Source organism: Streptomyces sp. NPDC002701 (genome assembly GCF_042889045.1).
GTDB lineage: Bacteria > Actinomycetota > Actinomycetes > Streptomycetales > Streptomycetaceae > Streptomyces.
Genome location: NZ_JBIAQL010000034.1, coordinates 1 through 46,759 on the forward strand (window position 1 = coordinate 1; position 46,759 = coordinate 46,759).

Below are 46,759 nucleotides of genomic sequence, written 5' to 3' on the forward strand. Positions count from 1 at the left end.
TCTACCAGAACTGCAACATCTTCAACGACGGCGCCTTCGAAGCCATCAAGGACCAGCAGCAGGCCCAGGAAGCCGTGATCCGCCTCGAACACGGGAAACAGATCCGCTTCGGCACCCCTCTGGAGGACGGGATGGGCTCCAAGGGTGTCGTACGGGACCCCGCCACCGGCGACCTGGGTGTGGTGCCGGTGACGGACGAGAACCAGGACCGGATCCTGGTCCACGACGCGCACTCCGCGTCGCCGACGACGGCTTTCGCGTTGTCCCGGCTGGCCGATCCGGACACGCTGCACCACACCCCGATCGGTGTTCTGCGGTCCGTCGACCGGCCGGTCTACGACACGCAGATGGCCGACCAGCTCGACGCGGCGATCGAGCAGAACGGGAAGGGCGACCTGACCGCGCTGCTGGCCGGGGGCGACACCTGGACCGTCGCCGGCTGACGTCGTACGCGCCCGTCCCCGTAGCCCCTCCGCCTCCTCGACCGGCACGACGAGAGCCCGTCCCAGCCATCGGGAGTGATGGCGGTGACGGGCTCTCGCGGGGCGGGGTACGGCGTCCTGGGACGGGCTGCGGGAGGCAGGCCGCGTATCCATCGCGGCTATTTGGGGTCGCGGTTGAACTGTGCCTGCGACCAGCGGTAGCCGAGGACGGTCAGCCCGACGCACCAGGCGAGGGCGATCCACCAGTTGTTGCCGATCTCGGTGCCGAGGAGGAGGCCGCGCAGGGTCTCGATGGCGGGGGTGAAGGGCTGGTACTCGGCGATCGGCTGGAACCAGCCGGGCATCGAGTGGAGCGGGACGAAGGCGCTGGAGATGAGCGGCAGCAGGATCAGCGGCATGGCGTTGTTGCTGGCCGCCTCGGCGTTGGGGCTGCCCAGGCCCATGCCCACCGCGATCCAGGTGAAGGTCAGGGCGACTAGGGCGAGCAGGCCGAACGCCGCGAGCCATTCCAGGATCGTGGCATCGGTGGAGCGGAACCCCATGGCGACGGCGATGGCGCCGACGAGGACGACGCTGATGATGGTCTGCAGGACGCTTCCGACGACATGGCCGAAGAGGATGGAGCTGCGGTGGATGGCCATGGTGCGGAAGCGGGCGATGATGCCCTCGTTCATGTCGGTGGAGACCGAGACGGCGGTACCGATCACGGTCGAGCCGACGGTCATCAGCAGGATGCCGGGCACGATGTAGGCGATGTAGGCGGAGCGGCCCGCGCCGCCGCTCATGGTGTCGCCGAAGATGTAGACGAAGAGCAGCAACAGCATGACCGGCGTGAGCAGCAGGTTCAGGGTGAGGGACGGGTAGCGCCGGGCGTGCAGGAGGTTGCGGCGCAGCATGGTGTTCGAGTCGCGCACGGCGAGGGAGAGGGAGCTCATCGGACAGCCTCCTTGAGCCGGCTGGACACGCCGGGCTGGGGGTCGGTGCTGGTCAGGGCGAAGAAGACGTCGTCGAGGTCGGGGGTGTGCACGGTCAGTTCGTCGGCCTCGATGCCGGCGGAGTCCAGCGAGTCGAGGACGGCGCGCAGTTCGCGCTGGCTGCCGCCGCTGGGGATCTGCAGGGCCAGTGCCTCGTCGTCCCGGTTCACCTCGTGCAGGGCGAGGGTGGCGGACCGGTAGGCGTCGGGGTCGGAGAAGCGGAGCCGTACGTGTCCGCCGGGGATGAGCCGTTTCAGTTCTTCGGCGGTGCCTTCGGCGGCGATCGTGCCGTTGTTGAGGACGGCGATGCGGTCGGCGAGCTGGTCGGCCTCCTCGAGGTACTGGGTGGTGAGGAAGACGGTGACGCCGCCGGTGACGAGTTCGCGGATGATCTGCCACATGGTGTGGCGGCTGCGGGGGTCGAGGCCGGTGGTGGGCTCGTCGAGGAAGATGATGCGCGGGTCGCCGACGAGGGTCATGGCGATGTCGAGGCGGCGCTTCATGCCGCCGGAGTAGCTCTGGGCGGGCTTCTTCGCGGCGTCGCTCAGGTCGAAGCGTTCCAGGAGTTCGGCGGTGACCCGCCGTCCCTCCGTTTTGGACAGGTGGTGCAGGTCGGCCATGAGGAGCATGTTCTCCTCGCCGGTGATCAGGCCGTCGACGGCGGAGAACTGTCCGGTGACACCGATCGCGGCGCGCACGGCCTGTGGGTCGGTGGCGAGGTCGTGGCCGCCGACCCGGACGGTGCCGGCGTCGGCGGTGACGAGGGTGGAGAGGATCTTGACGGCGGTGGTCTTGCCGGCGCCGTTCGGGCCGAGCAGGGAGAAGACGGTTCCCTCCGGGACGTTCAGGTCGATGCCGTCGAGGACGACCTTGTCACCGTAGGACTTGCGCAGCCCGTTCGCCGCGATGGCCGAGTTGGTCATGAGAGGGACTCCTTCATCGGTGCTGCGGGGTTCAGAGGCTGCGGGCGGTGATGTCGCCGTGGGAGGTGGTCGCGTGGATGTTCAGTGCGGCGGCGGCGCCGTCGGCGTTCTGGAGGCTGTTGTTGATCCGGCCGTAGGTGGTGCCGCCGTCCAGGGAGGCGGAGACGCCGCGGGCAGCGCCTACCGAGATCTCGCCGGACTCGGTGCGCAGCGTGACCGTGCCGCGCACGGCCTCGGTGACGTGGAGGTCGCCCTTCTGGGTGCTGATCTCCGCGGGGCCGCCCAGGCGGCCGACCGAGACGTCACCGGCGAGGAGCGTGAGGCGGGCACCTGCGGTCTCGTCGAGCTTGACCGAGCCCTGGGCGCCCTCGAAGGTGACGTCGCCGAGCCGGCCGACGCCCCGGAACTCCCCGCTGGCCAGCTTCGCTTCGACGCGGGAGCCGGCGGGCAGCTGCACGGTCACCTCGACGGAGCCGGAGGAGGCGCCGAGGATGCGGTTCTGTGCGGGTGCGGCCTCGATCCGCAGGACGCCGTCGCCGTACTCGACCGTGATCTGCTTGACCGCCTTGAGGTCGCGGCTCTTCGAGGCGTCCGCGGGCAGGATCTCGACCGCGGTGTCGGTCCGGTCGGCGGCGATGAGACGGACGCGTCCCGCGGGGACGTCGAGGACCGCGGAGACGGGGGCGGGGGTGGCGAAGGTCTGCATCGTTCTCTCCTTCTTGTCGGGCTTCTTCATGGCCTGCTCTGCAGTGGGCGTCCTGTCGGCCCGCTGTTTTCTGATGATGGAAACGCTACGTTGCATTTACGATCCTGACAACAGGTTCGTTGCGCAAGAGTGTTGTCGTTGCAGGTCAAGCCGCAAATATCGTTGCAATGGTTCAGATTCTAATGCAACAACACACCGCAAAGCCGTTGCAATGAATAGGGAGTGAACGCTATAGTCGGGGCACCGAGGACCCAAGAAGGAGGCCCCGATGTCGGGAGGCAGACTCACCCAGCAGGAACGCCAGCAGATCGCGCTGGGACTGGCCGACGGCCTCGCCTACGCCGAGATCGCCAGGAACCTCGACCGCCCGACCTCGACGATCACGCGCGAGGTGATGCGCAACGGCGGCCCCACCGCCTACCGCGCCGACCTCGCCCACCGCGCCACCGAACAGCGCGCCCACCGCCGCAGGCAGGCCGCGCCCCGCGACGCGAAGGCGCCGGCGCAGGCCGACGGACGCGACTCCGAGGCCGTGCGCGAGTACGAGGAGGCGTTCACCACCGTGCTCATGGGGGCGGGCACACCCAGGATGATGGCCCGCGTGCTGGCCTGCCTCTACATCACCGACTCGGGCAGCCTCACCGCGGCCGAACTCGTCCAGCACCTCCAGGTCAGCCCCGCGTCCATCTCCAAGGCGATCACGTTCCTGGAAGGGCAGGGCCTCGTGCGCCGGGAACGCGACGAACGCCGCCGCGAGCGCTACGTCGTCGACAACGACGTCTGGTACCAGGCGATGGTCGCCGGCGCCCGGTCCCTCGGCCAGGTCATCGAGACGGCGCGGCAGGGCGTGGGCATCCTCGGCTCCGGCACCCCGGCGGCCACCCGCCTCGAGAACATCGCCCGCTTCCTCGACTTCGTCAACGAGAGCACCACCCGCGCCGCGGAGCAGGCCCGCGACATCCTCTACGTGAAGCCCGAAACACCCTCGGACGCCACCGCCTGAGCCGGGTCCATCCCGCGGCCGACCGCATTGTCAGTGGCGGCTGCAAGGGTGGCTTGTATGAACGGTGATGAGGAGCGGCTGCTGCGCGGCCGTGTCTACGGCCACGACCACGACAGCCCCGACCCGGGACCGCGCCCGGGCCAGGACTACGTGGAACTCGTGGGCGGCCCCCTGGACGGGCTGCTGCTGAACGTCACGGGCTGGACGCCGGAACAGATCGCCGCCGGCGCCGCCCTGCCCACCGAGCTCGCACAGTTCCCCGGTGGCCGCGCGCTGTACGACCCGCGGCCGGGCGACAGGACCCGCTTCCACTGGACGGGCGACAGCCCCTGACCGACGTCGCGGCCGCGTGGCGTTCACGCCCATGCCATTGCAACGTACAGGGCGAGTCCTGTTGCGTTACCCGACCACCATCGCAACGATTTAGATGCTGCGACCTGCGTTAACGCCACATGCACGCAACAAATGCGTTGCCAACTCCATGAATGCAACGTAGCGTTTCCGCTGTAAGAAACGAGAGAGGGTGAAGCTGAGGCCACCGGGCCGAGGGCACGCATCTCGCGAGGCGAGAGAGACCGAGAGGCGAGGGGGGTCGGACCATGAAGACAGCGCAAAGCCGGCAACAGACGGCACCCGGCGCCTTCACCGCCTTCGCCCGCTTCGTGCTCTGCGGCGGGGGAGTGGGACTGGCCTCCAGCTTCGCCGTGGCGGCCCTCGCCTCCTGGCTCCCCTGGAGCCTGGCCAACGCCGTGATCACGGTCGCCTCCACGCTCCTGGCCACCGAACTGCACGCCCGCTTCACCTTCGGCGCGGGCGGACGGGCGACCCGCCTCCAGCACACCCAGTCGGCGGGCTCGGCGGCGGCCGCGTACGCGATGACCTGCGTGGCGATGCTGGCCCTGCAACAACTGGTGGCAACCCCGGGCGCGGTACTGGAACAGATCGTCTACCTGTCCGCGTCGGCGCTGGCCGGCGTCGCCCGCTTCGCGGTGCTGCGCCTCGTGGTCTTCACCCGCACCCGCGCACAGGCCACACCCCACACCGTGCACCCGACCGCACCCCGCACCACGGCACAGGCCACCCCGAAGACCCTGTGCCACGCGGCCTGACACTCCCCGACCCTGACGCCGTGCCAAGACGGCACGACGTCAGGAAACGCTCCACGCCCGCAACTGACGCCCGATCAGGCCCACTCCCGAGACACCCGAGGCGGCATCGCGCACCAGGGAGACAGCCTCCTTCGGCGGATACGCGAGCAGACACCCGTTCAGAGCCAGGTACGCCTCCGCCGAATGCCAGGCGAAAGCGTCGTTGGAGTGCTCCAGACAGGGCAGCCTGGCCAGCGTCTGGAGCAGCGCTGCCGCCTTCAGATGCAAGGAACCGTAGATGTCGCGCTCCAGCGCCCGGGCATTGACCCGCGCCACCGCCGCATAGAGCGGCCCGTAGTCGTCCACCTGGGGATCACCGGCCAGCAACTCGGCCGCGTGCAGAAGGAAGGTCACATCGAGCGGATGGAGCGGATCGTTCTGCGTCACGCGGCGTGACCCCGCTCCTGCTGCCCCTCAAGCTCCCGCCGCGCCTGCAGTTCCGCGGCGCGCTGCTCCACATCGGGCCGCACCCCGCCGGCCTCCGCGGCGAAAGCGTCGCCGCTGACGGCCATGGACGCCCTGAACGCATCGAGAAAGCGCTTCTCCACGGCAGTGGCACGGGCATAGGCGGCCGAGAGGATGTACTCCTGCAGACTGACCCCTTCCTGCCGCGCAGCCGCCTCGATGGCGGCACGCTGCCCAGGATCGGGAAAACGCAGATTCATGGCTTTGGGCTGAGACATGGTACCGATGGTACCGCCGGTATCAAGAAAAGGACCACACTTTCAGACCCGAGGCACGGCGCCCCCGTCACACCAACCCATAGACCCCGACGTGCCCGCAGCCGACGTCGCATGGGGCAGCCCGGACGGCACCGCGCTGGCCACCCAGCCAACCGACGCAACCGACGCCGCCGGCGCGAGGCCGTGCGGTGGCTCAGCTGCCGTTCGGGCAGGCTTCAGGTCAAGACAGCAGGCCGGCGAGGGCAGCGTGGTCGTGGTAGTCGCGCGACCACGCGACTCGTCCGTCCCGGATGCAGAACACGGCGATGTTGTGCGTGGTCACCGCCGTGCCGTCTGTCGTGCGGGTGACGTCGTTGTCCCACTCCCCGACGACGACGTGCGGATCGGTCGTCTGGTGCACCTCGATGTTCCGCGGCGACAGCGTGACCGGGGCCGCACCGAACGCGGAGAGGTGCTGCTCGATCTCGGCCCGACCGGTCAGCACCACCTCGACCGGCTTGGCGAACGGCTGCCGCACCACCGCGTCCTCGGCGTACAGGCCGACCACCGTTGGCAGGTCCCGGTCGGCGAGCGACTTCAGCAGAAGCTCGAACACCTCACGGGGAGCACGAACAGCGTTGTCAGGCATGATGACCTCCAGAAGCTAGAATCGGAGTGACCACTCCGGTAGAGAAAATACGGAGTGACTACTCCGCTTGTCAAGGAAGGTTCCCGTGTCCCCCCGAGCCGACGCTGCACGCAACCGGTCCGCCGTCCTCCAGGCCGCCGACGAGGTCTTCGTCGAACACGGCGTCACGGCGTCGACGGAAGAGATCGCCCGGCGGGCCGGAGTCGGGATCGGCACCGTCTTCCGGCACTTCCCGACCAAGGAAGCACTGCTCAAAGCGGTGTACGAGCAACGCCTGGAACACCTGGCCGCCCGCGCCCTGACCGTCGGGACGGGCGACGCCCCGCCGGCCTGGTTCCGGGAGTTCTTCACCGACGTCGCCACCACATCGGCCGAGAAGCTCATCCTCGCCGACGCCCTCAGCGACCTTCAGCTGGACGCCGACCCCGAGGTCACAGCCCGCCTGCGCTCGGCCGTCGGCGCCCTGCTCCAGCGCGCTCAGAGCGCCGGGGCCGTCCGCAAGGACGTGTCCTTCGACGACCTGATCGCCCTGCTGATCGCAGCCGGCCGGGCCGCCCAGGCCACCGCGGACGCGCAGACCCGCACCCGCCTGATCGACGTCATCCTGGACGGCCTCGAGCCCCGCGAACAGCTCAGACCGGGTGCGGCCGGATGACGAGGCACCTCACCCGCCGCAGGGCCGAGCCCGCCACACGGCGCGACATCACCCCGTACCACCTGGCAGGCAGCCTGACCGGCACAGTTCCGGAGGCCACGGCAGGTGTCATTGGGGCAGACGGGCGTCAGGTGCGGCGGAGCGCGTCCAGATGGTCATGGGCGGGCGAACGGCCGCGCTCTGTGTAGCGCCCGGCGAAATCGGCCAGGACATGCCGCAAGGCCGCCGGGGTGCCGGGAACGGCGAGGGCGCTGTCGGCCGCGGCAAAGCAGGCGCGGGCGGCCTTGGCGAGGTCCTGGTTGTCGAGGCCGGTGCGGGCCGCCCGCAGCCAGACGTCGTGGGAGGGGACGGGCCGCCGCGGGTCCGGGCAGAGTGGCTCGGTTGCCGCGTAGGCGGCATCGGCCGCCACCGTGTCGTTCAGGAGCGTCGCGGCCAGCACAGTCGGCACGACCCAGTCGTCGCCGTTCTGTGCGTCGGTCATGCGCAACTCCAGCCAGCCGCGCGGTCTGACCGGCGGGAACAGCGTGCTGAGGTGGTAGTCCAGATCGGCCGGGGTCGGCGGCCGCAGCTCGGGTACGCCCCGCAGCCAGGCACGGAAGGTCAAGCCGGAGGGAGCGGACCAGTCCCCGTCGAGGTCGCCCGGTATGCACATCACCTGCGCGTCGAGCGCATAGCGGGTCCAGGCCGCACGTGGGTCGGGGTGGTAGCGGGGCGGGCGGGTACGACCGGCATCCATCCGGGACCAGACGTGCTGCCGGCCGGACAGCCACCCGGTGGGCCATCCGTCCTGTACCGGGGAGTTGGCGAAGGCGGCGACGAGCACGGGACCGATACGGTGGGCGAGTTCCCAGCGGGAGCGGTAGCCGCCGAGGCCGCGGGATTCCTCGCCGGAGTCCAGGTTGATGTGTACGGATGCGGTGCGGCGCATCATGTCGCGGCCCCAGGGGCCCTCGCGGTCGAAGAAGCTCTCCATGGCCCGGTAGCGGGGGTGGTCGAGCACACGAGGCGGTTCGCGATAGGGATCGAGGCCCCGGCCGACGAGTGCCAGACCGGCCTGTTCGACTGCCGTGCGCAGTACGGCGAGATCCGCGGCCATCATCTCGACGCCCGCGCCGAGCGAGAGGGCCGGCGGGGAACTCAGCTCCAGCTGGCCGCCCGGCTCACGGGTGAGCCTGCTGCCCCCGGTCAGGACGCCCGCGACCTCGATCGGTGCGAGGGCGGCGTTCAGCCGGTCGGCGGGTATCCGCAGCAGAGGGTTGTGGCGGTCCTGGACCAGCCACTCCGTCTCCACACCGATCCGCTCAGGGGGGCCGGTCCTGAAACACACGCCGAACACATGGGCTTCCGCTTCCTCCAGGGTCAGTTCGGTCATTTCTGTCCTCCTCTCGCACAAGCCGGTGCGGGTCAGGTGGGTGTCGCGCTGGGCGCAGGGGGAGCGGCGTGTCGAGGAACCACACCGCGTCCGCGATCTCCGGTCAGCGTGGTTGAACGGCCGGACAGCTGGCCTCGGTCAGCATGGTTGAACGGCCTCGGTCGGCGTGACGGCAGAGGTCGTCCCGGTCGGTGGTCGGCGTCGTGACCCGGCCCGGTCTCCGGCCGCACCCGGACGGGCGGCCGGAGACCTTCCCCGTGGCGGTGCTCGCCGCGTCGTTCAGACGGCGAGGCGGCCACCGTCGGCCACGATCACCTGGCCGGTGACGAAGCTCGCGCGCTCGCTCGCCACGAACGCGATGACCTCGGCGAGTTCCTCGGGCGCGGCGTTGCGCTTGAGCGGATTGACCTCGGACCACGCCGTGAACTGGTCGGCGCCGATGAAGTTCACCACGTTGTCGCTGCTCACGTTCCCAGGAGCCACCGCGTTGACGCGTATGCCGTACCGGCCCCACTCCGCGGCCCAACTGCGGGTGAAGGACTCGACGGCCGCCTTCTGCGCTCCATACGTCGCCATGTGCGGCATGGCGATCGCGGCGGCGATACTGCTGATGTTGACGATGGTGCCGCCGCCCCGCTCGATCATCCCCTGGACGAGTCGGGTGCTGAGGACGAAGGTGGCGCGCACGTTGGTGTCCCACGACTCCGCGTTCGCTTCGCTGTCCTGGTCGAGGGTCGGCTTGATGCTGGCCCTGTAGCTTGCCGCGTTGTTGACCAGCACGTCGATGTCACCCGCCTCCTTGGCCAACCGCTCGACGTCGGCGAGATCACTGAGATCAGCGAGGACGAACCGGGCCTTTCCTCCGCCGGCGGTGATGTCGTCCACCACCTCGGCCCCTCGCTCGGCGTTGCGGCCGGTGACCACCACCGACGCTCCGTCGCGTGCGAACGCGTGCGCCGTCGCGGCGCCGATACCTCCACGCGACCCCGCACCCGTGATCAGAACGCTCTTGCCCTCGAAATCCATGGTGTGCTCCTCGAAAAGAAAAAAGATGCCTGACGGCGCGCGCCGAGATCGGGCGGCAGCTTTCCGGCCGGTGGTGGCTGCGCTGGGCGTGCACCACGGTAGGACCGGGCCAGACATAGAGGCAAATAGTGGCAACGTATACTCTGCATTGACATCTCCTATGTCATGTCGAAGGTCGGATCTCGAATGAACCTGCGCCAATACGAATACGCCCTGGCCGTCGCCGAGGAGGGCTCCATGACGGCGGCAGCAGACCGTCTGCGGGTCACTCAGCCCTCTCTGTCACAGCAGATCGGCACCTTGGAGAAGCACCTCGGGGTGCAGCTGTTCACCCGCACCCCGAACGGGGTGACGGTGACGGTGGCAGGGCGGGCCTTCCTCGCGGAGGCGGAGATCGCGACGACCGCATCCCGGCGTGCCGTCATGGCCGCTCGCGCCGCCGACGGGGAACTGGCCGGCGAACTCATCATGGCTGTCCACATGGGCCTGGGAGCACGCCAACTACCCCAGGTGCTGGGGCAGTTGCGCAAGCGCCACCCGAAGCTGCAGGTGACCCTCCACGAGGAGCCCGATCCCGCGGACATGGAACGACTGGTCCGCCAGGGAACCCTCGACATGATCCTCGCGCACCGCTTCCCCGCCGGGTGCACCTTCGACACGCACCACCTGGGCGAGGAAGCCCACGTCGCAGTCCTCTCGAAGGGGCACCCACTTCTCTCGGACGGCGCCGCCCTGTGCCTGAAAGACCTGGCGTCGGAGGGATGGATCCGGTTCCGGCGCGCCAGCCTGCTCGACGACTACCTCGCCCGCCTGCTCGCCGACGCGGGCCTCAGCCCCCACACGGTGGCCCGAGCGTCACAGATCTCCACTGCGGTGCGGCTCGTCGCGCAGGGCCTGGGCGTCACCGTGGTCCCGGCCTCGGCCATCCCCGAAGGCTTCGAAGAACTGGCCTGCCCGCTCCTGCCCGCCCTGACCGAGCCCGTCCTCGTCGGCGTGCGGCGCAATCCGGGTCCGGCAGAGACGGCCATGCTCGACCACCTCAACCAACAGAACTGGTGCGGCACAAGCCTCCTCTGCCAGCCCACAACTGATTGAGCACCCCCAAGGACCCAGCCGGCCGGATCACGTCCTACGACCACAACAACGACGCGCGCACGAAGACCACCCACCCGGGCGGCACCGTGCAGACGATGAACCCGGACGAGTCGGACCGGACCCAAGACGATCAAAGCCACCTCATCCAACGGCACCCTGGTCAGTCTCGCCCACAGCTACTCCGACGCCGGCTACGACAGTGCGGGCCACTTCTCCTACGCCAAGGAGGAAAAGGGCACCACGCTCAACGCGTCCTGGCAGTACTGCTACGACGCCGCCGGGAACCTCACCTCCCAGGGCGTCGAGCCCGGCTGCCCCCGCGGCACCACCCACACCTACAACAACGCCTCGCAGTTGACCAGCAAGAACGGCTCCACGGCGAACTGGTCCTACGACACGGCCGCCAACGAGACCGCCGACGCCTCCACCCCGGAGGAGACCCGCGCGGCCGAGGCGTGGTCGGACTTCTCCCAGCTCATCTCCCTCACCGTCAGCGGCAAGATCTACCCGAGCCAGTACGGCTCCACCGGCTCCAGCGAACGCCACCGCCTGGGCGACATCTACTTCCACCCCGGCCCCATCGGCCCGGCCGCCGAGACAACCGCCGGTATGGACAAGGGACTCGTCCGCGAAACCGAGGGCATGCTGAACCCCATGACCCGTGACGGCAAGGCGTACTACTACCTCACCGACGCCCTCGACTCCGTCGTCGGCCTCGCCGACGAGTCCGGTACGAAATAGATCCACCCAGCGCTCCTGAAAGGGAACGTCTAGGTGCGAGCCATCTCCGCCCGCAGCTCCGCCATGCGGTCCATCAGGACGCCGAGAACCTGGCGTCGCGCCTGTTCGGCCTGGTGGAACGTCTCATTGATTCTTCGCCACAGCTGTCTATCCGGAGGCTCGTGAGCTTGCGCGGCCTCGTCGACCAAATGACCTACTGACTGGGCGGACTGTATGCACGAGTGCAAGCCTCGGGCCTCTGGCGTGTCCCTGCCGAAGTCGCGCGAACTTGGAGAGTGGACGAAGTTCAGCCCGTAGACCTCGCACCGGTCCGCAGCCGTTCTTACTTGCTTGATCGCATTGGGCAGCTCGCTGAGGTCAACTGGGCGGTCGTTGCGTGCTGCTTTGCGCGCATCGTCGAGGAGGAGCAGGAGGTCGCGGGTGGCGACGCGCAGATCCATCATTCGATCGAACTCATCCACGGTGCGGGCGCGTTGCTCATGGTGCCGTGCGTGCCGGCCGGTGATGAGCGGCACCGCAACTGCTGCGGCAGCGGTGATGGCTGCTCCACCCAGGCCGCTGATGAGTACGACGGTCAGTTGATCCACGGGAATATCGTGGCGGAAACGGATCGGCAGTGTCCGGAGAACTCTGCGGTCGCATCCAGACAGCACAACTTTCATCGTGCAGTGAGGATGTCGGCATGGGGGGTCAAGCACGGCGTCGGTTTGGTCGGATCGATCCATCAGCGAGATAAAGACGCACTCCCAGGTGTCATCGGCAGCTCGCATCTGCAACATGCTGTGGGAGCCTCTCCAGTTGCCGTACCTCTCTGGTAGGCGAGCTCACTGCGCGTCAGTCATTCAAGAGGTTCCGACCCCGGCACGGTCCAGCGGCCGATTGTCACCGTGCCGCCGGTTGCTCGGTGGGCATCGTCGAGCGCTTCGAGGGAGTCGGCCACGTGGGTCAGCAGTGTGGCGAGATCCGGCCATGCGGCTTCGGGTGCGTGGCCGTGGTCCGTGTAGCGGACCAGGCAGCCGCGGTGCCGCCCTGCACGCAGGTCGGCAAACAGGCCGCCTCCCGCCGCGTCATGGGCGATGGGAATCCAGGCGGGCAGCCACAAGAGAAGAGCTTCGCTGGGATAGAGCGTGCCTGCCGGCTGGCAGCTGCAGCGTTCCTGGAACGCGTCGAACTGCGGCTGAAGTTGCGGAGGGCAGGTGCGGCGGGCCGTGTCCAGGAAGAGCGCCCGGTGCTGGAGGGCGTCCTCCAGGGGGAGAGGGTGGTACCGGTCCGGGAAGAGACTGCCCGACGAGGGCGGCCGACGTAGCCCGTGGCGCCTTTGCCACCAGGCGGCGAGGTCGCTGGGCAGCGCGGCGCCGGCAGCCTCTGCCACGAGCTCGAGGGTGTGCCCGCGCGCAGGCGGGCACAGGGCCGCATGGACCCCGGGTGCGTGGCGGGCGAGCCAGGTCTCGATCCGGGTCCACGCCGCATCGGCGTATCGCGCAGCGCTCGTCACCACGGCGTCTCCGGACTCTCGCAGCTCGGCCTTTCAAACAAGTTGACGTGAGCATGATCAATCGACAGTGTCGGTCGCGTGCCAACACTCCACCAAGGAATGGAGTTGAACGTACCCATGAAAAGAGCCAAAACCCGGATCAGACTCGCGGGTTCGACCCTGGCCGCAGTGCTCTTATCGGCTCTCCTGGCCGCACCCGACGCGGCCGGCGCCGAACGTCCGTCCTCGACATCGCGTTACGTTGTCGAACCCGTCGTCATGAGCGAGGCCCGGTACGACAGGCTCAAGGCGGCGGGAACGCTCGACCGGTCCGACTGGACGGTCGCCGCCGAAACGACCGCCAAGGGCAAGCCCTCCACCGAGGCGCAGGCGAACGCCAAACTGGCCGAAACCGCGTCCCGAGGGGCCAGCGCCCCCGAATACGGGGACACCTCCAAAGTCTCCCTCCAGGCCGACGGGGTGACCGCCACGGCCGCACCGCCGACCTCCTGGGGTGACACCCCACCGCAGGACGGCCAGACCTGCCTCGGCCGTGACGCGGTCAACCAGCGCGGCGGGCTCACGTTCAACCGGTGGGTGTGGTGCCACCGGATGCGGGTCGGGCTGCGCTACTGGGAGGTCGAGAGTAACGGCGAGAGGGAGTACGAGGGCACCAACTCCTTCATCGCCCAGGCCGTCGCTGTCGGCAGCGGTACCCAGCGCGGCATCCGAACCTATCTGCGCGTCGAGGAGGGCTCGGTCTCGTACGACGACTGGGACCCGTGGGACCGTTTGTTCACAGCGCCCGACCTGCACATGTACATCCTCTCCGACTGCGCGGACGGCTACGACTACTGCCAGGGGACCGGCAGCGGCGTCGAGCACACCTGGGATGAGTGGGACTACCACGACGAGTGGCTCCACTGGGACATCTACTCCCACGAGGAAGCCAGCACCGCCGTGGACAAGGTCCTCTTCCACGACTGGTTCTTCCGCTTCGGCGGCAGCGACGAGGACGAGTACCAGGGCCCCGAAGGACGCACCGACAGCTGGCAGATCCGCTGCGACTCGGCGAACTACTTCTCCAACTTCGGCGTCGACTACCCGAGGGCCTGCGTCAACTACAACGTCGTCCCGCACCTCATCTACAAGATCAGCGACACCCGTGTCGAAGCCGTCGCCCGGCACATCCGCTTCGCGCAGGACAATCCCACCCGCACCTACCCCGTGGAACTGGACGAGACCAAGGACATCCCGGGCAAGTACACCGGCACACGCGACGGGCGGGGTCTGACCCGCGTCCCCCACGAGGGCACCATCGACAAGCTCAACGAGAACATGAAGGACAACGCCTGCAACCGCCGGCCGCCCTACGAGGGCGATTGGGGGTTGCCGCCCTACGACACGAGCACACTCGACTGTGACGAGTACCCCTTCTCCGTCACCAACGAAGGAGCAGCCAGCGTCGACTGGGCCTTCTCGGTACGCGCCGTGGACCGCAGCCAAAACCGTTCCGCCGGTGGCCTGTTGACGTGGTACCTCTTCAGCGACCGCATCCTGTACGACCGCGACCCCTACTGGGTCGAGATCCAGGACTGAGCACCGGCACACCTCCCGGAGAGGCTGGGGGCGTCCGCCACGGCGGACGCCCCCAGCCGCCGGTCAGACCACTTCCACAGCGTCCGGTTCCGCGTGCGGTCTGCCCCAGCCCGGGCAGGCGGACCGGATCGGCAACGTCCGGCACGTCCTCGTCAACAACACCACACCGACGTGGACAGGCAGCGACTACGACCTCGCAGTCGCCACCATCCGAAGAAGTCTCCGACTGGGCCGGCGAGCACGCCCGCCGCAGCCAGACCGCCCGCGTGACTGCCGACTTCTGCTGGCCATGGGTTTTCCCGACTTCCCACCCCTACTGCTGGAAGTAGCAATCACCTGGTACAGGGTCGTGGGCGAGGAAATCCTGGGCCTTGACCCTTGATCTTGGACACACGAGACACTGGATCCTGAGGATCTGAGAACGGACATCTCGTGGTCATGAAGCACTATCCGCCGCAGTTCAAGGCGGACGCGGTCGCGCTGTACCAGTCGCGGCCCCAGGCGACGATCCGGCAGGTCGCCACCACCATCCCCGCACGCGCGGGGAGCAGCGAAGGGGGCAACTCGTCGGGCTGCGTTGGGAGGGCGTGGCAGCATGCGGCGATGGTCTTGCGACACCCCGACGGCGACTACACGATCACCGCGATGTACTCCGTGCCCGATGACGCCTGGTACCTGGAACTGGATCTCGTTCCCAAGCAACAGACTCTCGTGACCGCAATCGTTCCCGACGAGGACCGGCATGGGAACCCACAGTGTGCTTCAACCCGCACGCAGGGCACGCTGACGTCCCGTACGAGGTCATGCGCTGGTTCATGCACCAGGTCGATGAAGGGATCCGTACCGCCCGTGCCTGGATGCGGCTGAGACCGGAACTCGTCGAGATCATCTACCAATTCCGCCAGGAACACATGGGCGTAGGTGCTGGCCCGCACGGACCTCGCGTACTACGCGGGCTGCGACGAGCACGCGCTGGCCCTGTACGCGGTGGGCGGCGCCGGATACATCAGTACGGTGGCGAACGTCGTGCCCGCACAACTGCGTGCCGTGCTCGACGTGTTCGACGCGGGGGACACCGCCGGGGCGGCGCGGCGCCAGCAACGGGCGACCGCGCTCATCGAGTCGATGATGGCGTCGGGCCTGCCCGGCACGGTCACCGCGAAGGCCCTGCTCAACTCCCTGGGCCTGCCCGCCGGTCCGGTACGGGCACCGCTGCGGCCCGCCGGCCACGAAGTGACCGACAGGCTGCTGGCCGAGCACGAGCGCCTGGTGGCAGGCACCTGACCGATTACCGCTCCCGTGCTCAGCGCCGGGCGAAGACCGGCACCCAGCGTCCAGGCGCGCCGTCGTTCCCCTGCCGGAAACCGCTCAGCGGGACGGTCTTGTCGCTGCCGACCGTGACGAGCACGAGCCGGTTGTGGAACTCGTTCGTACCGGGCTCGATGTCCCAGCTGATCAGGCGCTTGTCGTCGGCCCAGACGAGCGGCGACTGTCCGGGCACCGTGTGGAGCCGTTCGCCCGTGGAGGGCTCGTTGATCTCGATGCCGCTGGGCTCGTCGCCGCCCGCCGGGAGACCGGTGGGGACCTTGCCGAGCGGCACCGCATCCTTCACGGTGCCCCGGTCCGGGGACCCGTCCTTCGACTTCTCCTCGAACGCGCCGCCCGCCGCGGAGTCGCCGACGACGAGCCTGCCGTTCGGGGACAGTCCCGCTCCGGAGGACCGCTTCAGATACTTCTCGTCCTCGGGAACGGCGGTCTTGTCGCCCTCCAGGTCGTAGTACTGCATACGGGAGTCCCACGAGAGCGCGGACCGGACCAGCTCGCCGTCGTGGCTGAAGGCGAAGTCACGGCGGGGAGCGGCGAATGCAAACTCCTTCCCCTCGCGGCCGGCGACCTCGCGCCACGCCCCGTCGCCGGAGTCGACGTCGAGGACGTAGAAGCCGGTCCGGAACCATTTCCCGTACTGCACGAACCAGTCGTTCCTCTTGCCGTCGTGGTCGCTGTCGTTGGGCGCCAACTCCAGCTTGTCGGGGTTCTCGCTGTACGTCGTGGCGAGGAGCCTGTCGCCGTCCGGCGAGAACTCGATGCCCGCGACGGGGTGGTCGACGCTGATCCAGCGCTCGACCTCGCCGGTGCGGAGGTCGAGCAGCCCGATCCGCCTGGTGGGCAGTTCCTCCTCCAGGACGGCGGCCGTGCGCATCCCGGGGGCGACGGCGACGAAGGACCACTCGGGGGCCTTCACGTACTTCCCGGTGCGCTGGTCGAGGAGGTGGTAGGCGCGCCGGTCGACGACCTGGCCTCCGGTCTCCTCGACGGCGTCGCGCGTGAAGTAGGCGGCCAGCGCGGTGTCTCCCGCCGCGATGAGGTCGCGCGGCGGCGACTGGTCCGGGTGGGCGACGATGTCGCTCCGGTTCATCTGGCTGGCGAGCCGCGGTTCGTCCTTTCCGTCGTACAGGACGGGCACCCCCACGGCGACGGCGACGGCGACGGCCGTGACCGCCGCGGCGCCGGCGAGCGCACGGCTGCGGCGGCGCCGCCGGACGGCGAGGACCCGGCCCGCGAAGCCGGACGGTGTGGCCGTGGCCTCGGCAGCCTGCTCGTGCAGGGTGTCACGTACGAGCTGATCCATGTTCACGGACGTACCTCCACGGGTGAGAGATCGCGGGACGGACCCTGTTCGGCGTCGGCCGCGCCGAGCGCGGACAGCTCCGGCACGAGGATGCGCAGCCGAGCGAGCGAGCGGTGCGTGGTGGACCGTACGGTCCCGACCGAGCAGCCGAGGATGCGGGCGACGTCGGTCTCCGGCAGGTCCTCGAAGTAGCGGAGCACGAGGACGGTCCGCTGCCGGGCGGTGAGCCGCGCCAGCGCCCCGCGCATCACGATGCGCAGCTCGGTGGCGGAAGAGGCGTCGCCTCCGCCCGCCGCCTCCGGCGGCTCGGCGACGGTCAGTTCCCGGCGCCGCCATTTCAGCCGCCAGCGGCTCACTTGCTGGCGGTACAGGATCTGCCGTACGTACGCTTCCGGCTCGTCGATGCGGTGCCAGCGGCCAGCGGCCTTGACCAGCGCGTTCTGCAGCAGGTCCTCGGCGGCGTGGCGGTCGCCGCCGCTGAGCAGGACGGCGGTCTTCAGCAGCGCCGACGACCGGTTCTCCACGAAGTCCCGGAACCGCTCGTGTCCTTCGGCATCCATCGTCACCTTCTCTCCCCCCGGGCGGGCCCGTCCCCGCTCCCACCCGTACAGACGCGCGCACCCGCCTCCGGCTATGTCTGCCGACGGCAACCACTTGCGCCGCCGAAGGCACGAGAACCGGGGCGGAGCCCCGTTCCAGGGGCGCGGGGAACTGCGCGGCGAGCACGCCGGAGGCGTCCCCCAGTTGCCGGAGACATGAGGGCATGCGGGAAGATGGGTGCGCAGGCATGGACTCGCTCGGTGCTCATACGGACTCGACACCCACACGATCACCAGCGGCCATGCCTGTTCTGCGTCCAGGGTGGCTGCCGGCAGAAGTCGACAAGCAGTCACATCCAACACTCAGCAGGCGAACCGCCCACCTCGGCACTTCTCAAAGACCCTGCCCTGGACCCTGCCGGAGTATGGGTTCGATTGGAGGATCCTGGCGGCCGCGAGTACCCAGGGCCGGGCTCGCTTTGGCTGGGCATGATTCCGCCCTGCACCCGCGTCGTCATCCCTCTGCGTGAGATTCGCAACGCCGACAAAGACGAGGACGATCGAGTCGGCGAGATCACCGTGACCGACGCAAACGGTCTGGAATGGACGCGGACGCACTACGGCAGGCTCACTCCCAAAGACTTCTTCGGTCCAAGTGTTGGCTCACTCAAATCGACCCCTGCCATCTCATACAGAGGGGCCAAGACGACGGATGTAGAACCTTGCGGCAGCACCCCATGAAACGACCAAGATCATTCTTGTCTAATTGAGCAAGAATGATCTTGGTCAGCTTCCAGGGACGCGCGCCTACCTCGGTACGGCTCCACCCTCCTCCATAACGTTGGTGTATTTACGGAGCGTGCAAGGACGGACGCGTCATCGTCTCCGGCGACAGCCTTCACGGGGCCCGTTGGTCCCCTCTCGGGACGGGAATGTAGCCGTCGTCAGCTCGAATGTTCGCGACGAGCTTCCCGAGTTCGACCAGGACGTCCTCGCCGGACAGTGAAGGGTTCGCCTCGCCGCCCGCATCCGGATCCTGTCCGCGATCGCGGTCCGCAAGTTCGGCCACCTGCAGTGGGCGGTCGACCTGATCCTCACCGCCCTCGCCCTGCTCCTTCTCGCCGTGACCGGCGCCCTTCTCTGACGCTCCCGCGCCCCGCCCCACACCCCCGCCGACACCCCCGGCGGCCGGTGCGGGGCCGGGCTCAGGACCGGACAGCCCGGCCCATCTGTGCAGAAGGGGAATCCCCTCATGCGTGTGCTGCTCTCTCCGGAGCCGTTGAACGGCCTGGTGGTTCTCATCGGCGCGTCCGGGGCGGGAAAGACGACGCTCGCCGAGACCTGGCCTGCCTCGCAGGTCCTGTCCCTGGATGCGCTACACGAGGCGGTCAGCGACGACGCGGACGACCAAGAGGCGACCGCCGATGCGGTCGACGCCCTGCACCTGCTGCTGGAACGCCGCATGGCGCGCCAGCTCACCACCGTCATCGACGCGACGAACGCACCTCGGACTGCCACAGCGTCCGGGCGGTTCTTCTACCGAACGGCCGCCGCTAACCACCTGCTCACAGGCACGTCACGCAGTAGACGGGTGGCTCCCCGACCGTGAAGTGCGTACGGCCGGACGACGCACGTATGGCCAGGCGCAGGCTTCCGTCTGATCACCGTTTCGAATGAGGAGAAGGGCCCGCCGGCGAGTGGGCTGACGGGCCCTCATGCAAGATCGAGCTGGCGAGGGCCCCGTTACCCGTGGCCGGGCATGCCGCCGCAGCAGGCGACGGTCTGGGTGTGGTCGGCGCTGGCGAGCGGTGCTACAGCGAGTACCGCTGTCAGCGCCAGAAAGACTCCGAGCACGGCTTTGCGCATCACATCTCCTTATAGAGAGGGGAAACCTGTTGAGCCAGCGGTTCCGCTGTTGACGGTCTCTACGGGTGGCCGGGCCCGCCGCCGCAACAGGCGATGGTGTGCGGCTGGTCGGCGCTGGCGAGCGGTGCTGCCGCGAGTACGGCTGTCAACGCCATGAACAGTGCGAGTGCGGCTTTGCGCATCTGAACTCCTTGGGAAAGGGGACCGGGTCTGGTTCTATCGCTGACGGGTGCCGCTTACGGGAAGCCGGGAGTGCCGCCGCAGCAGGCGACGGTCTGGGTCTGGTCGGCGTTGGCGAGGGGCGCTACAGCGAGTACCGCTGTCAGCGCCAGAAAGACTCCGAGCACGGCTTTGCGCATCACATCTCCTTGTCGAAGTAGAACTTGGTGAAGCCGTTCCTTTACGGCTGGCCGGGAGTGCCGCCGCAGCAGGCGACGGTCTGGGTGTGGTCGGGGCTGGCGAGGGGTGCTGCGGCGAGTACGGCTGTGAGTGCCACGAGCAGGCCGAGTATGGCTTTCTCCTCCGTGTTGGAGTCCGGGGACGCTTGAAGCGGTCACTGGTTCATACGCCTGAAATGGCGGGCGGGGCTGCAGGGGTGGTGAATGTTTGCGTGATGCACCATCCGTGAGGTGTTGCCGGTATCAGGCGGTCATACAGGGTGAGGTGGTGGGTGTTGGAGGGTTCGCTGGGAGGGTCCGGACCTGATGAAGGGCGAAGTTCTTGGTGGGGACTCGTCCGTCAAGACCGAAGGTCGGCCACGAGGTTTCCTTCGGCTGCTGACCGGTGGCGGGGTCGGCCGGCTGCAGCGAGGTGAGGCAACCAGTCGTCTCCCCTCCGTGCGGATGCGAGCCGCGATGCCCAGTGCCAGCACCGTCGGCTCGGGTGTGACGGCAGCGGGACAGATCCATATGACCCATGACCTCCAACATCGGCAATCCGCACTGAGGTTGACCACTGCTGTCGCTGTTCCTCAAGCTGTCGGGGTGTTCGAGCTTGTGCGAGATCGTGTACGTCCAGCTCATCGAGGGGGACCACCGTTATGACCACCACGCCGCCCACACCGCCGGACACCGACGCGCTTGCCTTCGTGGCGGCGCTGCGGCGGCTCAGGGCATGGTCGGGTCTGAGCTACCGCCGGCTGGAACGCCACGCGGCGGACGCGGGGCACTGCCTGCCGTACTCCACGGCGGCGACCATGCTCGGCAGGGACCGGCTTCCCCGCGAGGAGCTCGTCGCGGCGTTCGTCGCGGCCTGCGGAATCCAAGGCGCCGAGGCGCAGGCATGGCTGGACGCCCGCACCGATATCGCGTGCGGCCCCGCACCGGCAGACACCACGTTGACTAACACCACGCTCACGGACATCGCACCCGCGGTGGCCGCACCGGCGCGCACCAGGCCATGGCGGACGCGGTGGACACTCGTCGGCGCGGCGGCGCTCGTCACCGCGATCCTGGGCGGGGTGACGGCGTCCGGCGTCTTCACCGACGACGAAGAAGTGGTGCTGGAGACGCCGACGTCGGCGCACCTGTGACGCATCAGGGGCGAACCGACGTCTCGACGTCTCAGTCTCCTTAAGGGGGCGCGGAACCATCCGCCTGAGCCCTTGGATCCTGTGCCGCCCGGCTCGGCAACGGCACGGCGACCGTCGCGCCGCCCGCATCCGGGTCCTGTCCAGGATCGCGGTGCGCAAGTTCACGCACCTGCAGCGAGCAGTCGACCTGATCCTGGCCGCCCTCGCCCTGCTCCTTCTCGCCGTGACCGGCGCCCTTCTCTGACGCTCCTGCATCCCGCCCCACACCCCCGCCGACATCCCGGCGGCCGGTGCGGGGCCGGGCGCAGGACCGGACAGCCCGGCCCCGCACGCTCTGCCCCGGACAGGAGAGCCGATGCCCCACACTCTGCGCGCCACGGCCTACTTGTACGAGCCGGACTCCCCGCTGGTCCACCTGATAGAGATCACTGCCGAGGCGGTCGGCGAAGTGTCCGAGGCGCATTCCTCAGCAGGCGGTTGCAGGGCTGTGATGTCCGGAATGAGGCATGGAGGCGGTCTACCACCAAGGAGTGCATGCGATGTTGCTGTTAGTGCCGAGGCTGGTCACCTGCGCGCAGACACGGAAGGCTCGGCTCGCCGAACTGCTGGTCGGGTAAGCCGCCGTCGTGAGCCTGGCGCCGGCTGAGAACGTGGTGAACGGACCACACTGGATCCACGAAGCCCCGCCGTTGTTGGTGACATCCATCCAGACCAGTCCCCTGGCCGTGGGGCCCCAATCGCCGTTGCTTCCGGTGGTCAGGACGCCCCACGCCATCTGTGTGCCTCCGACATTGCCGGCCTGCATCGCGTACGAGGCGACGGCGTGGGGATTGTCGATCACCACAGCCCCTGCTCCCGCCACACCCTGACCGCTGAGACTGTCCGGGATGTCGGTGAAACCGTTCGCACCCCCCGTGCAGTCCGACGGCGCCGCCTGAGCTGTACCGGAAGAGCCGGCTATGAGTCCTGCCCCGAGTACGAGCGCGGCCGCCCCCATGCTGAAGATCCGCCGAATGCTGTGCATGTCTTCTCCCTGGTCTACGTGCTGATAGAAGTAGGACTTGGTGAAGCCGTTCCTTTACGGGTGGCCAGGCGGCGTCACGCCGCAGCAGGCGACGGGGTTGCTCTGGTCGGCGCTGGCGAGGGGTGCTACCGCGAGCACCGCGGCCAGTGCCACGAAGAGGCCGAGTACGGCTCTGCGCATCACAACTCCTTGTCGAGGGGAAAACCTTGGGCCAGCACTTCCGCTGTCGAGGGGAAAACCTTGGGCCAGCACTTCCGCTGGCGAGGGCCCCGTTACCCGTGGCCGGGCATGCCGCCGCAGCAGGCGACGGTCTGGGTCTGGTCGGCGCTGGAGAGGGGTGCTACCGCGAGCACCGCGGCCAGTGCCACGAAGAGGCCGAGTACGGCTTTACGCATTTACTTCTCCTCGTTGAGGGGGAATGTTGTCCAGCGCTTCCGCTGGCGAGGGCCCTTTGTTAGGAGTGCCCGTGCCACCAGCAGGCGACAGTCCCCGGGCGTTGCCGGAGGAACCGGTCACCAGCCCCGCTCCGGGCTGGTGGACCGTCAGGATGATCAGTGACGCCGTCGACTATCACATGGTCAGCACAGGGGTGTCATCGGACCAGGGGTACAGGATGTCTGGTGATCGATAACGTGCTCATTATTACAGCAGGTTGGAGGGTGAAAGGAGGGCTTCTCCGTGGGGGTGTCCGTGTCGAAGGAACCGAGCGTTCATCTGCTTAGTAGGTGCTTTTGATCCGCCGGCTGGCCAGCCCGTGAGCGCGGCGAAGTCACCCACGGGATGTGCTCACCTGGTGAACTGGGAGGCTGGATGCCGTTGCGTGGTCCGGGTGCCGGTCATGGTGCCGGGATCAGACGCCAGAGGGACGTGGTCTCGGCCCTTCGCGCTGTGTGGAGTGGGTCGGCTGCGTCCTTGGAGCGTGGGTGCCGGGGTTTGGTATCGACCTTGTCCACAACGCGAAGTTGTGCTGCCTGGATGGCGTCGAGCAGCTGCTGACGTGTCCGGAGGCCCAGGTGCTCTGCCAGGTCGGACAAGATGAGCCAGCCCTCCCCGCCTGGTCGGAGGCGGGCGGGCAGTCCGGCGAGGAGGCTGTGGAGCATGGTGCTGTCCGGGTCGTAGACGCCTTGTTCGATGGGGCCGGTCGGACGGGCGGGGAGCCAGGGCGGGTTGCAGACGATGAGGTCGGCGCGGCCTTCGGGGAACAGGCCGGGGCCTGACACCTGGATACGGTCGGTCAACGCTAGCCGGTGGACGTTCTCCTTGGCGCAAGCCAGGGCACGTGGGCTGATGTCGGTGGCCACGACGTGCTTGATTCCGCGGTGGGCCAGGACCGCAGCGAGGACGCCTGTTCCCGTGCCGAGGTCGAATGCCGTACTGCTGGCGGGACTGTGCCGGGTCGCCGGCGGCAGTGGCGTGTGGGCGACCAGGTCCACGTACTCACCTCTGACGGGTGCGAACACGCCGTAGTGGGGGTGGATGCGAGTCCCGAGCGCTGGCACGTCGATCCCTTTCAGGCGCCACTGGTGAGCGCCGATCACTCCCAACAGTTCCCGCAGAGAGACCGCCATGGGCCCCTTTGAGGGGCCATAAGCTTCCAGACACGCCTGGCGGACGTCGGGCGCCCGGCGCAACGTCAAGGTGTAGTCGTCGTCCAACAGCACCAGGAGTTTTCCGAGGACACGGGCGCGGTGACTGCTACTGCGTCGGTGCAGGTGGAAGTTCTCGCTCGGGGACGTGCTGGACCTGGGCGGCTTGCGGTCGATGCGGCGGCCCATCGCCTGCAGGAGTTGCCGGGCGTTGTGGAAGTCGCCTTGCCAGAGCAGGGCCGTTCCTTCGCACGCCTGTCGGTAGGCGTCGTTGGCCTTCATCCGGTCGTCAGCGACGACGGTTCGCTGGGGAAGAGGGGCGGCGTTCTCGGAATGCCAGCGGGCGGACTGGTGGGTGTGATTTTCGGTCCAGTGGATGGTGGACACCACGTACTCCTCGTGGTCGAACGTGCAGGGGCACGAAGAGCACTTCGACGAGGAGCAGGCTGAACCCACGCCTGTCTATGGGACAGGCGTGTGCGTTGAGGCAGGTGGCCGTTACCGCTCTCGCGTCGAAGCGCGAGAGCGGACGTCCCAGACAACCATGCCGAGCATCAGGGTCAGCCCTTTCGGAGGAGTGGCAGAAGGCTCGCACAGGTGCTGTTCGGCTGCCAAAAGCACCAGGCAAGCCAGGTCAACGGTCTGGATTCTTCGTCCACTGGCTGGTTCGCGGGTTCTTGCGGGTGAGGCGCCTGGACATCGTGGTAATGAGTGCCCAGTTCAGGTGTGCTTCGGAGTGCTGCGGGAGACGTTCGTAGTCGCGTGCGTTGCGGCGGGCGTTCAAGCACCAGCCGATCGTGCGCTCGACTTTCCAGCGGCGGGGCAGGACGACGAAACCCTTGGTGCCCTTGGGCCGCGAGACGATGCGCAGGGTGAGCCAGAGTCGGTCGCGGGCCCAGTCCACGAGTTCGCCGGCGTAGCCGCGGTCGGCCCAGACCTGGGTGATCTGTGGCTGGGTAAGGCGCAGGCGCCAGAAGACTTCGCGGGCGGCGCCGCGGTCCTGGATGTCGGCGGGCGTCACCGTGATCATCACGGGCAGGCCGAGCGTGTCCACGGTGATATGTCGTTTGCGGCCGTTGATTTTCTTGGCGGCGTCGTAGCCGCGGCTGTCCTTGCCGACGGTGGAGGCGCCCTTGACGGACTGGGAGTCGACGATCAGTGTCACCGGGTGGGGGCAGCGGCCCTTGCCCGTACGGATCCGGCGGCGTAGCTGGTCACGGATGTAGGTGACGACCCCGGCCCGGTTCCATCGTCAGAAGAACCCGTAAACCGTCTCCCACGGGGGGAAATCCGCAGGCAGGGCCCGCCACTTCGCGCCGTTGTCGACGATGTAGCGGATGCCGTCGACGATCTCCCGCCGGGGCCACTTTTCCGGGTGTCCGCCGGTCTTGGTCTGGCAGGCCGGGATGGGCAGCAGGGGTTCCAGCAGGGCCCATTCGGCGACGGAGGTGTCAGAGGGGTAGCGGCGGCGACGGGAGGCAGCGGGCATGGCGGGCTCGGCAGAGGTGATCGGCGGCGAGGGCTATTTGGAGAGTTGGGCGAGGGTGGCGCGGACGCCGGTGAGCTGGGCGGTGGCGAGCTGGGCCCATTCGTCGTCGGGGTAGCGGGCCAGGTGCGGGTCGAGCGTGCCCGTGATCACCCGGGTGAGTCGGCCGAGGATCTGGCGGAACTGGCGCTTGTCGTACTCGATCCAGTCCGCGGGGTCGTCGGAGAACATGTAGCCGTCTCCGCGGGTCCATGTGATCGGGGTCAGGTTCTCGGCGGCGACGACGTCGCGGACGTGCCGGATGCCGCGGCCGACCTGCGAGCGGGTCAGGCGGGTGGCGGCCATAAGCTGGTAGGTGTGCAGGCCCGCGGGGCGTGCTTCCATCAGGGCGACGCGGACCAGGTCGCCGTAGTGCTCGGCCAAAGGGCGGACCTCCCGGCGCCGCGGCACGGCTATTCCTCGCCCTTGAGGAGCTGCACGAGCTGCTCGTCCAGGGTGAACTCGCCGTTGTCGAGAGCGCCTTCGAGCCAGTCCGCCGCCGCGCGGACCCGGCCGATCTGCCGGCGGACGGTCTCGCGCTCGTCCTCGGTGAACTCCTGCCCGCGCAGCTGCGGGACCAGCCGGCCCAGGGTGGCCACGAAGCCGTGGCAGGAGCCGACCAGGTCGAGGTATTCGATGGTGTGCTCGATCTTCCGGACGGCCGGTGTGCGCTCCCGGATCCGTTCGCGCGTCTCGTTGGAGTTGTCGAACTGCGCACGGTTGACGAGCATCCGGTGGTGTCGTCGCGCATCGCTGTCCGGGCGACGGCCGGCCGTCGCAGCAGGCTGGTCGTGACCTCTTTGGCGACCGTGTCGTCCCTGGTCAGCTCCGTGACGACTCGCACCCGCTCGGCCGGGGTGACGTGCTCGGTCACCGCCGGCCGCTTCAGCAGATCGGTGGCGACCTGTGCGGCGACCTCGTCGTCCCGGGTCAGGTCGGCGACGGCCTGGACCTTCTCATCCACCGTGACCGGCCGGTCGACCCGCTGGCCGACGACCCGCTTCGCACCGTCCGGTGTCCACTGCCGCAGCGTGGTGGGAGTGACCGCTGCCGCCGCTTGCCGTGGCCGTGGCGGGGCAAGAACGACCGGTGTGGTCGTCACAGCAGGAGGCCGTGTGTCGTTATCCACCGAGGCCCCCCTGGCTGCCAGCCAGGCCACCGATCTGGACCACGGTCTCGCTCTGCCCAGGCCGGCGCTTGGAGATCCGGCTTCCCGGCGGCAGTACCTGCAACTGGGTGCTGAGTGCGTCCTCGTCTATCTCAGCCAGCCTTACCGTGGCCCGGGCACGGATCCACAGGTAGCCGACACGTGCCGCCCCACCACACAATCCCAAGGCCACTGGCGCAACCACCGCTATCTCCACAGGTCTTCTCCTTGGGGTCCTGGTGCGTCGGCAACTCCGGCGTCCTCCACCACCCAGTAGTGCACGAACTTCAGCCCAGCGTGACGTCCCCTCAACAACATTCGCAAGAAAGTCAGTTCCTCCCACGAACAAGGCGTGCGGGGCACCCGTGCGGGCGGCCAGCAGAGGTCGGTGCCACCGTCGACAACACCTGGCGCGCGGCAGCGGCACGGTGGGCGGAGGCCGAACGTGCGGCTGTGGCCGCTGCAGATGCGGTGCGCCAGGCCCTGCCGTGTGAGGACTGCGGGCAGCCGCGGGCGGCCGGGCTGTGTGAGCGTCGCGACTATTGACGTCAGACCGAGTCCCTGATCGGTGAGGCCAGGCTCTACGCGGCGGTCTGGTCCGTTGACCTGGCCGACCTGGGCAGCGTCGCGGCCGTCGCCGACCAGGCCCGGACGGCCATCGGTGACAGCACCGCCGCGTGGCAGGAGTTCCTGGAGATCACCGACGTGGCCACCCTGGAGGCGGATCCGCAGGCGGCTGCGGACGCGTACGCGTTCACCGCGTTCCAGGTTGCGCAGCAGGCCGTCGGCGCGTACCAGGACGACGCCCTGGCGCTGCTGGGCCGCACGGCGGAGGCCGAAGCCGAGGCCCGGCGGGCGTACCGGTCCGAGCAGGGCCGCCCGTGGTTCCAGCACAACCCGGCCGGCGCGGACGCCGTCGTCGCCGCGACGAAGGCCGCCGACACGGCGAGGGAGCGCGTAGCCGAGTACCTGCTGGCGGCGCGGCTGGAGCAGCTGCGCGAGCGGTCCGCCGCCCGGACCGGGAAGCCCGCGTCGTGGACGGAGCGGCTGCCCGCCCTCGCCGCGCGCCCGCTGGATGGCGACGCCTCCGGTGCGGTGATCGCATGACCGGCGCGCTGAGCGGCGTCGACCTCGCCCGCCAGGCCCTCATCGCGGCCCGGGAGGCAGCGAAGAAGAACGGCGCCGCCCAGACGAAGAAGCCGAAGCGGCGCACCGCCACCGTCGTGCGCCGCGACGGGCGCGAGCCGCTCGGGCTCGGTGCGGCGATCGGCATGATGATGACCGAGCGCGGCATGGTCGCCCCGGCCGCCGGCGGATCTGTCCTCGCCGACTTCGACGCCATCCTCGCCGCGGCCGTGCCCGAGCTCGCCGGGCGCGTGCAGGCGACGGCGTTCGACGCGGAGACCGGCCGCCTGGACGTCGTCCCCGACGCCCCGGCCGTCGGCACGAAGCTGCGCTGGAGCGCCCCAAAGCTGATCACGGCGGCCAACGAACGGGTACAGGCAGCGAACGTCCGCGCCCTGAACGTCCTGGCGCTCGCGCCCGCGAAGGTCGGCCCCACCGCCGCGGCGGCCGCCACCCCGGCCGCACCCTCCGTGCCCGCCGTTCCGATAGAGCGCCAGCCGCAGCCGGATGGGTACCGGCGCGCGATGGAGGCGCACCGCCAGGCCGCGCCGCCGTCCCGGGCGGACCCCGCCGTTGCGGACGCGGTGGCGCGGCAGACCGCCGCGATGCGCGCGCTCAGCGCCTGGGCGTTTTCCGAGACCGACGTGCCGGACGAGCAGCCGCCCTCGATCGAGACAGTGCGCGCCCAGCGCCGCCAGGAGTCCGAGAAGACCCGGCTCGCCGCGTTGCGCCGTGCCCGCCATGAGCGGGCCAGACGGACGCCGGAGGCTGCCGGGCTTGAGCAGACGGCATGAGCAACACGAATGTCACCGCACCGCTATTCAAACGGAGGTTCGAATATGAAAGCGTGGAAAGGCATCGGATGCGGTCGGATACCGGCGTACGCATACCGCGACTCGGACCAGGACGGCATCGTTAGGCAGCACACAGAGGAAGACGGCTACTGCAGTGAGGCCAGGGGCGTAAGGGTGGGAGGGGACCGGTGAGCGATCGCAGTTCTATCGAGTGGACCGAGGCGACCTGGAATCCGACAACCGGCTGCGACCGGGTGTCGTCCGGCTGCGACCACTGCTACGCGCTTACGCTGGCCAAGCGGCTCAAGGCGATGGGGTCGGCGAAGTACCAAAACGACGGGGATCCGCGCACCTCGGGTCCGGGGTTCGCTCTGACGCTGCACCCGGACGCGCTGGCCGTGCCGTACGGGTGGAAGAGCCCGCGGACGGTGTTCGTGAACTCCATGAGCGACCTGTTCCACGCGCGGGTCCCACTGGACTACGTGCAGCAGGTCTTTGAGGTGATCGCGAACACGCCGCAGCACACTTACCAGGTCCTGACCAAACGGGCGCGGCGGCTGCGGCTGGTCGCCGACCGCCTTGAGTGGCCGGCCAACCTGTGGATGGGCGTGTCCGTGGAGACCGCCAAGGAACTGCCGCGTGTAGATGACCTGCGGCTGGTGCCGGCGGCCGTGCGGTTCTTGTCCTGTGAGCCGCTGCTCGGTCCGCTCTCCGACCTGGACCTGACCGGTATCGACTGGGTGATCGTGGGCGGTGAGTCCGGGCCGGGTGCCCGGCCGATGCACGAGGAGTGGGCTACCGACATCGTCGGCCGCTGTCGGCGCCATGGGACGGCGCCGTTCGTCAAACAGCTCGGCTCATGCTGGCACAAGGCTCACCACAAAGACATCGCCCGCTTTCCCGCCGGTCTGCAGGTGCGCGAGTATCCGCAGCTCAAGAACAGGGTCTCCGTCTGACCGGTGGGCGATCTCAGGCCGCGGCGGGCAGGCTGACCCAGCTCTTGCTGGTCAGCTTGCCCGGCGACTGCACCACCACGGAGCCCTCCTGCCGCATCTGCCGCACCGCCTTCAGTGCGTGCGTGGGCATCCAGCGGGCGGTCTCGGTCAGCAGCCACTGCCCGACGGTCTCCACCGTGGCCCCATCGGCTGCAAGGCGTTGGGTGACCAGCTCGATCAGTTCCGGGTCGCAGGCATCGAACGCCTGGAAGAAGTCGAGCTGCCCGGCTGGCAGGGCGCCGCGGGTGCGGGGGTCCTGAAAGCTCTCGCCGTCACGGTCGTCGACCTTCCACATCGCTTCCTTCATGGCCTTCAGCCCTGCATCGCTGCCGGTACCGAAGACCAGATACAGGGGCGTGCCGGTGCGGGGCACCAGACGGAACTGCAGCTGGTAGCCGAAGCCGGCCCGGCGCAGCGCGCTGCGGTAGGTGCCCAGCCACGCACGCCAGCGTTCATCAGGCCGGGCCTCGTCCGCTGCCGGCGTCCAGTGCTGGCGGCCGCCGAAGACCTCGTCGAGGATGTCGGCGTTGAGCTCCTCGCGGCGGCTGAACCAGTTGGGCCCGAAGGTGGTGATGACCTCGCTGGAGCGGTTGTGGGCGATGCGCCACATCACCTCCAGAGGCACGTTCACACTGCCCCAGCTGTCGAAGATACCGAGGATCGGATTCCCCCAGGCGCCCAGTTCGGTCAGTACCGGCAGACTGTCCCGGCCCGCCTCGCCGCGCCGGACCTCCACCCTCACCGGCAGGTCGGCCAGTTTCCCGAACCGGTCCGTCAGCTCGGCCACGAGGTGTTGGTGGCGGGCCCGGTCCTTCTCGATGAAGACCAGGTGCACCCGGCGCGGGCTGAGGTTCATCCGATCGACGGCAGTGTGGTGCAAGAGCCGGTCCAGGATGAACACCGGGGAGCCCGACTCGCCGCCCTCGTAGCGGCCCGGGCCGGCGAATGCGTCCAGCAGCGTCACCCGCGGCCTGCTGTAGCCGGTGCGCTGAGAGGTCTGCAGCAGGATCGGCCACCATGCGTCCAGGTACCGCTGGTACAGACGGTGCTTGGCTGCCGTAGCAGGCTCCAAAGGCCACAGGACACCCATGCCGACCCCCTCGGACAACAGAATGTGGCACAGATTGTCCGCTGAGTAACCACAAGACGCCAGAACGCGTTCCAGACGGAGATCTGCCGTACCAGTACCGCTTGGCCGCAGTCGTCCTTGCGGCTCTGCTCGGCGCGGGCCTCGGAACCATCCCCGCGGGTGCGGGGTGCGGGGTGCGGGGTGCGGGGTGCGGGGTGCGGGGAAGCACAGCGCCGTGGCTTCTTCTGGACCACCCCCGCGGGTGCGGGGAGCAGAGCGTCCTGGGCGGCACGCAGCCGATCAGGAAGGGACCATCCCCGCACGCACGGGGAGCAGTTCTGCAGGCCGCGCGCCGACGGGCTCACGCTGGGACAATTCCCGCACGCGCGGGGAGCAGCCCGCAGGGGCCGCCTTGATGACGTAGAGAAAGGGTCCATCCCCGCGGGTGCGGGGAGCAGGCCTACCAGCATCAGTACTCGATCCGGTTCGAGGGACCATCCCCGCGGGAGCAGGGAGCAGGAAGTCGGTCTTGGCGAGGGACTGGGCGACGATGGACCATCCCCGCGGGTGCGGGGAGCAGCCTGCGCCCTTCCGGGACTCCGCAAGCCCCTGGGGACCATCCCCGCCGGTGCGGGGAGCAGAGGAAATCCCCGTCGTACTCCGTGGTGTCCCTGGGACCATCCCCGCGGGGGGAGCAGAGCGGCCTGCGGCCCGCACTCCGCCCACGACAGGGACCATCCCCGCGGGTGCGGGGAGCAGAGAGCTGGAGCAGCTGACTGGGCATCCGGTGCGGGACCATCCCCGCGGGTGCGGGGAGCAGGAGCCGGGGTGGGCGCCGGCGTCTCGGGCGGAGGGACCGTCCCCGCGGGTGCGGGGAGCAGGTACGCACCCTGTTTCTGGGGGTGGACCAGACGGGACCATCCCTGCGGGTGCGGGGAGCAGAACGTCGAGTAGACCAGTCGCTCACCCTTCCCGGGACCATCCCCGCGGGTGCGGGGAGCAGTTCGCGGGCGGCTTGGATGCGCCTGCCGATTCGGGACCATCCCCGCGGGTGCGGGGAGCAGGTGTACGTCGCTCCGCGTCGGTGGACTGCTTCGGGACCATCCCCGCAGGTGCGGGGAGCAGGCCATCGTCGACTACGTCTCGCCCGTCCCTCTGGGACCATCCCCGCGGGTGCGGGGAGCAGCAGTTGGCGCACACCTGAGTGACGCGGAGCGTGGGACCATCCCCGCAGGTGCGGGGAGCAGGCTGAATTCATGACCGCCTTCTACGAGCGGCTGGGACCATCCCCGCAGGTGCGGGGAGCAGGACCACAGCCGTCCACGCGCGTGACGCGCACCGGGACCATCCCCGCAGGTGCGGGGAGCAGTCGGTCGGCCACATCAAGGACGGCCTGGACTGGGGACCATCCCCGCAGGTGCGGGGAGCAGAGCGATGGCCAGGGCCTCCATCAGGTCACCGCCGGACCATCCCCGCAGGTGCGGGGAGCAGTACTGGTCGTACACGACGTGGTGCCAGTTCCCGGGACCATCCCCGCAGGTGCGGGGAGCAGACCCGCAGCATGGTGCGCGAGGGGTCGGCGGAGGGACCATCCCCGCAGGTGCGGGGAGCAGCGGTGGGGCGGGCCAGGGACAGCGGGGTGGGGGGGACCATCCCCGCAGGTGCGGGGAGCAGAGGCATCCCCCGCCTGATCCTCGGGTCTTGGTGGGACCATCCCCGCAGGTGCGGGGAGCAGTTCCGGCCGCCCGTGCCCTTGGAGATCGTCGCGGGACTATCCCCGCAGGTGCGGGGAGCAGGTCGTGAACACCGGCTCCGGGCGTCCGGTGCCGGGACCATCCCCGCAGGTGCGGGGAGCAGGCGGGCTCGATCACCGGCGCCGTGATGGGCGGGGGACCATCCCCGCAGGTGCAGGGAGCAGCAGACCCCGCCCTCACGCACCCACGGCTGCGACGGACCATCCCCGCACCCGCCTGGATGGTCCCTGAGTATCGATGGGGTCAGAACCGAAGCCAGGCTGCTCCCCGCGCCCGCGGGGATGGTCCCCAGTCCGCGATAGCGCGCAGGGAAGTGCCCTCCTGCTCCCCGCGCCCGCGGGGATGGTCCCCGGTCCACCTCGTGTGGAGGCAGGCCGGGGGCCCTGCTCCCCGCGCCCGCGGGGATGGTCCCCGCAAGTTCGCGGAGCTGGCCAAGGAGGTGGGCTGCTCCCCGCGCCCGCGGGGATGGTCCCGCATCAGCGCTGCGACGTGCAGTGCAGGAGCCCTGCTCCCCGCGCCCGCGGGGATGGTCCCCACGGGCCGGGCCGCCGACCGCGACCGGCTGTCTGCTCCCCGCGCCCGCGGGGATGGTCCCACGCCGGGCGTGGTCGGCACCCGGGCCTTGCCCTGCTCCCCGCGCCCGCGGGGATGGTCCCAGGTTCTGCAGCAGCATCTTCGTCGACATCGTCTGCTCCCTGCGCCCGCGGGGATGGTCCCGCGCGGCTACGCGTCGTGGCCCAGCTCACAGAGTGCTCCCCGCGCCTGCGGGGATGGACCCCGACGTACGCCTACGAAGACCGCGTCACCTCCTGCTCCCCATGGATGCGGGGATCCGCGTCGCACCTGGACATCGGCCACACGGTGCCGTCTGGCCCTGCACCCCGCCGTTGTCTCGCATGCGAGACAAATCGGTGCTGGCGCCGCCTGCGCACCCTGTTCCTACTGAGCGCTGCGAGGCGGCGAGACCCCCGGGAACGGCTCGTGGTCCGCTGCTGCGTCCCGTCCGACGGCCACCGCGCCCTGCACGGCGCGTCCTGTGAGGTGTCGGACGCGCGGCGGAGGGGCGTCTGTTGCGGGTCCGCTTCCGCCCAGCGCGTGGGCGGCTGGACGGAAGCGGGGCGGTCCCCGTCGGTCGTTCTTCAGCACACGGGGGCCGCGCGGCCTTCCAGACCGGAAGGTGCAACGCCGGGGGAGGCGTCCGTCTTCCATGGTGGGCCATCCCGTCGGTGCCGCAACGGCAAGTACGGTTTCGCCGCTAAAAGTGTTCCTTCAGACATGATTTTGCGCCGCTGGTGACCGTCGTGGATCAACGGGTCGGCGGGGCCGGGCGGGTGACGTGATGTCATTGTTCCGTAATCCCATGATCACGTTGAGTGGTCTGTGCTCGGCACAGCATGCTGTTCCCCAACTCCTCCGGGGCGCTTCAGCACCGTCCCGGGGGAGCCTTTCCAGACGCTTCTTCCTTGCAGGGAAGGTGACATGAACAGCAAGCAGGTGATGATCGTGGCCGTTCTGGCGGCGGTCCTCACGTGGAGCACGGTCATGACCGTGCTGGGACAGCTCGCAGCCGTGGCTGCGCTGCTGCCCTCCCTCGGGCTCCTCATCCAGCAGATAATTTCGGCGTTGGGCGGCACGGCCGTGCGATCCGGTACGACGGCGGCTTCGCCTGCCGGGAGTGAGGAGCCGTCACGGTGAAACCGCCCCAGATGCCCGAGCAGCCCGGAGGGGATCCGCCCCATCGTCGCGGCCGCCCGCCGGAGTCGATCTGCGAGAGCGCCGGTACAGCGCACCGAACGTGGCTGGAGCCGGTCCGCAGCCGGCTCGTTGCGAGCGGTCTGACCCTCGACGACCTCGTCAGCCGCTCCGGCTACTCCAAGGCCCGCCTGTCCGAACTCCTGCGCGGCAAGGGCTACTACCCCGGCTGGGAAATCACCTACAGCGTGGTCCGTGCACTGGAGATCCCCGTCAGCCCGGTGTGCCGGCTATGGAAGGTGGCAGCCGTGGAGGCCGACAAGGACCCCGCCTGGATCAAGAGCCGGATCCGTGATGTCCGGTTCGACGAGGAGGAACAGCCCATCGCACACCTGGGGCTCACCCAGGCCATGTGGCGGCCCTACACCGCCTACGCGCAGGTCTTCCTCCAGTCCGAGCAGCGCGCCCGGCAAGCGGCTGCGGAGACCTTCGACATCCTGTGGCTCACCTGGGAGAAGGCCACCACCAGCTCCAACACCCCCCTCCACGCCTGGCAGTTGCTGCGTACGACCGTCCTGTCCCGCACCCCCAAGCGGCCCGGCGGCCATCCCGATATACGTGCTGCGGCGTTCTCCACGACCGCCCAGGCCGAGATCTCCGACCTGGGCGAACGGCTGGCCCGCATCGATCTCCAGGCACAGTTCTTCGACGCGATCTCCCGCCTGCCCGCAGACCACATGGACATCACCGTCCTGCGCTACCTGTGCGGCATCGACCCCGATGCCATCCCCGGCATCGTCGGCCTGTCGCCGGCCCTCACCCACACGCTGGACCACCATGCCCGCGGGGCACTTAACGAACTTTTCCCCGACACCGACACCCAGGAGTGATCACCCCGCCATGAGCACCATCGACGACCTCCTCGCCCAGTCGCTGCTGCTGCACCGGCCCCACGTCCCCTGCGACGTCGTCCCCTACAACGACCTTGCCGAGGACGATCTCCTGCTGTGGGACGGCTACCGGCCACACGTGGCCGACCACAGCGCCGCACAGAGCCTTGCCGCCCTGTGCGAGGCGGTCGTCTCCCACTGCACCGCAGACCAGCTAGCCGACTTCCTCACCGACCAGGTGCCACAGCCACGGGCCGCCTGGATCCTCGGCTGCGTCCTGCAGCTCGCCGGCGCCGCCGACGGCGCGCGCTTTTGGTGGCAGTACGCGGCCGGCGCCGACGACGCTCCCGCCTCCTACTGCCTTTACCTGCAGCACCTCGCCCGGGGTGACATCCACGCCGCCGCCCTGTGGCAGGCCCAGGCCGGTGCCTACGTACCCGAGGACAACGAGATCGACGCCCAGGAAGACGCTCCGGCCCACCGCATGATGACCGCCGACACCAGCTTCGCCACCGTCCTGCGCATCCTCAGCCACCTCACACTCGCCACCCCGCGCGCCTACACTCCGGTGGCACAGGCCGTCATCGAATTCGTGGACACCGCCGTCGCCCTCGGCTACGACCGCCACCCTGACTTCGAACTGCCCGTGCCGGGAACACACTTCGCCGAACAGCTGGAGATCATCATCGCGGCGGCGTCGGGTAGGCGCGAACCCCGCCACGTTCCGGACACGGTGCTTGCTGGGGAACTGCCCAACCGGCCCCCTCTGGACAACTCCGGCGAACGCGCACCCGTCCAGACAACAGCCCAGGGACCAGAACACCTGCTGGTGGAAGTCACCGCCGCCGACTACGAACCCGCATCCGCGCACGTGTTCTTCAAAGGCGCGGCCGCTGTCTGCTGGAAGACAGCCACCGTCGCCGACAACCCTGACGAACCCAGCAATCGCATGGCCTATTACCTGAGCCGCTTCCGGACGCGAGCGGCTTATGTGTTCTCCCCCGCACCCTCCGGATTCGGGGCACCCCGGCCTGCCTTCCCCAGGTAGACGGAGTGAGGCCAAGGAGTATGAGGCTGAGGCAAGGGCCCGCAACCGTGCTTCCGCATGCCCTGTCCTGCCCGCCAGCCCGGAGGACGATGGAGCGGTGGGCGTTCGGCATCGGCCGCGCGTAGGCGTACCGACTGCTGGATGTCGCCCGCGCCTGGCGCTGCGCCAGGCGCGCGCGGAACGCGCGGGCCCGTCAGGCCGGCACGTCGACCGTTTCTGGCGAGCCTGCCCTGCTGCGTACGACGGCTTGAGCACGTCCATCGCCTGTGGAGCCAACTCCGTTAATGGCAGGATGAGTTGGGACGAAAGGTGGGGGTTCGTGCAGGGTGACAAGCGGCAGATTCAGACGGCGGTTCTGGGCGGTGCGGACTCGGAGGAGCCACTGATGCTGCCGCTGGAGGCGATCGAGCTGGACGCCTTCCGACGCCGTCACGAGCACGACACGTTCTGGTGCGGGCTGATGCTCGGAGGGTGCGGTCTTCAGCTGACCACCAAGCTGTACACCGACCGGGTCTGTCACTTCGCCCATCACCCGGGCCCCGACGGGCACCCGCACCTGTGCGGCCGCCGCGCCCGCGGCGTGAACAGCGCGGATCACCTGTACGTGCGGTCGGCGGCCGCGGCCTGGCTCGCCGGCCACGGCGAGCAGGCGAGCTTCGAGTACACCGGCTCGGCCGGGGCGCCGCTCGGCTCCGTCGTCGACATCCGCTGGCCCCGCGGCGCGCTGCGGGTGCACCTGGACCAGGCGGTGGCGCCGGTATGGGACGGCGGCCTGGAGCCGGTGCTCGGCCTGGGCGTTCCGGTCGACCGGGACACGCTGATCCGGCGTTGGTACGTGCACCGGATCCGCCTGGACAGCGAGGGTACGAGCAGGCGGGTGCGGATCGGTACCGAGGCATTCGCGCGGGAAACCGAATGGTTCGCGCTGGACGAATGCGAGATGACGGAGCACGGTCTGTCGACGCCAGCAGTGGAGCAGATCGTGCGCTCCCGCCGCACCCGACCCGTATCCCAGTGGGGTGCAAGCAAGGCCAGAAGGGTCCCGGACGCCCAGGCGCGAGCACAGACACTGCTGCGCAGCCTGTCCGACGCCATCAACAACGGATGGGTGAACCGTGCGACTCACGCCTGCTCCGAGATCGCTGCACTGACGGACGTCGGACAGGGCGATCTGCAGTCCCAACTGACTACGGCGGTTACTGACGCCCGGCGCTGGCTGGAGGAACAACGCCGCCAGGCGTTCGCCGACTTGGCACAGGCGGCAACTGACTCCGATCTTGCAAAGATCAGACGGCTCCTCAAGCGCATCAGCAACGACGGGTACCGAAAACGTACGAAAGCCGAAGCAGCTGTCGTGGCTGCGGCCAAGGCATGCCAGGCTGCCCATGCCCGGCACCTGCAGGACAAGGCAGCTGCACGCCGGGCGGAGCTGAACGACAAGCGCGCGGAGGAAGCCGCCAGCCAGGCACGCAAGCTCCTGGAAATCCTGGAGCGACGCGGCGCGCTCCAGCCGCCGGAGCCGATGCGCGCGCTGGTCAAAGAACTCGTCCGCGCCGCTGCTGAGGCTGGTACACGGATTGACTCCCATCGGCAGGAGCAGATCAAGATTTGGCAGGCTCGCGCCAATACTGCCCAAGTATCGAAACGAACACCTCGCAGCAGCGTGACACGTACTGCACCTGCTATCCGAACCGAGCGGGAGCGGAACTCGACGAAGCGTCGACCGCAGCGCGCCGACCGTGCGGAGCAGTCGACTGCGCCCTCGTGGGGTGTGCTGGACGTCTCCTGCCCCGGCTGCGACGCACCACCCGGCCAGCGATGCACGACCGACTCCGGCCGCCCACACGAAGCCCGCCGTGAATGGTTCCGGCGGAGATTCCCGCACACCTAGGGCACGCTCTGGCTGCGCTGGGCCCTGTTCCCCGCAGCCGGCGTTGCTGGGCAGGCCCGCGTTGAGGATGTCTGACTCAGGTCTCGGGGACGTCGCTGTGGGTGTCTCGCTCCAGGCGGCGCAACAGCAACTCCGCGCGGATGAACGCGGCAACAGCGGCGACCGCACAGGCAAGCATGAAAAGCCAGGCAGCGGCCTCCCACGCCGACTCGGTGCGCAGTACGCGCGGCGTGAACACCGCCATCATGACGGTGAGGACACTGATCGCTGTCAGCCAGACGAGTCTCATCAGGGCCTCCTTCGGGCGTCGGACGGGTCCGCCGGCGCCTTCTCCGGCCGCACGGTGTCGACCTCGGGCACGGCCTGGTCGTCGTCCTCGCCCCAGAGCGCGCGGGCGAGGAAATACAGGGCGACCATCCCGGCGTAGATGAACGCACCCCAGCCGAAGATCAGCATGAAGACGTTCGCATCGCTGCGCGGGGAGCTGTAGGCGACGCCCTGCCCGGTGATGAACAGCCACGGGAACCACGCGGAGCGGACGAAGCCCGGGTCGGCGTACCGGCCGCCGCCCCGGCGCCACGACAGCAGCGGGACCGACGCGAAGCCGACGCAGGCCCAGCAGTACATGAAGGCGAAGAAGTCGTTGGTGATGAACTGGTGGCCGTTGGTGATCCCGAGGTAGGCGACCCCGGGCAGGAAGAGCGCGACCGGCACCCCGAAGCCGAGCAACTCGCCACGGTTTCGGATCTTCGCCACGCTCTCCCCCTGCTGTCGACGTCTCACCCGGCACCGCATGACAGGGGACAGCATCACGACGGATCAGCCCTACACCGCCGGCTGGCTCCGACGGGTGGCCGGAGCCGAGCTCAGGCCCGGGGGTCTCTCTCGTTGAGCGCGTCGAACTTGCGCACCTCATTGCGCATGTGCGGGCCCCACTTGGCGAAGAGCGCCATGACCTCCGGTGTGGCAAGGTGTCGATCGAGCGCCTCCTGGGACGCCCATTGCTCAAGTACCGTGACGCTTCCGGTTGCCGCGTCGTCGACACAGAACGAGATCAACACGCTCCCAGGGTTCGCCGCGGCGATCGGATACGTCGACTGCGCCTCGGCGATGAACGTCTCGACATCCTCGGCGGGGACGAAGACCCGGCCGGCCACGATGATCTCCGTGTGGATGGACGCTTCCGCTGTCGCAGTGGCGGCGGCCTTGTCCTGAGGGTTCTGAGGCGAGTTCATCGTTCCTTCCCATCCTTGTTGTTTCGGTACGGAGCCAGCCGGACGACGTGGTCATGCCAGTACTCCTCGTACTGCCTGGTACCGGAGAGAGAACCCCGACGCACAGGCCTGGCAGTACGCTAAAACCTGACGTCAATGTGAGAGGCAAGCCGTGCGGCCGAGATTGCGTGTAGCAGGCGCAGCAGCGCGCGGCGCGCGTTCGACTCTGCTGACGCGTTCCGGTTTGACCTTGAGGTGGGAGCCATGTCGGTGTAGCTGAGGCCGTCGCGCTCGTTCATGGAGGACCTGGTGGCGGCACTGCTGAGGGTGGGCTGCTGTGCCTAGGTCGTCACCGACCACGGGGAGTTCGGCAGGTTCGCTGCGAACCACTCGTCAGCCAATTCCAGCACCCGGTCAATATGCACGGCATCGAAAAACTCCAAGCCCATCACCGGTCTGATGCCCTGGCCAGTCAGGCCGCTTAGGACGTGCCGCTCGACGTTGAGGGCTGCGCCGACGGGCAGGTCCGTTATGAGCCTTCGGACTTGACCCAGACTGTGCTGGCTGCGGTGGGTGTCCAGCCGCCCTCGTCCGTCACCCGAGGAGATTCCGGGCTTCACCATTGCCTCGCCAGCCACCACATAGTACACGGTTGGTTCGGGGCGAATACCCGCTCCCGCGCATCGAACGCACAGCAATGCGCGCTTCAATCCGTTGTTGATGCTTACCGAGGTCAGGTGCCCGGCAACGCAGCAGAGACGCACGGTCTGGAGAACTCGGTCTGACATGGAGTCCAGGATCATCGCGTTCTCTTCGCGGGCGCGACGTCTGAACTCAACGAGCTTGGGCGTCTGAGAGATGCGCATACACGTATCGCAAGGGTCGCCCGCCTCGTCAGTGCCTGGTGTGAATCCGTAGCTGCCCTTCCGTAAAGGGGTCGGTGAAGCCGTTGCGTTGATCGACGCGCGCTCAGGCCAAAGTTGTTTCACTACGGAATCGGTGAGGATGTAGTCACGCCAGGTGAGGCCGTATGCAAGCCCGTAGTCTGGCTCGCGCTTAGGGGTACGTGGATCCATCGCGGTGATGGTGAACTCATGCCCTTGGAGGCAGCAAACCTTCTTCGCTGGGTACCCGTTGGAGGATGCGGCGTCGGCCAGGATTCGGAGATCAGCCTCGATGGCGTAGGCAGCGAACGATGCACGGGCGGCTTCCTCCCACTGCTTCCGCGCGCAGTGCCCGCACTCCTCTAGCGCCGTGGAGAAGGCTGCCAGCCGCGGATTTCCCTGCACTGCCATGTGCTCCATCCCCACTTCCAGATGGAACACCTGTCCCTCGGGTGCCTGGAGGATCGTGCTGCCGAGCTTGGGATGCAGTGCGGTCACGGGTGTTACCTGAGTCGTATGTCCCACGTCGCAGCACAGCGTCACGTGGTCCAGGATGCCGCTGGGCTCGCTACTTACCGTCCAGCCCAGTTCGTATGCCCGCGTGGTGAAGAGTGCCATGACGGCCGCCTCGGCGCGGGCATGCAGCCGGGCGAAGCGCATAGCGTCCTCTGGCGAAGGCGTGGCGGTCCGTGTGTCGTCACTCATGTAGTCCCCATCTCAACAGGCGCATCGGCTGGGCGAGCGTCTAGACGGGGCCGAGGGTCGCATGGCGCACTGACAGCGGGCTCAGGTGCTCGCCCGGTGAGACTCGTCAAAGTTCTCTACGTTGTCCTGCGGGACGTGGTGAGCCCTTCGTATGGTTCATCCACTCAGAGGCGTCGGGCGTGACTTTCAAGGTTCTGCCGTCTGTGGCTTCCATCGATTGGCCGCCCGATGCCCCACGACGACTCGGCTGCCAATTAGGAATTGCGAATGATCGCCACGTAGAGCTCGTAACACGATCACGATCGGTGTTTCTTGAGGCGTCTCCAGCAGATCAGGGCGCAGGTCAATGAGACGAAGGTGCCGTGGAGTTCGGTGCGCGTTCCCAGCGGACGGCGAGGCGTTTGAACTGGTGGAGCAGGGCGAAGGTCTGCTCGACGACGTAGCGGAGTTTGCCCAGGCCCTTGATGTTCGGGGCGCCCTTGCGGGAGATGACAGGCAGGATCCGGCGCCTGCGCAGTTCCTCGCGGTTGGGGTTGGAGTCGTATGGGTTGGCGCCTGGCGGGCTTCACATGTGAGGAGCGCGGTGCAGGCGGCGGAGTCGAAGCCGTGAAAGGAGCCAGGCAGCTCTGCTGGGCGACAGCGGCTGGCCCCTTGTCGAATAGCTCGATCCCGGCCATCTGATGTTGGGGAGGGGGAGTTGAGGCGGTTGTCGAGCATGGGGAAACTGCAGGAGCGGCCCGATGTGTCGCGGCCCTCTCCCCGGTCCCGGTCGAGCTCGGGGCGACTGACGTACATCGGCCCTCACACAGACACGGCGGATGACGTCACTCCTTACGCGTCCGGCCCCGGCCACTGCGCCTGCGATGAAGAATCGTCTTCTGCGTCGTAGAGGAACCTCGCGGCTGCGTGAAGTGTACAGTTCTGTGCATGAGTGACACTCTGCCGATCACCGAGGCCAGGGCGAAGTTCGGATCGCTGGTCCGTCGCACGTCCCACGCCCGCGAGCGCATCACGATCACCGACCACGGCCAGCCTGCGGCCGTGCTCATCAATCCCCAGGAGCTGGCCGACCTGGAGGACGCCCTGGCCCTGGCCCGGTACCGCGAGCGCCAGTTGGCCGGCACCGGCACCGGCGCAGCCGTGCCCCACGATGACGTCCGTGCCCGTCTGGGCCTGGAGCACGGGTGACCTACACGATCGTCTGGGACGAGCCCGCCATCGACGCGGCCGCCCGGTTCCTCAAGGACGACGCCGACGGGCTGCGCCAGCTCATGGACGCCGTCGACCTGCTCGCCGATGAGCCCCGGCCCGAAGGCAGCACCGCCTACGGCTCCCCGGACCTGCGCCGGATGCACGTCGGACGCTACCGGGTCATGTACGAGATCACCGAGGCCACCGTCACCATCGTGGTCATCCACATCGGCCGCCTCAGCTGACACCAGTAGCAGACGGGTGAAGGACCGGACCGACCCATGGTCCGGCTCCTTACTGTCTACTGCGCCTGGCCCTGGCCGGTGCCCTGCCCCCACTGGGGTCCGCTCGCGGTTCCCGCACGTCGCCGCATCGGCCAGGCCGGACGGCGTTGGCCGCCGCATAGCTGCGCGGCATGGACAGTTCTATGATCTGGGCCACGCCGTGGCCAAAACGTCACCACAGTGCCGTCGGCTTTGCGGTCCGGGTCGCTTCCCCGGCCCCGTGCACGGCCGGAGAGCGGCCGGCGTGGCTTAGCTGGACGCTCTGAGACGGTAGGACTGTCGCTGCCGGGGACTGTGCGGGCGCTGGGACGGTCAGATGCGCCAGGAACGGATGCGGTCGGCGGCGCCGAACACGCTGTCCTTGCCCGCCAGGAGATCTTTGCAGAGTTCGACCAGCTCGCCGTAGGGGATGTCGAGACCCTCGTCGCTGGCGTGCATGTAGGCGATGGTGACGGCACACGCGAACCGGACGTTGAGCGAGGGCAGGGGCTTGAGCAGCAGCAGGGTGTGCAGCAGCGCCGCAGCACGCCAGGACGCGTCCGGGTCGACACCGAGGCGGGGCGGATCGACACGATGGCGCGCCACGGCCGCGACCATGGCGGAGAAGTCACTGATGTGGGGCTGGTCGGGAAGAGCTGTCTCGTGCTGCTGCAGGAGCCAGCGCACGTCGATGTGCAGGGGAGGCGCCATGACTTCAGGCGGCCCTGCCCGTCGTGCTCGCCATCGGGCCGTCGTCGATGCCTGCCGCCTCGATGGCTTCGGCCAGCAAGGGATCCGCGAAGACCCGCTGAAACTCGGCCGCCGCTGCCTTCAGGCTCCGCTGATGGGCGATCGCGTCGGTCGTGGAGGCTTTCACGAAAGCCTTCAACGTCATGCCGTGTTCCCGGGCGGCAGCCCGGAGGTCTTCGAGCTCCGCGTCGGAGAAGTCCACATTGAGTGCTGCCATACGGGCAGAGTACCGCCGAGGTACCCAGAGCTCAATCCTCCCAGGTGATAGCAGTAAAGATGGGTACCCACGGAGTCTCGTGCACGGAGATCGCCGTCAGGAGGATGACAGCCGTGTGCATGCTGCGGCGGTGTCCGGCGTGCGGGACCGATCGTGGGCGCCTGCTATGGAGTCAGGTGGACGGGAGTCCCAGCTTGTCGAAGAACGCTCGGTTCCGCTCAGTGGCTGCATTGACGAGACGCTCGAAGCTCATCACTTCGATGTAGGTCTTGTACGACTCGTTGAAGCCGAAGTAGCCCATTCCATCGTGGGTGGGACGCAAGCCCGCGTACTTGCATCTGTTCTCCATTGTCGGCGTGAGATCGGCGATGACGTAGCAGAAGGCGGGTGGCTCCGGCGTCGAGGGGATCGGCCGCCCCGACGAGGTCTTCACGCCGCCAGCGCGCACGCGATTCACATACTCAAGGCACTGCTGGATCGGGTCTTTGCCCTCCGATGCGTCGTTACGCATCGGCCGTTTGATCTCGATCACGACGATGGACGGCAGGGGGAGCTTTTCGCCCTCTGCGGCCAGCACCGGAGTATCGACGAGCCGCGTCGCGAACAAGTCGGGCTCCGTCGTCGATTCGGATCCCGTAGCGGGCATGCTCCTGAGGGTCTTGTCGGAGGCGAGGTAGTCGTGGAACGCAAGCCGCTCGTCGATGATCCAGAGGTTCGAGGCATCGGTGCCGATCTCATTGGAGTCGGTCCGCATTGGCATGAGCAGTGAGTGGATGGCGTCCTCCCTGCTGTACCTGCCCTGAGCGTCGGACCTGATCAGTTTGGCGAGGACATCGAGCATCACTCGCCGGCGCGAGACGTATGCGGCCAGATCGGACTGATTTATGTCCTTCACCATGTCGGCGTACCGCTCAAGCCGTTCCGCGTAGTCTTCCGGCCGCACAGAGCCGACCTCGTTAAAGACGGCGTGGCCTTCGGCGAGCACAGCGGCTTCGAGCTTCTGCAGGTTGCCGTGCAACAGCAGCTCAAGCTCTTGGTCCTTGATGGACGGATCCACCGTCACGCCGAGGGACTCGAGCCGGGACAGAACAGGCCGGTACCGTGGCGCTCGTTTACTCACGAACTCGTTGACCCGGTGCTTGCCTTCCTCGCATGCTGCGCTGAGCGGGACAGCAAGGATCGTCTCGACTTCCTTCAGCACCCGGTCGCGGATGTCGTTCAGTGACACGTCTTCGGTCAGCGTTGCACCAGGCACACGCTCAGGGATGTCGAAGGCTGTGCGGTCAGCGCGGACGTGCTCATCGAGGAAGCTCGAAGACAGATAGCAGACATAGGTGAACTGGGCCGATGCCTCGTCTTTGAGCTTGCCGTAGAGACCTGGCACCTTGCTCGTGAGGTTCTCCTCCACCACCACGCGGTTCGCGGCGCACCAGTACAGCCGTGGCGTGTGATTGCGCGTTGAGGACTTGAGACAAAGATTGACCATGTCGAACTGCCGTCCCTTGACCTCGATCCTGGATGCTGGCATCGCGGAATACACGAAGTCGTTCATGAGGTCGTCCAGCGAGACGGTTGTTTCTCCGTCGGTCACCGTAATCACAGGCGCACTTCCTGGGCGGAGGAAGTACCAGATGCAGTGCTCGAACATGTCGCGAGCGATGGCGTCGACGCCCTTCAGCGCGCTCTGCTGGAAGGGTTTTTTGAACCCGTCAAGGCTCACGGTCGTGCCGACCTCGTCGAGGCCGTCCTCTTCCACGACCTGCTCGACTTCCCTCTCGACGGAGAATCGGAAGTGCCGTCCGCGGATGCTTCCGGCGCCGTCGTCGTAGGCGCTACGGACGATGACCCTGTCGAATGCCTTTAGCCACAGCAGTCGCCCCACGCCACGGCAGCCCATGTCGACCTTGTGGTCGCTGTCCAACGTCTCGAACGACTTCATGTTTTCCGGGGTGAACCCCACCCCGTTGTCCTCGACGCTGAAGCCGACGATGGGCTTGAGCGCCGCACGACCAGGACCGGCGGGGACGAGTTCGAGTTGTTCGTGCCGGCTGCGCTTGATTCTGACGGTCAAACGGCCACGCTCGACGTCGTTGGCGAATCGGGCGTCGATTGCCTGAATACCGTTGACAACGGCCTCAAGAAGGGGCAAAAGGGCATGGCTCTTTGGCAGACTTGTGTTCCTGACCCGGCCGGCCAGTGACGTGGTCAGCGCCATGGTCTCCTCCTCGCTCCGACGCCGCAAACCCTATCGGTGGGCGCTAGCAAGCGCGGCTCACCAACCGAACTGGCTCCGGAGCCTCGGCCAGGGCTGACCGGCCGGGTTGCAGCTCACCCGGCAGGGCGAGGACAAGGAGCCGATGTTCTGCCGGGGCGTCATACGCCTGGCGACCGGGGGTGCCTGCCGGACAAGCCTGCCCGCTGCCACGCAGCCGGTCGCTGCTTGCGCGACCGGCTGCGCGGAGCGTGTCCGGGCCCGGTTGTGGCCGGTGTCCGTCCTGCGGCCGGGGCGATACCGGGGCTGTGAAGTGGCTGGTGAGGTGCTTGCAGTCGGAATGAGGTGCGCGGGGGGCGCGCGCCCTTTGTTGCAGGGGGCGTTGGCCGGGGGTTGTCAGTGTCGCGTGTTTCGATGGCTTGCCCAGGACATGTGAGAGGTAGGGAGATTCGATGACGCGTACGACGCCGCCGCGGCCTTTGGATCTGGCCGCGGTGTTCCCTGAGCTGGCCGGCCTGTCCAGGAGCGTTACCCGGCTGCATTCGCGGTCGGGTATGCCCACGGTCGGGGACAGTTCGGTGGGCGGGCCGCTTTTGTGGCCGCAGGAGGAGCCGTGGCCGACCTGCACACGGTCGCACGAGGTGTACGAGGTGGTGGAGCTGGAGGCGGTGCGCGCCGAGTACCGCCTCATGGTGGCGCGGTCGTCGCGGCCGGAGGACGAATGGCCCACGCCCGAGGAACAGGCGATTTTGGAGCGGAGTGACCCGAAAATGATCCCCAGCCCGTATACGGATCCGGTGCCGCTGCTGCCCGTGGCGCAGCTCTATGCCCGGGATGTGCCCGGCCTGCCCTGTCCCGAGGGCGCGGACCTGCTGCAGATCCTGTGGTGCCCGTTCATAGACCACGACGACGGCATCCCGGCCATCCACGTGTGCTGGCGCAGTGCCGGCCAGGTCACCGCGCTTCTTTCGCCACTGCCGGAGCCGCCCGTCATCGAACGGGAGGATTACTGGCCCGCCCCCTGTGTCCTGCATCCGGAGCAGGTGAGCGAGTACCCGGCGCCCCCGCAGCTGCCCGCTGAGGTGAGGGCGCGCGTGGACGCGTGGCAGGAAGACACCGGCCGTTACTACATCCAGTTCGCGGTGGCTCCGGGCTGGAAGATCGGCGGCTGGGGTGCCGTCCCATCGGACGGAGACTACGGCAACCCGCCACGATGCGGATGCGGCGCGGTGACCGCGCCCCTGTTCACCATCGGCCTCGGTGAATGGAACGGGGGCGACGAAGGCGGTTGGCGCCCGCTGGAGGACGCCGATGCTGATGAGCGGCGATGCTACCCAGCGGTGGGCGACGGGCCTATGATCGATCTGGGAGACGAACAATTGCAGATCTATTACTGCCCACAGTCCTACGAGCACCCGCCGGTGACCGTTCGGGTGTACCAAACGCTGTAGAGCGCCGCCCGGCTGGGCCCTGTGCGTCCGGCAGGTCGGCACCTGCGGCCCCTCCCGCAAGAACTTCGCCGCGATCGAGTAGGCGTAGCGGACCGTGCGGTGCGAGACGTCGCACGCTATCTGCTTGCCCACCTCAACCACGACGGCCCCGGCACCCGCGCGGACCCCGGAGGGGGGGGCCCCCGCGGGGGGGCCCCCCCCCGGGGCCCCCCGGGGGGCTGTTGCGCCGGGCCCCGGGCCCGGGGCCGGCCACCCCCCCCCGCGCGGGGCAACCCCACAACCCCCCGGGGGGGTAAA

At 68.4% G+C, this 46,759-nt stretch carries 48 protein-coding genes, 4 pseudogenes and 2 CRISPR repeat arrays; of the genes and pseudogenes, 22 read left to right on the top strand and 30 right to left on the bottom strand.

Annotation, left to right across the window (positions count from 1 at the left end; all coding sequences use genetic code 11):
• Positions 1–443 (top strand): annotated as a pseudogene (locus tag ACFYXC_RS38830) (2-oxoacid:ferredoxin oxidoreductase subunit beta); the annotation flags it as partial.
• A 158-nt stretch (positions 444–601) separates the two neighbouring features.
• Here the strand turns inward: ACFYXC_RS38830 and ACFYXC_RS38835 are convergent.
• The 3 genes from ACFYXC_RS38835 to ACFYXC_RS38845 are packed head-to-tail and all read right to left on the bottom strand — an operon-like array spanning position 602 to position 3,046.
• Entirely contained in the window at positions 602–1,378 is a 777-nt protein-coding gene (locus ACFYXC_RS38835; RefSeq protein WP_389557471.1) for an ABC transporter permease, read from the bottom strand.
• The gene (locus ACFYXC_RS38840; protein ID WP_389557473.1) at positions 1,375–2,340 is read right to left on the bottom strand and encodes an ATP-binding cassette domain-containing protein; all 966 of its coding nucleotides are present in this window, start codon (positions 2,338–2,340) and stop codon (positions 1,375–1,377) included. The genes ACFYXC_RS38835 and ACFYXC_RS38840 overlap by 4 nt, the downstream gene beginning before the upstream one ends.
• 31 nt (positions 2,341–2,371) lie before the next feature.
• Positions 2,372–3,046 (bottom strand): DUF4097 family beta strand repeat-containing protein, encoded by a 675-nt coding sequence (locus ACFYXC_RS38845; RefSeq protein ID WP_389557549.1) that lies wholly within the window; start codon positions 3,044–3,046, stop codon positions 2,372–2,374.
• Positions 3,047–3,314: 268 nt separating this feature from the next.
• On the opposite strand from ACFYXC_RS38845, the gene ACFYXC_RS38850 reads away from it, so the two are divergent.
• From ACFYXC_RS38850 to ACFYXC_RS38860, 3 genes are all read left to right on the top strand, one after another.
• Entirely contained in the window at positions 3,315–4,049 is a 735-nt protein-coding gene (locus tag ACFYXC_RS38850; RefSeq protein WP_389557475.1) for a helix-turn-helix domain-containing protein, read from the top strand.
• Between the two features lie 57 nt (positions 4,050–4,106).
• A complete protein-coding gene (locus ACFYXC_RS38855; RefSeq protein WP_389557476.1) occupies positions 4,107–4,382 on the top strand; it encodes a hypothetical protein in 276 nt (91 codons plus the stop codon).
• A gap of 266 nt (positions 4,383–4,648) precedes the next feature.
• A complete protein-coding gene (locus tag ACFYXC_RS38860; RefSeq protein ID WP_389557478.1) occupies positions 4,649–5,158 on the top strand; it encodes a hypothetical protein in 510 nt (169 codons plus the stop codon).
• Between the two features lie 39 nt (positions 5,159–5,197).
• Here the strand turns inward: ACFYXC_RS38860 and ACFYXC_RS38865 are convergent, their stop codons facing one another.
• The 3 genes from ACFYXC_RS38865 to ACFYXC_RS38875 all read right to left on the bottom strand — a co-directional run bounded on the left by ACFYXC_RS38865 (position 5,198) and on the right by ACFYXC_RS38875 (position 6,508).
• Positions 5,198–5,584 (bottom strand): fic family toxin-antitoxin system, toxin component, encoded by a 387-nt coding sequence (locus ACFYXC_RS38865; RefSeq protein WP_388926886.1) that lies wholly within the window; start codon positions 5,582–5,584, stop codon positions 5,198–5,200.
• Positions 5,581–5,880, bottom strand: coding sequence for a DUF1778 domain-containing protein (locus ACFYXC_RS38870; protein ID WP_389557479.1), 300 nt, complete (start codon positions 5,878–5,880; stop codon positions 5,581–5,583). Before ACFYXC_RS38870 ends, ACFYXC_RS38865 begins: the two co-directional genes overlap by 4 nt.
• Positions 5,881–6,100: 220 nt before the next feature.
• On the bottom strand, positions 6,101–6,508 hold the full coding sequence (locus ACFYXC_RS38875; protein WP_389557480.1) for a nuclear transport factor 2 family protein: 408 nt from the start codon (positions 6,506–6,508) through the stop codon (positions 6,101–6,103).
• Positions 6,509–6,593: 85 nt separating this feature from the next.
• On the opposite strand from ACFYXC_RS38875, the gene ACFYXC_RS38880 reads away from it, so the two are divergent.
• Positions 6,594–7,163, top strand: a complete 570-nt coding sequence (locus ACFYXC_RS38880; RefSeq protein ID WP_388926895.1) for a TetR/AcrR family transcriptional regulator — start codon at positions 6,594–6,596, stop codon at positions 7,161–7,163.
• 127 nt (positions 7,164–7,290) lie between these two features.
• On the opposite strand, the gene egtA is transcribed toward ACFYXC_RS38880, so the two are convergent.
• Positions 7,291–8,535: an ergothioneine biosynthesis glutamate--cysteine ligase EgtA gene (gene egtA / locus ACFYXC_RS38885; protein ID WP_389557483.1), complete on the bottom strand. Its 1,245-nt coding sequence runs from the start codon at positions 8,533–8,535 to the stop codon at positions 7,291–7,293.
• A 279-nt stretch (positions 8,536–8,814) separates the two neighbouring features.
• Positions 8,815–9,561, bottom strand: coding sequence for an SDR family NAD(P)-dependent oxidoreductase (locus tag ACFYXC_RS38890; RefSeq protein ID WP_389557485.1), 747 nt, complete (start codon positions 9,559–9,561; stop codon positions 8,815–8,817).
• Positions 9,562–9,747: 186 nt separating this feature from the next.
• On the opposite strand from ACFYXC_RS38890, the gene ACFYXC_RS38895 reads away from it, so the two are divergent.
• Together ACFYXC_RS38895 and ACFYXC_RS38900 are read left to right on the top strand one after the other, a co-directional pair.
• A complete protein-coding gene (locus ACFYXC_RS38895; protein WP_389557487.1) occupies positions 9,748–10,656 on the top strand; it encodes a LysR family transcriptional regulator in 909 nt (302 codons plus the stop codon).
• A gap of 354 nt (positions 10,657–11,010) precedes the next feature.
• A complete protein-coding gene (locus tag ACFYXC_RS38900; RefSeq protein ID WP_389557489.1) occupies positions 11,011–11,397 on the top strand; it encodes a hypothetical protein in 387 nt (128 codons plus the stop codon).
• A gap of 29 nt (positions 11,398–11,426) precedes the next feature.
• Here ACFYXC_RS38900 and ACFYXC_RS38905 read toward each other — a convergent pair whose 3' ends face one another.
• Together ACFYXC_RS38905 and ACFYXC_RS38910 are read right to left on the bottom strand one after the other, a co-directional pair.
• Positions 11,427–11,984 carry a hypothetical protein gene (locus tag ACFYXC_RS38905; protein ID WP_389557491.1) on the bottom strand — a complete coding sequence of 186 codons (558 nt, stop codon included), beginning with the start codon at positions 11,982–11,984 and terminating at the stop codon, positions 11,427–11,429.
• 251 nt (positions 11,985–12,235) lie between these two features.
• The gene (locus ACFYXC_RS38910) at positions 12,236–12,769 is read right to left on the bottom strand and encodes a hypothetical protein (RefSeq protein ID WP_389557492.1); all 534 of its coding nucleotides are present in this window, start codon (positions 12,767–12,769) and stop codon (positions 12,236–12,238) included.
• A gap of 240 nt (positions 12,770–13,009) precedes the next feature.
• Here ACFYXC_RS38910 and ACFYXC_RS38915 point away from each other — a divergent pair, with 240 nt between their 5' ends.
• The 3 genes and pseudogenes from ACFYXC_RS38915 to ACFYXC_RS38925 all read left to right on the top strand — a co-directional run.
• Positions 13,010–14,470, top strand: coding sequence for a hypothetical protein (locus ACFYXC_RS38915; RefSeq protein ID WP_389557494.1), 1,461 nt, complete (start codon positions 13,010–13,012; stop codon positions 14,468–14,470).
• 438 nt (positions 14,471–14,908) lie between these two features.
• Positions 14,909–15,337 (top strand): hypothetical protein, encoded by a 429-nt coding sequence (locus tag ACFYXC_RS38920; protein ID WP_389557495.1) that lies wholly within the window; start codon positions 14,909–14,911, stop codon positions 15,335–15,337.
• A gap of 54 nt (positions 15,338–15,391) precedes the next feature.
• Positions 15,392–15,754, top strand: a pseudogene (locus tag ACFYXC_RS38925) (dihydrodipicolinate synthase family protein); the annotation flags it as partial.
• Positions 15,755–15,773: 19 nt separating this feature from the next.
• On the opposite strand, the gene ACFYXC_RS38930 reads toward ACFYXC_RS38925, so the two are convergent.
• Positions 15,774–17,099, bottom strand: coding sequence for a WD40 repeat domain-containing protein (locus ACFYXC_RS38930; RefSeq protein ID WP_389557551.1), 1,326 nt, complete (start codon positions 17,097–17,099; stop codon positions 15,774–15,776).
• Between the two features lie 2 nt (positions 17,100–17,101).
• Entirely contained in the window at positions 17,102–17,659 is a 558-nt protein-coding gene (locus tag ACFYXC_RS38935; protein ID WP_388916027.1) for a SigE family RNA polymerase sigma factor, read from the bottom strand.
• Between the two features lie 1,231 nt (positions 17,660–18,890).
• Here ACFYXC_RS38935 and ACFYXC_RS38940 point away from each other — a divergent pair.
• On the top strand, positions 18,891–19,247 hold the full coding sequence (locus ACFYXC_RS38940; RefSeq protein WP_389557497.1) for an AAA family ATPase: 357 nt from the start codon (positions 18,891–18,893) through the stop codon (positions 19,245–19,247).
• 134 nt (positions 19,248–19,381) lie between these two features.
• Here the strand turns inward: ACFYXC_RS38940 and ACFYXC_RS38945 are convergent, their stop codons facing one another.
• From ACFYXC_RS38945 to ACFYXC_RS38955, 3 genes are read right to left on the bottom strand one after another with little or no spacing between them, the layout of a single operon-like run.
• On the bottom strand, positions 19,382–19,504 hold the full coding sequence (locus ACFYXC_RS38945) for a hypothetical protein (RefSeq protein ID WP_389557499.1): 123 nt from the start codon (positions 19,502–19,504) through the stop codon (positions 19,382–19,384).
• 59 nt (positions 19,505–19,563) lie between these two features.
• The gene (locus tag ACFYXC_RS38950) at positions 19,564–19,686 is read right to left on the bottom strand and encodes a hypothetical protein (RefSeq protein ID WP_389557501.1); all 123 of its coding nucleotides are present in this window, start codon (positions 19,684–19,686) and stop codon (positions 19,564–19,566) included.
• 54 nt (positions 19,687–19,740) lie between these two features.
• A complete protein-coding gene (locus ACFYXC_RS38955; RefSeq protein WP_389557503.1) occupies positions 19,741–19,863 on the bottom strand; it encodes a hypothetical protein in 123 nt (40 codons plus the stop codon).
• Between the two features lie 680 nt (positions 19,864–20,543).
• Here ACFYXC_RS38955 and ACFYXC_RS38960 point away from each other — a divergent pair.
• Positions 20,544–21,035: a hypothetical protein gene (locus tag ACFYXC_RS38960; RefSeq protein ID WP_389557505.1), complete on the top strand. Its 492-nt coding sequence runs from the start codon at positions 20,544–20,546 to the stop codon at positions 21,033–21,035.
• Between the two features lie 517 nt (positions 21,036–21,552).
• On the opposite strand, the gene ACFYXC_RS38965 is transcribed toward ACFYXC_RS38960, so the two are convergent.
• The 7 genes and pseudogenes from ACFYXC_RS38965 to ACFYXC_RS38995 all read right to left on the bottom strand — a co-directional run bounded on the left by ACFYXC_RS38965 (position 21,553) and on the right by ACFYXC_RS38995 (position 26,329).
• A complete protein-coding gene (locus ACFYXC_RS38965; protein WP_389557506.1) occupies positions 21,553–22,059 on the bottom strand; it encodes a hypothetical protein in 507 nt (168 codons plus the stop codon).
• Between the two features lie 54 nt (positions 22,060–22,113).
• A complete protein-coding gene (locus ACFYXC_RS38970; protein ID WP_389557508.1) occupies positions 22,114–22,239 on the bottom strand; it encodes a hypothetical protein in 126 nt (41 codons plus the stop codon).
• A 92-nt stretch (positions 22,240–22,331) separates the two neighbouring features.
• On the bottom strand, positions 22,332–22,454 hold the full coding sequence (locus tag ACFYXC_RS38975) for a hypothetical protein (protein ID WP_389557510.1): 123 nt from the start codon (positions 22,452–22,454) through the stop codon (positions 22,332–22,334).
• Between the two features lie 441 nt (positions 22,455–22,895).
• Positions 22,896–24,032 carry a methyltransferase gene (locus ACFYXC_RS38980; protein ID WP_389557512.1) on the bottom strand — a complete coding sequence of 379 codons (1,137 nt, stop codon included), beginning with the start codon at positions 24,030–24,032 and terminating at the stop codon, positions 22,896–22,898.
• 247 nt (positions 24,033–24,279) lie between these two features.
• Positions 24,280–25,134, bottom strand: a pseudogene (locus ACFYXC_RS38985) (IS5 family transposase).
• A 33-nt stretch (positions 25,135–25,167) separates the two neighbouring features.
• Positions 25,168–25,554, bottom strand: coding sequence for a hypothetical protein (locus ACFYXC_RS38990; RefSeq protein ID WP_389557514.1), 387 nt, complete (start codon positions 25,552–25,554; stop codon positions 25,168–25,170).
• A gap of 29 nt (positions 25,555–25,583) precedes the next feature.
• A pseudogene (locus ACFYXC_RS38995) lies at positions 25,584–26,329 on the bottom strand (DUF6192 family protein).
• A 693-nt stretch (positions 26,330–27,022) separates the two neighbouring features.
• On the opposite strand from ACFYXC_RS38995, the gene ACFYXC_RS39000 reads away from it, so the two are divergent.
• The 3 genes from ACFYXC_RS39000 to ACFYXC_RS39010 all read left to right on the top strand — a co-directional run bounded on the left by ACFYXC_RS39000 (position 27,023) and on the right by ACFYXC_RS39010 (position 29,192).
• Entirely contained in the window at positions 27,023–27,424 is a 402-nt protein-coding gene (locus ACFYXC_RS39000) for a hypothetical protein (protein WP_389557515.1), read from the top strand.
• Positions 27,421–28,236: a DUF721 domain-containing protein gene (locus ACFYXC_RS39005; RefSeq protein WP_389557517.1), complete on the top strand. Its 816-nt coding sequence runs from the start codon at positions 27,421–27,423 to the stop codon at positions 28,234–28,236. Before ACFYXC_RS39000 ends, ACFYXC_RS39005 begins: the two co-directional genes overlap by 4 nt.
• A gap of 188 nt (positions 28,237–28,424) precedes the next feature.
• Complete coding sequence (locus ACFYXC_RS39010; RefSeq protein ID WP_389557519.1) at positions 28,425–29,192, top strand: DUF5131 family protein; 768 nt, start codon at positions 28,425–28,427, stop codon at positions 29,190–29,192.
• A 13-nt stretch (positions 29,193–29,205) separates the two neighbouring features.
• On the opposite strand, the gene ACFYXC_RS39015 is transcribed toward ACFYXC_RS39010, so the two are convergent.
• Complete coding sequence (locus ACFYXC_RS39015) at positions 29,206–30,321, bottom strand: three-Cys-motif partner protein TcmP (RefSeq protein ID WP_389557521.1); 1,116 nt, start codon at positions 30,319–30,321, stop codon at positions 29,206–29,208.
• 143 nt (positions 30,322–30,464) lie between these two features.
• A CRISPR array of direct repeats spans positions 30,465–32,218; the repeat unit is 29 nt; unit sequence GGGACCATCCCCGCAGGTGCGGGGAGCAG.
• Positions 32,219–32,253: 35 nt separating this feature from the next.
• Positions 32,254–32,832: a CRISPR direct-repeat array (repeat unit 29 nt; unit sequence CTGCTCCCCGCGCCCGCGGGGATGGTCCC).
• Between the two features lie 701 nt (positions 32,833–33,533).
• On the opposite strand from ACFYXC_RS39015, the gene ACFYXC_RS39020 reads away from it, so the two are divergent.
• From ACFYXC_RS39020 to ACFYXC_RS39035, 4 genes are all read left to right on the top strand, one after another.
• Positions 33,534–33,749 carry a hypothetical protein gene (locus tag ACFYXC_RS39020; RefSeq protein ID WP_389557522.1) on the top strand — a complete coding sequence of 72 codons (216 nt, stop codon included), beginning with the start codon at positions 33,534–33,536 and terminating at the stop codon, positions 33,747–33,749.
• Complete coding sequence (locus ACFYXC_RS39025; protein ID WP_389557524.1) at positions 33,746–34,636, top strand: XRE family transcriptional regulator; 891 nt, start codon at positions 33,746–33,748, stop codon at positions 34,634–34,636. The genes ACFYXC_RS39020 and ACFYXC_RS39025 overlap by 4 nt, the downstream gene beginning before the upstream one ends.
• A gap of 10 nt (positions 34,637–34,646) precedes the next feature.
• Positions 34,647–35,684: a hypothetical protein gene (locus tag ACFYXC_RS39030; RefSeq protein WP_389557526.1), complete on the top strand. Its 1,038-nt coding sequence runs from the start codon at positions 34,647–34,649 to the stop codon at positions 35,682–35,684.
• 319 nt (positions 35,685–36,003) lie between these two features.
• A complete protein-coding gene (locus tag ACFYXC_RS39035; protein ID WP_389557528.1) occupies positions 36,004–37,575 on the top strand; it encodes a hypothetical protein in 1,572 nt (523 codons plus the stop codon).
• A gap of 76 nt (positions 37,576–37,651) precedes the next feature.
• Here ACFYXC_RS39035 and ACFYXC_RS39040 read toward each other — a convergent pair whose 3' ends face one another.
• The 4 genes from ACFYXC_RS39040 to ACFYXC_RS39055 form a co-directional block, all read right to left on the bottom strand.
• The gene (locus ACFYXC_RS39040) at positions 37,652–37,864 is read right to left on the bottom strand and encodes a hypothetical protein (protein ID WP_389557529.1); all 213 of its coding nucleotides are present in this window, start codon (positions 37,862–37,864) and stop codon (positions 37,652–37,654) included.
• Complete coding sequence (locus ACFYXC_RS39045; RefSeq protein ID WP_389557531.1) at positions 37,864–38,331, bottom strand: hypothetical protein; 468 nt, start codon at positions 38,329–38,331, stop codon at positions 37,864–37,866. Before ACFYXC_RS39045 ends, ACFYXC_RS39040 begins: the two co-directional genes overlap by 1 nt.
• A 110-nt stretch (positions 38,332–38,441) precedes the next feature.
• Positions 38,442–38,810, bottom strand: coding sequence for a putative quinol monooxygenase (locus ACFYXC_RS39050; protein ID WP_389557533.1), 369 nt, complete (start codon positions 38,808–38,810; stop codon positions 38,442–38,444).
• A 320-nt stretch (positions 38,811–39,130) separates the two neighbouring features.
• A complete protein-coding gene (locus ACFYXC_RS39055) occupies positions 39,131–40,378 on the bottom strand; it encodes a hypothetical protein (protein WP_389557535.1) in 1,248 nt (415 codons plus the stop codon).
• Between the two features lie 927 nt (positions 40,379–41,305).
• On the opposite strand from ACFYXC_RS39055, the gene ACFYXC_RS39060 reads away from it, so the two are divergent.
• The gene (locus ACFYXC_RS39060; protein WP_389557537.1) at positions 41,306–41,566 is read left to right on the top strand and encodes a type II toxin-antitoxin system Phd/YefM family antitoxin; all 261 of its coding nucleotides are present in this window, start codon (positions 41,306–41,308) and stop codon (positions 41,564–41,566) included.
• The gene (locus ACFYXC_RS39065) at positions 41,563–41,814 is read left to right on the top strand and encodes a type II toxin-antitoxin system RelE/ParE family toxin (protein ID WP_389557539.1); all 252 of its coding nucleotides are present in this window, start codon (positions 41,563–41,565) and stop codon (positions 41,812–41,814) included. Before ACFYXC_RS39060 ends, ACFYXC_RS39065 begins: the two co-directional genes overlap by 4 nt.
• A 351-nt stretch (positions 41,815–42,165) precedes the next feature.
• Here the strand turns inward: ACFYXC_RS39065 and ACFYXC_RS39070 are convergent, their stop codons facing one another.
• The 3 genes from ACFYXC_RS39070 to ACFYXC_RS39080 form a co-directional block, all read right to left on the bottom strand.
• The gene (locus ACFYXC_RS39070; protein WP_389557541.1) at positions 42,166–42,543 is read right to left on the bottom strand and encodes a toxin Doc; all 378 of its coding nucleotides are present in this window, start codon (positions 42,541–42,543) and stop codon (positions 42,166–42,168) included.
• Positions 42,544–42,547: 4 nt separating this feature from the next.
• A complete protein-coding gene (locus ACFYXC_RS39075; protein ID WP_389557543.1) occupies positions 42,548–42,799 on the bottom strand; it encodes a hypothetical protein in 252 nt (83 codons plus the stop codon).
• Between the two features lie 172 nt (positions 42,800–42,971).
• Positions 42,972–45,014 (bottom strand): ATP-binding protein, encoded by a 2,043-nt coding sequence (locus ACFYXC_RS39080; RefSeq protein ID WP_389557545.1) that lies wholly within the window; start codon positions 45,012–45,014, stop codon positions 42,972–42,974.
• Between the two features lie 449 nt (positions 45,015–45,463).
• On the opposite strand from ACFYXC_RS39080, the gene ACFYXC_RS39085 reads away from it, so the two are divergent.
• Positions 45,464–46,462 carry a hypothetical protein gene (locus ACFYXC_RS39085; protein ID WP_389557547.1) on the top strand — a complete coding sequence of 333 codons (999 nt, stop codon included), beginning with the start codon at positions 45,464–45,466 and terminating at the stop codon, positions 46,460–46,462.
• The last annotated feature ends 297 nt before the right edge of the window (positions 46,463–46,759 follow it).

Bases quoted from the DNA above. Each gene is read 5' to 3' on its own strand.
- ACFYXC_RS38950 (WP_389557501.1), bottom strand. From the start codon at position 19,686: ATGCGCAAAGCCGCACTCGCACTGTTCATGGCGTTGACAGCCGTACTC.
- ACFYXC_RS39005 (WP_389557517.1), top strand. From the start codon at position 27,421: ATGACCGGCGCGCTGAGCGGCGTCGACCTCGCCCGCCAGGCCCTCATC.
- ACFYXC_RS39060 (WP_389557537.1), top strand. From the start codon at position 41,306: ATGAGTGACACTCTGCCGATCACCGAGGCCAGGGCGAAGTTCGGATCG.
- ACFYXC_RS38935 (WP_388916027.1), bottom strand. From the start codon at position 17,659: ATGGATGCCGAAGGACACGAGCGGTTCCGGGACTTCGTGGAGAACCGG.
- ACFYXC_RS39070 (WP_389557541.1), bottom strand. From the start codon at position 42,543: ATGGCGCCTCCCCTGCACATCGACGTGCGCTGGCTCCTGCAGCAGCAC.
- ACFYXC_RS38845 (WP_389557549.1), bottom strand. From the start codon at position 3,046: ATGCAGACCTTCGCCACCCCCGCCCCCGTCTCCGCGGTCCTCGACGTC.
- ACFYXC_RS39080 (WP_389557545.1), bottom strand. From the start codon at position 45,014: ATGGCGCTGACCACGTCACTGGCCGGCCGGGTCAGGAACACAAGTCTG.
- ACFYXC_RS39040 (WP_389557529.1), bottom strand. From the start codon at position 37,864: ATGAGACTCGTCTGGCTGACAGCGATCAGTGTCCTCACCGTCATGATG.
- ACFYXC_RS38870 (WP_389557479.1), bottom strand. From the start codon at position 5,880: ATGTCTCAGCCCAAAGCCATGAATCTGCGTTTTCCCGATCCTGGGCAG.
- ACFYXC_RS39050 (WP_389557533.1), bottom strand. From the start codon at position 38,810: ATGAACTCGCCTCAGAACCCTCAGGACAAGGCCGCCGCCACTGCGACA.
- ACFYXC_RS38840 (WP_389557473.1), bottom strand. From the start codon at position 2,340: ATGACCAACTCGGCCATCGCGGCGAACGGGCTGCGCAAGTCCTACGGT.
- ACFYXC_RS39085 (WP_389557547.1), top strand. From the start codon at position 45,464: ATGACGCGTACGACGCCGCCGCGGCCTTTGGATCTGGCCGCGGTGTTC.
- ACFYXC_RS38955 (WP_389557503.1), bottom strand. From the start codon at position 19,863: ATGCGCAAAGCCGTGCTCGGAGTCTTTCTGGCGCTGACAGCGGTACTC.
- ACFYXC_RS39030 (WP_389557526.1), top strand. From the start codon at position 34,647: ATGAGCACCATCGACGACCTCCTCGCCCAGTCGCTGCTGCTGCACCGG.
- ACFYXC_RS38915 (WP_389557494.1), top strand. From the start codon at position 13,010: ATGAAAAGAGCCAAAACCCGGATCAGACTCGCGGGTTCGACCCTGGCC.
- ACFYXC_RS38860 (WP_389557478.1), top strand. From the start codon at position 4,649: ATGAAGACAGCGCAAAGCCGGCAACAGACGGCACCCGGCGCCTTCACC.
- ACFYXC_RS39020 (WP_389557522.1), top strand. From the start codon at position 33,534: ATGAACAGCAAGCAGGTGATGATCGTGGCCGTTCTGGCGGCGGTCCTC.
- ACFYXC_RS38970 (WP_389557508.1), bottom strand. From the start codon at position 22,239: ATGCGCAGAGCCGTACTCGGCCTCTTCGTGGCACTGGCCGCGGTGCTC.
- ACFYXC_RS38965 (WP_389557506.1), bottom strand. From the start codon at position 22,059: ATGCACAGCATTCGGCGGATCTTCAGCATGGGGGCGGCCGCGCTCGTA.
- ACFYXC_RS39075 (WP_389557543.1), bottom strand. From the start codon at position 42,799: ATGGCAGCACTCAATGTGGACTTCTCCGACGCGGAGCTCGAAGACCTC.
- egtA (WP_389557483.1), bottom strand. From the start codon at position 8,535: ATGACCGAACTGACCCTGGAGGAAGCGGAAGCCCATGTGTTCGGCGTG.
- ACFYXC_RS39015 (WP_389557521.1), bottom strand. From the start codon at position 30,321: ATGGGTGTCCTGTGGCCTTTGGAGCCTGCTACGGCAGCCAAGCACCGT.
- ACFYXC_RS38890 (WP_389557485.1), bottom strand. From the start codon at position 9,561: ATGGATTTCGAGGGCAAGAGCGTTCTGATCACGGGTGCGGGGTCGCGT.
- ACFYXC_RS38875 (WP_389557480.1), bottom strand. From the start codon at position 6,508: ATGCCTGACAACGCTGTTCGTGCTCCCCGTGAGGTGTTCGAGCTTCTG.
- ACFYXC_RS38920 (WP_389557495.1), top strand. From the start codon at position 14,909: ATGAAGCACTATCCGCCGCAGTTCAAGGCGGACGCGGTCGCGCTGTAC.
- ACFYXC_RS38960 (WP_389557505.1), top strand. From the start codon at position 20,544: ATGACCACCACGCCGCCCACACCGCCGGACACCGACGCGCTTGCCTTC.
- ACFYXC_RS38930 (WP_389557551.1), bottom strand. From the start codon at position 17,099: ATGGATCAGCTCGTACGTGACACCCTGCACGAGCAGGCTGCCGAGGCC.
- ACFYXC_RS39055 (WP_389557535.1), bottom strand. From the start codon at position 40,378: ATGAGTGACGACACACGGACCGCCACGCCTTCGCCAGAGGACGCTATG.
- ACFYXC_RS38835 (WP_389557471.1), bottom strand. From the start codon at position 1,378: ATGAGCTCCCTCTCCCTCGCCGTGCGCGACTCGAACACCATGCTGCGC.
- ACFYXC_RS38945 (WP_389557499.1), bottom strand. From the start codon at position 19,504: ATGCGCAAAGCCGTGCTCGGAGTCTTTCTGGCGCTGACAGCGGTACTC.
- ACFYXC_RS38975 (WP_389557510.1), bottom strand. From the start codon at position 22,454: ATGCGTAAAGCCGTACTCGGCCTCTTCGTGGCACTGGCCGCGGTGCTC.
- ACFYXC_RS38855 (WP_389557476.1), top strand. From the start codon at position 4,107: ATGAACGGTGATGAGGAGCGGCTGCTGCGCGGCCGTGTCTACGGCCAC.
- ACFYXC_RS38895 (WP_389557487.1), top strand. From the start codon at position 9,748: ATGAACCTGCGCCAATACGAATACGCCCTGGCCGTCGCCGAGGAGGGC.
- ACFYXC_RS38850 (WP_389557475.1), top strand. From the start codon at position 3,315: ATGTCGGGAGGCAGACTCACCCAGCAGGAACGCCAGCAGATCGCGCTG.
- ACFYXC_RS38940 (WP_389557497.1), top strand. From the start codon at position 18,891: ATGCGTGTGCTGCTCTCTCCGGAGCCGTTGAACGGCCTGGTGGTTCTC.